Origin of the sequence: Pantoea sp. PSNIH1, from assembly GCF_007680655.1 — a bacterium.
Lineage (GTDB): Bacteria > Pseudomonadota > Gammaproteobacteria > Enterobacterales > Enterobacteriaceae > Pantoea > Pantoea eucrina.
The window spans coordinates 1-57671 of sequence record NZ_VEIP01000006.1 but is presented as its reverse complement, the minus strand read 5'-3'; the positions used below and the strand labels follow the sequence as shown (position 1 = coordinate 57671).

At 58.2% G+C, this 57671-nt stretch carries 52 protein-coding genes (1 of these 52 running past the window's edge); 25 read left to right on the top strand and 27 right to left on the bottom strand.

Annotated features, from left to right (window positions below):
• Positions 1-207, bottom strand: the beginning of a protein-coding gene (gene xseA / locus FS690_RS14450) for an exodeoxyribonuclease VII large subunit (protein WP_145339823.1). Its footprint begins 1167 nt before the window's first position; only the first 207 of its 1374 coding nucleotides appear in the window; the start codon lies at positions 205-207; its stop codon lies beyond the left edge, outside the window.
• Between the two features lie 169 nt (positions 208-376).
• On the opposite strand from xseA, the gene guaB reads away from it, so the two are divergent.
• From guaB to FS690_RS14435, 3 genes are all read left to right on the top strand, one after another.
• A complete protein-coding gene (gene guaB, locus FS690_RS14445; protein ID WP_071667901.1) occupies positions 377-1843 on the top strand; it encodes an IMP dehydrogenase in 1467 nt (488 codons plus the stop codon).
• 72 nt (positions 1844-1915) lie between these two features.
• Positions 1916-3496 (top strand): glutamine-hydrolyzing GMP synthase, encoded by a 1581-nt coding sequence (guaA, locus tag FS690_RS14440; protein WP_108569447.1) that lies wholly within the window; start codon positions 1916-1918, stop codon positions 3494-3496.
• 174 nt (positions 3497-3670) lie between these two features.
• Entirely contained in the window at positions 3671-4447 is a 777-nt protein-coding gene (locus FS690_RS14435; RefSeq protein WP_039379583.1) for a DUF3750 domain-containing protein, read from the top strand.
• Positions 4448-4480: 33 nt separating this feature from the next.
• Here FS690_RS14435 and FS690_RS14430 read toward each other — a convergent pair whose 3' ends face one another.
• From FS690_RS14430 to ppk1, 6 genes are all read right to left on the bottom strand, one after another.
• A complete protein-coding gene (locus FS690_RS14430) occupies positions 4481-4660 on the bottom strand; it encodes a hypothetical protein (protein ID WP_039379580.1) in 180 nt (59 codons plus the stop codon).
• A gap of 70 nt (positions 4661-4730) precedes the next feature.
• On the bottom strand, positions 4731-6164 hold the full coding sequence (gene mgtE / locus FS690_RS14425; RefSeq protein ID WP_145339822.1) for a magnesium transporter: 1434 nt from the start codon (positions 6162-6164) through the stop codon (positions 4731-4733).
• 85 nt (positions 6165-6249) lie between these two features.
• On the bottom strand, positions 6250-6435 hold the full coding sequence (locus FS690_RS14420; RefSeq protein ID WP_039379573.1) for a YfgG family protein: 186 nt from the start codon (positions 6433-6435) through the stop codon (positions 6250-6252).
• Between the two features lie 129 nt (positions 6436-6564).
• Entirely contained in the window at positions 6565-7164 is a 600-nt protein-coding gene (gene tehB / locus FS690_RS14415; RefSeq protein ID WP_145339821.1) for a tellurite resistance methyltransferase TehB, read from the bottom strand.
• A gap of 27 nt (positions 7165-7191) precedes the next feature.
• Positions 7192-8715, bottom strand: a complete 1524-nt coding sequence (gene ppx / locus FS690_RS14410) for an exopolyphosphatase (RefSeq protein ID WP_145339820.1) — start codon at positions 8713-8715, stop codon at positions 7192-7194.
• Between the two features lie 5 nt (positions 8716-8720).
• On the bottom strand, positions 8721-10781 hold the full coding sequence (gene ppk1 / locus FS690_RS14405) for a polyphosphate kinase 1 (protein WP_104085282.1): 2061 nt from the start codon (positions 10779-10781) through the stop codon (positions 8721-8723).
• Positions 10782-10962: 181 nt separating this feature from the next.
• Here ppk1 and FS690_RS14400 point away from each other — a divergent pair, with 181 nt between their 5' ends.
• Genes FS690_RS14400 through pstB form a run of 3 tightly spaced genes read left to right on the top strand, consistent with a single transcriptional unit; the run spans position 10963 to position 15434 of the window.
• A complete protein-coding gene (locus FS690_RS14400) occupies positions 10963-13056 on the top strand; it encodes an ABC transporter permease subunit (RefSeq protein WP_145339819.1) in 2094 nt (697 codons plus the stop codon).
• A complete protein-coding gene (pstA, locus tag FS690_RS14395) occupies positions 13053-14654 on the top strand; it encodes a phosphate ABC transporter permease PstA (protein WP_145339818.1) in 1602 nt (533 codons plus the stop codon). Before FS690_RS14400 ends, pstA begins: the two co-directional genes overlap by 4 nt.
• A 12-nt stretch (positions 14655-14666) precedes the next feature.
• Entirely contained in the window at positions 14667-15434 is a 768-nt protein-coding gene (pstB, locus tag FS690_RS14390; RefSeq protein WP_039379558.1) for a phosphate ABC transporter ATP-binding protein PstB, read from the top strand.
• Between the two features lie 101 nt (positions 15435-15535).
• Here the strand turns inward: pstB and purN are convergent, their stop codons facing one another.
• Together purN and purM are read right to left on the bottom strand one after the other, a co-directional pair.
• Positions 15536-16171: a phosphoribosylglycinamide formyltransferase gene (gene purN / locus FS690_RS14385; protein ID WP_104085279.1), complete on the bottom strand. Its 636-nt coding sequence runs from the start codon at positions 16169-16171 to the stop codon at positions 15536-15538.
• On the bottom strand, positions 16168-17208 hold the full coding sequence (gene purM / locus FS690_RS14380) for a phosphoribosylformylglycinamidine cyclo-ligase (RefSeq protein WP_039379553.1): 1041 nt from the start codon (positions 17206-17208) through the stop codon (positions 16168-16170). The genes purN and purM overlap by 4 nt, the downstream gene beginning before the upstream one ends.
• Before the next feature lie 240 nt (positions 17209-17448).
• On the opposite strand from purM, the gene upp reads away from it, so the two are divergent.
• From upp to hda, 3 genes are all read left to right on the top strand, one after another.
• Entirely contained in the window at positions 17449-18075 is a 627-nt protein-coding gene (upp, locus tag FS690_RS14375; RefSeq protein WP_039379551.1) for a uracil phosphoribosyltransferase, read from the top strand.
• A gap of 248 nt (positions 18076-18323) precedes the next feature.
• Positions 18324-19607, top strand: coding sequence for a uracil permease (gene uraA / locus FS690_RS14370; protein ID WP_104085278.1), 1284 nt, complete (start codon positions 18324-18326; stop codon positions 19605-19607).
• Positions 19608-19700: 93 nt separating this feature from the next.
• A complete protein-coding gene (hda, locus tag FS690_RS14365; RefSeq protein ID WP_211049497.1) occupies positions 19701-20402 on the top strand; it encodes a DnaA inactivator Hda in 702 nt (233 codons plus the stop codon).
• 2 nt (positions 20403-20404) lie between these two features.
• On the opposite strand, the gene FS690_RS14360 is transcribed toward hda, so the two are convergent.
• Positions 20405-21868 (bottom strand): M48 family metallopeptidase, encoded by a 1464-nt coding sequence (locus FS690_RS14360; protein WP_094111936.1) that lies wholly within the window; start codon positions 21866-21868, stop codon positions 20405-20407.
• Positions 21869-22511: 643 nt separating this feature from the next.
• On the opposite strand from FS690_RS14360, the gene FS690_RS14355 reads away from it, so the two are divergent.
• The 4 genes from FS690_RS14355 (at position 22512) to FS690_RS14340 (ending at position 26695) form a co-directional block, all read left to right on the top strand.
• Positions 22512-23117 carry a DsrE family protein gene (locus FS690_RS14355; RefSeq protein WP_094111937.1) on the top strand — a complete coding sequence of 202 codons (606 nt, stop codon included), beginning with the start codon at positions 22512-22514 and terminating at the stop codon, positions 23115-23117.
• Between the two features lie 24 nt (positions 23118-23141).
• Positions 23142-23750, top strand: coding sequence for a DsrE family protein (locus FS690_RS14350; RefSeq protein ID WP_094111938.1), 609 nt, complete (start codon positions 23142-23144; stop codon positions 23748-23750).
• A 221-nt stretch (positions 23751-23971) separates the two neighbouring features.
• Entirely contained in the window at positions 23972-25564 is a 1593-nt protein-coding gene (locus FS690_RS14345; protein WP_104085276.1) for a sensor domain-containing diguanylate cyclase, read from the top strand.
• A 60-nt stretch (positions 25565-25624) separates the two neighbouring features.
• Complete coding sequence (locus tag FS690_RS14340) at positions 25625-26695, top strand: AI-2E family transporter (RefSeq protein ID WP_104085275.1); 1071 nt, start codon at positions 25625-25627, stop codon at positions 26693-26695.
• Positions 26696-26739: 44 nt separating this feature from the next.
• On the opposite strand, the gene bcp is transcribed toward FS690_RS14340, so the two are convergent.
• Together bcp and FS690_RS14330 are read right to left on the bottom strand one after the other, a co-directional pair.
• Positions 26740-27207 (bottom strand): thioredoxin-dependent thiol peroxidase, encoded by a 468-nt coding sequence (bcp, locus tag FS690_RS14335; RefSeq protein ID WP_071667909.1) that lies wholly within the window; start codon positions 27205-27207, stop codon positions 26740-26742.
• Between the two features lie 141 nt (positions 27208-27348).
• Entirely contained in the window at positions 27349-27915 is a 567-nt protein-coding gene (locus FS690_RS14330) for a glycine cleavage system transcriptional repressor (RefSeq protein WP_039379528.1), read from the bottom strand.
• 143 nt (positions 27916-28058) lie between these two features.
• On the opposite strand from FS690_RS14330, the gene dapA reads away from it, so the two are divergent.
• From dapA to ypfH, 6 genes are all read left to right on the top strand, one after another.
• On the top strand, positions 28059-28937 hold the full coding sequence (gene dapA, locus FS690_RS14325) for a 4-hydroxy-tetrahydrodipicolinate synthase (protein ID WP_104085274.1): 879 nt from the start codon (positions 28059-28061) through the stop codon (positions 28935-28937).
• A gap of 14 nt (positions 28938-28951) precedes the next feature.
• The gene (bamC, locus tag FS690_RS14320) at positions 28952-29983 is read left to right on the top strand and encodes an outer membrane protein assembly factor BamC (RefSeq protein WP_071667912.1); all 1032 of its coding nucleotides are present in this window, start codon (positions 28952-28954) and stop codon (positions 29981-29983) included.
• A 143-nt stretch (positions 29984-30126) separates the two neighbouring features.
• Positions 30127-30840, top strand: a complete 714-nt coding sequence (gene purC / locus FS690_RS14315) for a phosphoribosylaminoimidazolesuccinocarboxamide synthase (RefSeq protein ID WP_039385608.1) — start codon at positions 30127-30129, stop codon at positions 30838-30840.
• Positions 30841-30986: 146 nt separating this feature from the next.
• Positions 30987-31847 (top strand): neutral zinc metallopeptidase, encoded by an 861-nt coding sequence (locus FS690_RS14310; protein ID WP_039379523.1) that lies wholly within the window; start codon positions 30987-30989, stop codon positions 31845-31847.
• On the top strand, positions 31847-33817 hold the full coding sequence (locus FS690_RS14305) for a tRNA(Met) cytidine acetyltransferase TmcA (RefSeq protein ID WP_145339817.1): 1971 nt from the start codon (positions 31847-31849) through the stop codon (positions 33815-33817). The genes FS690_RS14310 and FS690_RS14305 overlap by 1 nt, the downstream gene beginning before the upstream one ends.
• A gap of 73 nt (positions 33818-33890) precedes the next feature.
• A complete protein-coding gene (gene ypfH, locus FS690_RS14300; RefSeq protein ID WP_145339816.1) occupies positions 33891-34586 on the top strand; it encodes an esterase in 696 nt (231 codons plus the stop codon).
• 199 nt (positions 34587-34785) lie between these two features.
• Here the strand turns inward: ypfH and FS690_RS14295 are convergent, their stop codons facing one another.
• Genes FS690_RS14295 through FS690_RS14285 form a run of 3 tightly spaced genes read right to left on the bottom strand, consistent with a single transcriptional unit; the run spans position 34786 to position 36495 of the window.
• Positions 34786-34974 (bottom strand): YpfN family protein, encoded by a 189-nt coding sequence (locus FS690_RS14295; RefSeq protein WP_039379517.1) that lies wholly within the window; start codon positions 34972-34974, stop codon positions 34786-34788.
• 23 nt (positions 34975-34997) lie between these two features.
• Entirely contained in the window at positions 34998-36125 is a 1128-nt protein-coding gene (gene dapE, locus FS690_RS14290; protein ID WP_039379515.1) for a succinyl-diaminopimelate desuccinylase, read from the bottom strand.
• A 1-nt stretch (position 36126) separates the two neighbouring features.
• Positions 36127-36495 carry an ArsC family reductase gene (locus FS690_RS14285; protein WP_071667924.1) on the bottom strand — a complete coding sequence of 123 codons (369 nt, stop codon included), beginning with the start codon at positions 36493-36495 and terminating at the stop codon, positions 36127-36129.
• Between the two features lie 395 nt (positions 36496-36890).
• Between FS690_RS14285 and ypfM the strand changes: the two genes are divergently transcribed.
• Positions 36891-36950: a protein YpfM gene (ypfM, locus tag FS690_RS18670; RefSeq protein ID WP_104085366.1), complete on the top strand. Its 60-nt coding sequence runs from the start codon at positions 36891-36893 to the stop codon at positions 36948-36950.
• Positions 36951-37053: 103 nt separating this feature from the next.
• Here ypfM and acrD read toward each other — a convergent pair whose 3' ends face one another.
• Positions 37054-40170 carry a multidrug efflux RND transporter permease AcrD gene (acrD, locus tag FS690_RS14275; RefSeq protein ID WP_071667915.1) on the bottom strand — a complete coding sequence of 1039 codons (3117 nt, stop codon included), beginning with the start codon at positions 40168-40170 and terminating at the stop codon, positions 37054-37056.
• A gap of 331 nt (positions 40171-40501) precedes the next feature.
• On the opposite strand from acrD, the gene FS690_RS14270 reads away from it, so the two are divergent.
• The 3 genes from FS690_RS14270 (at position 40502) to nudK (ending at position 43298) form a co-directional block, all read left to right on the top strand.
• A complete protein-coding gene (locus FS690_RS14270; protein WP_071667916.1) occupies positions 40502-40774 on the top strand; it encodes a DUF1471 domain-containing protein in 273 nt (90 codons plus the stop codon).
• Positions 40775-41084: 310 nt separating this feature from the next.
• On the top strand, positions 41085-42587 hold the full coding sequence (gene ansP / locus FS690_RS14265; protein WP_039379509.1) for an L-asparagine permease: 1503 nt from the start codon (positions 41085-41087) through the stop codon (positions 42585-42587).
• Between the two features lie 132 nt (positions 42588-42719).
• Positions 42720-43298 (top strand): GDP-mannose pyrophosphatase NudK, encoded by a 579-nt coding sequence (gene nudK, locus FS690_RS14260; protein WP_145339815.1) that lies wholly within the window; start codon positions 42720-42722, stop codon positions 43296-43298.
• Between the two features lie 65 nt (positions 43299-43363).
• Here nudK and FS690_RS14255 read toward each other — a convergent pair whose 3' ends face one another.
• The 8 genes from FS690_RS14255 to FS690_RS14220 are packed head-to-tail and all read right to left on the bottom strand — an operon-like array spanning position 43364 to position 51288.
• Positions 43364-44326: a ribokinase gene (locus FS690_RS14255; protein WP_039379505.1), complete on the bottom strand. Its 963-nt coding sequence runs from the start codon at positions 44324-44326 to the stop codon at positions 43364-43366.
• Complete coding sequence (gene alsK, locus FS690_RS14250) at positions 44326-45219, bottom strand: allose kinase (RefSeq protein WP_145339814.1); 894 nt, start codon at positions 45217-45219, stop codon at positions 44326-44328. The genes FS690_RS14255 and alsK overlap by 1 nt, the downstream gene beginning before the upstream one ends.
• Positions 45216-45908, bottom strand: coding sequence for a D-allulose 6-phosphate 3-epimerase (gene alsE / locus FS690_RS14245; RefSeq protein ID WP_104085268.1), 693 nt, complete (start codon positions 45906-45908; stop codon positions 45216-45218). The genes alsK and alsE overlap by 4 nt, the downstream gene beginning before the upstream one ends.
• Positions 45908-46957, bottom strand: coding sequence for an ABC transporter permease (locus FS690_RS14240; RefSeq protein WP_039385603.1), 1050 nt, complete (start codon positions 46955-46957; stop codon positions 45908-45910). Before FS690_RS14240 ends, alsE begins: the two co-directional genes overlap by 1 nt.
• A gap of 15 nt (positions 46958-46972) precedes the next feature.
• Positions 46973-47962 carry an ABC transporter permease gene (locus tag FS690_RS14235; protein ID WP_039379498.1) on the bottom strand — a complete coding sequence of 330 codons (990 nt, stop codon included), beginning with the start codon at positions 47960-47962 and terminating at the stop codon, positions 46973-46975.
• Positions 47955-49460 carry a sugar ABC transporter ATP-binding protein gene (locus FS690_RS14230; RefSeq protein WP_039379496.1) on the bottom strand — a complete coding sequence of 502 codons (1506 nt, stop codon included), beginning with the start codon at positions 49458-49460 and terminating at the stop codon, positions 47955-47957. The genes FS690_RS14235 and FS690_RS14230 overlap by 8 nt, the downstream gene beginning before the upstream one ends.
• A 1-nt stretch (position 49461) precedes the next feature.
• Positions 49462-50445: a substrate-binding domain-containing protein gene (locus FS690_RS14225; protein ID WP_104085266.1), complete on the bottom strand. Its 984-nt coding sequence runs from the start codon at positions 50443-50445 to the stop codon at positions 49462-49464.
• Between the two features lie 12 nt (positions 50446-50457).
• Entirely contained in the window at positions 50458-51288 is an 831-nt protein-coding gene (locus tag FS690_RS14220; protein ID WP_071667920.1) for a DeoR/GlpR family DNA-binding transcription regulator, read from the bottom strand.
• Positions 51289-51778: 490 nt separating this feature from the next.
• On the opposite strand from FS690_RS14220, the gene FS690_RS14215 reads away from it, so the two are divergent.
• Complete coding sequence (locus FS690_RS14215; protein WP_145339813.1) at positions 51779-52831, top strand: DUF1176 domain-containing protein; 1053 nt, start codon at positions 51779-51781, stop codon at positions 52829-52831.
• A 15-nt stretch (positions 52832-52846) separates the two neighbouring features.
• Here FS690_RS14215 and ampH read toward each other — a convergent pair whose 3' ends face one another.
• The 3 genes from ampH to tal form a co-directional block, all read right to left on the bottom strand.
• The gene (gene ampH / locus FS690_RS14210; protein WP_039379485.1) at positions 52847-54016 is read right to left on the bottom strand and encodes a D-alanyl-D-alanine-carboxypeptidase/endopeptidase AmpH; all 1170 of its coding nucleotides are present in this window, start codon (positions 54014-54016) and stop codon (positions 52847-52849) included.
• Positions 54017-54159: 143 nt separating this feature from the next.
• Positions 54160-56169 carry a transketolase gene (tkt, locus tag FS690_RS14205; RefSeq protein WP_145339812.1) on the bottom strand — a complete coding sequence of 670 codons (2010 nt, stop codon included), beginning with the start codon at positions 56167-56169 and terminating at the stop codon, positions 54160-54162.
• A 68-nt stretch (positions 56170-56237) separates the two neighbouring features.
• Positions 56238-57188, bottom strand: a complete 951-nt coding sequence (gene tal, locus FS690_RS14200; RefSeq protein WP_039379481.1) for a transaldolase — start codon at positions 57186-57188, stop codon at positions 56238-56240.
• Between the two features lie 261 nt (positions 57189-57449).
• Between tal and FS690_RS18450 the strand changes: the two genes are divergently transcribed.
• Positions 57450-57671: hypothetical protein (locus FS690_RS18450; RefSeq protein WP_222126076.1), on the top strand; the 222-nt coding region annotated here is incomplete at its 3' end.

Here is a 57671-nt window from a genome sequence, read left to right as displayed (position 1 = left end):
GCGCCGGTTGCTGTTGCGGAACATCGCGCAGCGCACCTGGGCGCCATCATCTTTCAGCGTGAAGTACCAGTGGCCGGACGCGGGCTGCGTGAAATTGGAGATCTCAGCGCTGAGCCACACCAGGCCCATCTCATTTTCCAGCAGCGTGCGCACCGTGGTGTTGAGGCGGCTGACGGTAAAAATATTGGCGGTTGCAGGTAGCGACATGTGATGAAGATCAAATTTTAAATCAGGGGGTTAATTCATCGATACTACAGGGCTGCTGCGCAGGATCAAGACTTTTTCTGAAAAAGCAGTAGAGGCAATCGGTTTCGTCCTGTATAATGCCGCGGCAATATTTTATCTGTTTTCAACGCCCCCAGGTGGAGATATTGCAATGCTAAGAATCGCGAAAGAAGCCCTCACATTTGACGACGTCCTGCTCGTTCCCGCTCACTCCACTGTATTGCCTAACACCGCTGACCTCAGCACCCAACTGACCAAAAACATCCGTCTGAACATTCCTATGCTCTCTGCTGCGATGGATACCGTGACCGAAGCGGGTCTGGCGATTGCGCTGGCACAGGAAGGCGGCCTCGGCTTTATTCATAAAAATATGTCGATTGAGCGTCAGGCTGATGAAGTGCGTAAGGTGAAAAAGCATGAGAGTGGCGTGGTAACAGAGCCGCAGACCGTGCTGCCAACCACGACGCTGGCGGAAGTGAAAGAGCTTACCGATCGCAACGGCTTCGCCGGCTATCCGGTCGTCAACGCCGGTAACGAGCTGGTGGGGATCATCACCGGTCGCGATGTGCGCTTTGTAACCGATCTGACGCTGCCGGTTACCGCGGTCATGACGCCGAAAGAGCGTCTGGTTACGGTAAAAGAGGGTGAGGCGCGCGAAGTGGTGCTGCAGAGGATGCATGAAAAGCGCGTTGAAAAAGCGCTGGTGGTGGATGAGAGCTTCCACCTGCTGGGCATGATTACCGTAAAAGATTTCCAGAAAGCTGAACGTAAACCCAACGCCTGTAAAGATGCGCAGGGCCGTCTGCGTGTAGGCGCGGCGGTGGGTGCCGGCGCCGGTAACGAAGAGCGCGTGGATGCGCTGGTTGCCGCTGGCGTTGATGTGCTGCTGATTGACTCTTCGCACGGCCACTCTGAAGGCGTACTGCAGCGCATTCGTGAAACCCGCGCCAAATATCCCGACCTAGAAATCATTGGCGGCAACGTTGCCACCGGCGCCGGTGCCCTGGCGCTGGCTGAAGCGGGCGTCAGCGCGGTGAAAGTGGGTATTGGTCCCGGCTCTATCTGTACCACCCGTATCGTCACCGGCGTGGGCGTTCCGCAGATCACCGCTGTTTCTGACGCCGTTGCGGCGCTGGAAGGCACCGGTATTCCGGTCGTGGCAGATGGCGGGATCCGCTTCTCCGGCGATATCGCCAAAGCGATCGCCGCAGGCGCAGCCGCAGTGATGGTGGGCTCTATGCTGGCCGGCACCGAAGAGTCTCCGGGCGAGATCGAACTCTATCAGGGGCGCGCATTCAAATCGTACCGCGGCATGGGCTCGCTCGGCGCAATGTCCAAAGGCTCTTCTGACCGTTACTTCCAGACCGACAACGCCGCAGATAAGCTGGTGCCGGAAGGTATCGAAGGCCGCGTTGCCTATAAAGGTCGCCTGAAAGAGATCGTCCATCAGCAGATGGGTGGCCTGCGCTCCTGCATGGGCCTGACCGGCTGCCCGACCATTGATGACCTGCGCACCAAAGCGGAGTTTGTCCGCATCAGCGGCGCCGGTATCAATGAGAGTCACGTACACGATGTGACCATCACCAAAGAGTCACCGAACTACCGCATGGGTTCCTGATCCCTGAAAATTTCCCGCCCGGCTCTGGCCGGGCGCTTTTATTGTTAAGTCCATCCCACTGGAAATGCCTCAATGACGACTGAAAATATTCATAAACATCGTATCCTGATCCTCGATTTTGGTTCGCAGTATACGCAGCTGGTTGCGCGCCGCGTGCGTGAGCTGGGCGTCTACTGCGAACTCTGGGCGTGGGATGTCACCGAAGAGCAAATCCGTGCGTTCAACCCGAACGGAATTATCCTGTCAGGTGGCCCTGAGAGCACCACCGAGCTGGACAGCCCGCGTGCGCCTGAGTACGTCTTTAACGCTGGCGTGCCGGTACTGGGCGTCTGCTACGGCATGCAGACCATGGCGATGCAGCTGGGTGGCAAGGTTGAAGGCTCAAATGAGCGCGAGTTTGGCTATGCGCAGGTGGAAGTCACCACGCAGAGCGCGCTGGTGCGTGATATCGAAGATGCCATCAGCGCCGCCGGCAAGCCGCTGCTGGATGTCTGGATGAGCCACGGCGATAAAGTCACCGCAATTCCGGCTGACTTCGTCACCGTCGCCAGCACTGAAACCTGTCCGTTTGCCATCATGGCGAATGAAGAGAAGAAATTCTACGGCGTGCAGTTCCATCCGGAAGTGACGCACACCCGTCAGGGACTGCGCATGCTGGAGCGCTTTATCCGCGATATCTGCGGCTGTGAAGCGCTCTGGACGCCGGCGAAAATCATTGAAGACGCCGTTGAGCGTATCCGCCAGCAGGTGGGCAGCGACCGCGTGATCCTCGGCCTCTCCGGCGGCGTTGACTCCTCGGTAACCGCCATGCTGCTGCACCGCGCTATCGGCGATCGCCTGACCTGCGTATTTGTTGATAACGGTCTGCTGCGCCTGAATGAAGCGGAGCAGGTGATGGATATGTTTGGCGACCATTTCGGTCTGAACATTGTCCACGTACCGGCGGAAGCGCGCTTCCTCGATGCGCTGGCGGGTGAAAACGATCCGGAAGCCAAGCGTAAAATCATCGGCCGCGTGTTTGTTGAGGTGTTCGACGAAGAAGCGCTGAAGCTGACCGAAGTGAAGTGGCTGGCGCAGGGCACCATCTATCCGGATGTGATTGAGTCCGCTGCTTCTGCCACCGGTAAAGCGCACGTGATCAAATCGCACCATAACGTGGGCGGCCTGCCGAAAGAGATGAAGATGGGCCTGGTTGAGCCGCTGAAAGAGCTGTTCAAAGATGAAGTGCGCAAGATCGGTCTTGAGCTGGGCCTGCCATATGACATGCTCTACCGTCACCCGTTCCCGGGACCGGGTCTCGGCGTGCGCGTGCTGGGCGAAGTGAAGAAAGAGTACTGCGATCTGCTGCGCCGCGCCGACGCCATCTTTATCGAGGAGCTGCGCAAAGCGGATCTCTACAATAAAGTGAGCCAGGCGTTTACCGTGTTTCTGCCGGTGCGCTCCGTCGGCGTAATGGGCGACGGCCGTAAGTATGACTGGGTGGTCTCACTGCGCGCGGTGGAAACCATCGACTTCATGACCGCACACTGGGCGCATCTGCCATACGATTTCCTTGGCCGCGTCTCCAACCGCATCATCAATGAAGTCAACGGTATTTCCCGCGTGGTGTATGACATCTCCGGTAAGCCACCGGCGACGATTGAGTGGGAATAACCCCGTTCTGACATAAAGCCCGCCGCATGCGGGCTTTTTTTATGGCTGAACCGCAGCCGCAGCGCACGATGATGGGTCTGCCGTCGCGTTGCGTGCCAGCGCATAGTTGGTGAATAAACAGGCGCCGTTTTGCTGCATAATAACGCACTTCTTTTTCTGCCCCGGATACCCTGAATGCTGCCTGTAAAACTTATCCTGCTGACTTTTCTTTGTGCCGTGATCCTGTCGCTGGCGGCGAGCCTGGCGCAGGCGACGCGCAGCGGCGACCTGCAGACCGGGCAGGGCGGCTGGGCCACCGCGCGGCGCGACTCCGCCGGACTGGCGCCCGATCCGCAGCGCTACGCCAGCGAAGCGGTGGTGCAGGTCTATGCGGCTCCCACTTACGGCTGGAAAGGCGCGGTGGCGGTGCATCCGTGGATCATCTTTAAGCGCGCCGGCGAGACGCAATATAATCGCTATGAGGTGATCAGCTGGGGCAGCGGTGACAAGGTGCGGCGCAACCGTAACCTGCCGGATGGCTACTGGTATGGCGCCCGTCCGCGTCTGCTGGTGGATCACCGCGGGGCCGCAGCGCAGGCGATGATCCCGCAGATTGAGGCGGCAATCCGCTCTTACCCGTGGCCCGCCACCTATCGCGCCTGGCCGGGGCCAAACAGCAATACCTTTCTGGCGCACATTGGTCGCGAAGTGCCGGCGCTGAAGCTCGACCTGCCGGCAAACGCGGTTGGCAAGGATTACCGCTCGCTGCTGCACCCGATAGGGCTGCCGCCCTCGGGGCGCGGTCTGCAGCTGTCGCTGCTGGGCGTACTGGGCGTGACGGTCGGTGCGGAAGAGGGGGTAGAGATGAACCTGCTGGGGCTTAATCTGGGCGTCGATTTCACGCCGCTGCGGCTGCGGCTGCCGTTTATTGGCGGTATCGGCCGGGATAACGTGCAGAAGGATAATCCCTGACGGGGGCGCCGCGGATTGCGGCGCGCCGGGCACTCAGCAGACGCCGAAGTCGCCCTCTTCATGATAGAGATTGACGCTGTCTGCTTTAATCTCTATCTCTTTTTTCAGCGGGTCGTCGATACGGGCGCACCAGAGCATATCGCCCTCTGCACGCAGCACCTGCATTTTAGGACCACCGGTTTTCGACTGCACAAAATCGCCTGCGTTAAACATGCTGTGTCTCCATCAGATAAGGGTATGAATGAGTGTAGCTGCGCCACTCTAAAGGCGCAGCTGCCGTGACTCAGTGCGGCAGTAAAAACAGCGTGGCCAGACCGAGAAAGATAAAGAAGCCGCCGGTGTCGGTGAGCGCGGTGATCAGCACGCTGGACCCCACCGCCGGATCGCGCTTCATTTTGGTCATGATCAGCGGAATAAGCACGCCCATCAGCGCCGCCAGCAGCAGGTTCAGCACCATCGCCAGCATCATCACGCCGCCAAGCTGAATATTGTCATACATCAGCCAGGTGATGCCGCCCATAATGCCGCCCCAGAACAGGCCGTTGATCAGCGCCACGCCCAGCTCGCGACCGATCAGGAAGGAGAAGTTACCAGGCTCCACCTGATGCAGCGCCAGCGCGCGCACAATCATGGTAATGGTCTGGTTGCCGGTATTGCCGCCAATGCCCGCAACAATCGGCATCAGGGTCGCGAGCGCCACCAGCTGTGAAATTGTGGCTTCAAACAGGCCGATGACGCGCGAGGCGATAAATGCGGTGCAGAGGTTAATGGCCAGCCACGTCCAGCGCTTGCTCACCGCTTTACGCACCGGCGCAAACACATCCTCCTCCTGGCTGATCCCGCCCATTTTACGGATGTTGCTCTCATTCTCCTGGTTAACCAGATCGATCACATCCTCAACGGTAATACGGCCAATCAGTTTGCCTTTGGCGTCGGTAACGGCAGCAGAGATGAGGTTATAACGCTCAAAAGCGCTGGCGGCATCCTCGGCGTTGTCATTGAGCTGAAACGTAGTGGGGCGGGGATTCATCACATCTGCGACCAGCGTTTTGGGCTTATTGAGCAGAATATCGGTCAGCGGCAGCTCGCCGAGCAGCTGGTTTTGCGCATTGGTGATAAAGATTTTATCGGTGCCGTTGGGCATACTGCTGCGCTTGCGCAGAAAGCGCTGCACCGTGGCAAGGGTGACGTCGGCGCGCACGGTGAGAATATTGAAATCCATGATGCGGCCTACGCGGTCGCGATCCAGCTCAATCACATCAAGCAGGCGCGCGCGCAGCTGCGGCTCCAGCGTGGTCAGCAGGCGGCCGGTGAGATCGCGCGACAGATAGCGCGCCAGATAGACCTGATCGTCGATATCCAGCGGTTCAATCGCGCGCAGGATCTCGCGGTCGCTCATGCCTTCGGTGAGGCTCTCCCAGACGGTCTCTGAGGCTTCAACCAGCACGCGGCCACGCTGTTCGGAGGGGACCAGCTGCCAGAGCGCCCGGCGCTCCTCTTCCGGCAGCGCTTCCAGGATATCAGCGAGGTCGGCGGCGTGCAGCGGCGCCAGCTCCTGCTCCAGCTGCTGGCGCCAGGCGGCCACTTCGCGCAGCTCTGCGGCGTTGAGATCGACGGATTTATCCAGCAGGACATCCACTAAGTCCTGTTTGCTCAGCAGCAGTGTAAGAATGCGCTGGCGGGATTCGGTTAGTTGTTGTGCGTGCGAGGCAGACATAACGCGTCCTTTGTGTCTGTAAAGTCAGCACAAAGTGTAGCGTGTTACCGCCAGAACGGGCAGAACAAAGGCGCCAGTCGCAGCGTCAGCGTGTCTCGCTGCTGCTCAGCGTTGCCGGTTCCGGCAGGGTCTTTTTCTGCTGATGATGCTCAATGGCACCGGGAATGATAAAGATCAGGCGACCAGCCAGAATAAAAAAGCTGATCAGCAAAACGATGCGGGTCATGGTGCCGGTTTTGGGACGTCTTCGTGGTGATAGGGCGCTGTTCACGCGGGTGTTCCTGTTGATACCCCTCAGGGCGATAACAATATTTAGTCACAGTTACCGGATGGGGTCAATCGCTGTATGAAAAATAAGCATTGAATGCGTGCGACAGGGGCCGCAGACCGCGGCCCTGCTTCAGTAACTCGCCTTTTGTGCCAGCAGGGTGGCAAACTGACATTTAATACGGTTGCCGTCAGCGTCACGACGGTGCAGCTCGCCGACATCCTCGTTATATTTTACGATGTGCCAGTTGCGGTAGTAGTGGCTCAGCTCGCCCGACTTAAAGGTAAACGGAAACGCCTGCGTATTGGGGTAATCAGCGGTGCTCATCGCCGCCACAATCAGGTTGTAGCCATACTTCTGCGTACTGGCCTGCATATCGGCAATCAGCTGCGGGATCGTCTCCGGCTGCAGAAACATCATCACCACCGTTGAGAGCACAAACTGATAGCTGCCGTTGAAGCGCAGCTGGTTGAGATCGCACAGCGCTGTCTGAATGTTCGGCAGCTGTTCGGTGGCAATAATGGTATTCAGGTAGTCAAGGCTTGCCGGATTAGCGTCCCAGGCGGTGACGTTAAAGCCGTGCTGGCTGAGATAAAGGCTGTTGCGGCCTTTACCGCAGCCGAGATCCAGCACGTTGCCCGGCGTCAGCTTCGGCAGCGCCGCGCGCACTTCAGAGTGCGGCGGCGATAAATCATACTTTTCTGTAAACCAGTTATCAGGGCGTATCGTCATTGTCAGACAGCGGGCAGACGGCCCGCGTTACTCCTCTTCCAGCAGCAGTTTCCAGCCGGTCACGTCGCTCCAGTACGCCTGCTCGCGCTCCAGATCGAGCTGCACCAGCGTATTCTGGCTGAGAAAACCGGCCGGGAAGGTAAGCGTCCAGTGACCATCGTCCGTTGAGAGCTTCAGCGCATCGGGGCGCGTGGTCGCCTGACGCTGGTTATTCAGCAGCGTGCCGAGGCGCAGCAGAAAAATCATCGGCAGCACCTGCTTTTTCTTGAACAGGGTAAAACGCGGGATCTCATCCTGCTTCACCGCTTTACGGTGAAAGCGTACCAGCGTGGCGAGCAGCATCTGTTGATCCTGATTAAAGCCAGGCATATTGGAGTGCTGCAGAATATAGGCGGAGTGCCGCTGCATACCGCTGTGATTAATGGTCAGCCCGACCTCATGCAGCAGCGCCGCCCATTTCAGCAGAGCGGTCAGCTGCGGGTTCGCCTGTTTCGGATTCTGCTCCTGCCACTGCAGATAGAGCTGCTCTGTCGTCTCCAGCACGCGGCGCGCCTGATCGCTGTCGATCACATAGTGGTTCGCCAGACTCTGTGCGGTGCGGCTGCGGATATCCTGATGGCGGAAACGGCCCTCCATCTCATAGAGCACCCCTTCGCGCAGCGCGCCGTCAGAGAGACGCAGTTCACGGATCGCCAGTGCGTCAAAGACGCCGCACAGGATCGCAAGGCCAGGCACAAACACCGCTTTGCGCTCTTCAGATAAGCCCGGCAGGCTCAGCGCATCAAAGGATTTATGCTTCAGCACTTCACCGACCAGCATATCGAGACTGTCAGGCGTCACGCGCTTCTCTTTCTCGCCCATTGCCAGCAGCACTTCACAGGCGGCTTTAATACTGCCGGAGGCGCCCAGTGCATATTGCCAGCCGTGCAGGCGATACTGCCACGCCAGCGTCTCCAGCTTGTGCGTAGCGGCGAGGCGGGCGCGACGGAAATTATCCTGGCTGATTTCGCCTTTCGGGAAATAGAGATTAGCGAAGCTGACGCAGCCCATGCGGCGGCTCTCAACCAGCTGCGGCTCAAAATCCTCACCGATTACCAGCTCGGTTGACCCGCCGCCGATATCGATAACCAGCTTGCGCCCTTTTTCTGGCTGAGTGTGCTCAACGCCCATGAAGATCAGGCGCGCCTCTTCGTTACCGGAGATGACCTCAATCGGATAGGGGATCACTTCCGCGGCGCGCTGCAAAAACTCTTCGGCATTGGTCGCAGTGCGCAGCGTGTGCGTGCCGACAATGGTCACGTTGGCGGCGCTAAAGCCCTGCAGTCGCTCAGCGAACAGGGCCAGGCAGCTCAGGCCGCGCACTATCGCCTCTTCGCTCAGCCGGTTTTGCGCGTCAAGCCCGTCAGCCAGATGCACCCGCTGCTTGAGGCGTCCCAGAACCTGCATGGCGCCATCCACCACGCGGGCGATCACCATATGAAAACTGTTTGAGCCGAGATCGATGGCCGCAAATTCCTGCGGCTTCGGCGTACTCTTCGGAGTAATTGGCATAGGCGTTATTCGGGTTGTTCCAGTCTCTTGATGTAATCGTAAATCGCCAGCTGCGAGCGCACTTTCCTGCGATTGCCGCGCGGAACATAACGGTTACTCAGCTCTTTGTCTACGATACGTGCTTTAACCGTATCACTTAACAGAATGGCGATAATATCCAGGATCCGCTGTTTAAGACGCGGATCGAGCACCGCCACGGCGACCTCAATGCGGTAATCGATGTTGCGCGTCATCCAGTCAGCCGAAGAGAGAAACACCTTTTTCTCACCGCCATTTTCAAAAATATACACCCGGTCGTGCTCAAGATAACGATCAACAATGCTGGTGATGCGAATATTTTCGCTAATGCCAGGCAGGTCCGGGATCAGCGAGCACATACCGCGCACCAGCAGGTTGATTTTTACCCCGGCTGCCGAGGCTGCATAGAGCCTGTCGACCAGGCCATTATCCACCAGGTTATTGATTTTAAGCGTAATTCCGCACGGCTTACTCTGCTGCGCATTGGCAATCTCCGTGTCAATCAGCTGATAGAGTACGGCCCGCGAATTTTGCGGTGACACCATCAGATGTTCAAAGGTAACCGGGCGATAGGGGTTCTCAATGAAGTTAAATACGCGGCGGACTTCGTTCGTGATGCGTGCGTCAGCGGTCAGCAGAGAGTAGTCGGTATAAAGGCGCGCAGTCTTCTCATTAAAGTTGCCGGTGCCGATATGCGCATAGCGCACCACCTCTTCACCTTCGCGACGGGAAATCAGAAACAGTTTGGCGTGAATTTTCAGACCAGGCGCAGAGAAAATAACGTGCACGCCCGCTTCAGTCAGCCGCTTGGCCCAGTGGATATTCGCCTCTTCATCAAAGCGCGCCTGCAGCTCAACCACCACCGTCACTTTTTTGCCGTTGTGCGCCGCGTGGATCATCGCATCCATAATGCGGGAGTGTTTGGCTACGCGATAGATATTGATTTTGATCGCCAGTACGCTGGGATCGAACGACGCCTGACGCAGCAGCTCCAGCACATGCTCAAAGGTGTGATAGGGGTAGTAGAGCAGTACATCGCGATCGCGGATGGCGTCAAAGCCATTGCGGAAGCCATCAAAGCCGATATGGCGGATCTGCGGCAGCGGCCGGTTGACCAGGTTACTTTTGCCGACGTTGGGAAAGCCGATAAAATCTTTGAAGTTATGGTAGCGGCCACCCGGCACAATGGAGTCATAGTTAGAGATAGAGAGCTTGTGGCGCAGCATCTCCACCATGGCATCGGGCATATCGCGCTGATAGACAAAGCGCACCGGTTCGGCAGTAAGGCGCTGCTTCAGGCTGGAGGACATCAGCTCCAGCAGGCTCGACTCCATCTCTGTAACCAGATCATATTCAGCATCGCGCGTCATTTTCATGGAGTAGGCGTTCAGCGCATCGTAGTCAAAGAAGCCTTTAAAAATCTCATCCAGGCAGTAGCGCAGAATGTTATCCAGCAGGATCATCGGCTTGCGGCGGCGTGGCGACTCGGCCGGCAGGTTGATAAAGCGCGGCACTTTGTCTGACGGGATCTCCAGCAGCGCATAGCGGATATCCTCGCCGCGAATGATCTCCACCGCCAGATAGGTGTAGTCATCCTTGAGAAACTCAATCAGATCGGTGTCATGGTTGATCAGAATCGGCGTAACGTGCTGGCGCAGCTGGTGTTTGAAATAGTGGCGCAGCCACTCCTGCTGATTGGGTGAGAGCTGGCGTTCGTTGATCAGGAAGATCTGGTTACGCGCCATCTCCAGCAGCAGCTCATTGTAGAGCGCGTCAAACTCCTGATCGGACTTCAGTACCCGCTGCTGGATCTTCTTCAGCAGATGCCGCAGGGGAGTGGGCTTACCCTGCTCTTCGCTGATCAGAATGCGCCGCTTCAGATCGGCAAAACGCACCTTGTAGAACTCTTCAAGGTTGTTGGAATAGATCCCTAAAAACCGCATGCGCTCAATCAGCGGGTTACTTTTATCCGCCGCTTCCTGCAGCACACGTTCATTAAAGGATAACCAGCTTATTTCTTTTTCTATATACAGCTTTTCCTGACCCATTCTGACTCCGTGATGCTGTGGCGGGACGATATGTCCGGCGCAAGGCGCGCAGTGGTGCGGCTCCGCTCAGTCTCCTTCACCATTATTGCTAGAGTATGGCAGGCTTGTCCAACCGCAACAGTTGTCTTATCAATCCGCTACGGGCAACATAGCGACTCTCTAATCTGAATCCCTGACCGGCATGAGCATAAACCATATTCCTGTTGAATCTAATGACCGTCGCCGGCGCGCCATCGATCGCTTTGTGCGGCGCATGGTAACGGCGTGCGGCGCAGGAATATTGCTGCTGATGCTGCTGCTGTTCTTCTGGCTTATCTGGGTGGTCCTGCCCCTGTTCAGCGCGCCACAGCTTCAGCCTGCGCTCAGCCAGCAGCTGTGGGATAAAACGCCGGCGCTGGCGCTGGGCAGCAGCGACACGCTGGGCTGGCGCATCAGCCGTCATGAAGCGCGTTTTATTCCGCTTAACGGCGACCCCGCCGGACCGGCGCTGGCACTTTCGGACGCGCCGCAGGCCGCCGTGACCAGCAGCGCGGCTGATGCCGTGTTACTCAACGTGCAGGGCGCACTGCTATTGATGCAGCCGCGAATAGAGCACGATCGCGGCGAGTGGTATTTTCCGCTGGGCGATCGGCCGCTGCGCCTGCCGCAGGGTGCCGTCAGCCAGATGGCGCTGGCGCACATCGACGACGGGCAGTGGCGTATTGCTGCACAGACGCCGTCGGGGATCAGCGTGCTGACGCTGGCCAGTCAGCAGCCTGTCAGTCAGGTTATGCTGCCGCAGCAGCATGCCGACCAGCTGCTGCTGTCGCCTGACGGCACGCAGCTCTTTACCAGCCGTGAGCGCCAGCTGCAGGTGTGGCAGATTAGCGCTGAGGGCGCACAGCTGCGCGAAACGCAGGCGCTGACGCAGCCGGTTGCGAGCCTGCATATGCTGGCGGGTGGCCGGACGCTGCTGATCAGAGACGATCGCGGTGTCAGCCAGTGGTTTGCCATTACCGGCGAGCACGGTCCGCGCCTGCAAAAAATTAAAACCTGGCACGGCTCGCAGGGGGCGCAGGGTGTGGCAACCGAGTCACAGCGCCGGGTATTTGCCAGCTGGGATGCGCAGGGCGTACTCAGCCTGTTTGCCAGCAAACAGTCAGGCCCGATCCTCACGCGTCAGCTGGCGCCGGGCATTCAGGCGGTCGCCTTTTCGCCGCGCGGCGACGGCGTGATCGTCGAACACGCCGGGCGCTGGCAGCAGTTCCGCATTGATAACCCGTGGCCTGATGTTACCTGGCGTAGCCTGTGGCAGAAAATCTGGTATGAAAATTATCCGCACGCCGACTGGGTGTGGCAATCCACCGCGGCCGGTGACAGCTATCAGGCGAAGTTCAGCCTGGTTCCGCTGGTTATCGGTACCCTCAAGGCCGCCGCGCTGGCGCTGCTGTTTGCCACGCCGCTGGCGCTGGCTGCCGCTATCTATACCGCCTGGTTTATGTCGCCGGGACTGCGGCGCTGGGTTAAACCCGGCATTGAGATGATGGGCGCGCTGCCGAGCGTGGTGATCGGCCTGATTGCCGGTATCTGGATGGCGCCGCATATCAGCCATGCGCTGGCGGGCGTGCTGCTGCTGCCGGTGATACTGGCCGCTACGCTGCTGCTGTGCGGCGTGCTGAGCCCGCGTCTGCCGGCGCGCTGGCGTCGTCCGGGCGTCGAGGTGCTGTTACTTCTGCCGCTGCTGCTGCTGGTCACGCTGCTGACGCTATGGCTGGCAGCCCGGCTCTGGCCGGACGCCGGTGAACAGCTTATCCACTACGAACAGCGTAATCTGCTGGTTGCCGCCGTAGCAATGGGGTTTGCGCTGGTGCCGCTGATATTTACCCTGGCGGAAGATGCGCTGTTCAGCGTGCCGGGGGCGCTCGGACAGGGATCGCTGGCGCTGGGTGCTACGCCGTGGCAGACCCTGACGCGGGTCGTACTGCCCGGCGCTTCTGCCGGGATTTTTGCCGCACTGATGATCGGTTTTGGCCGGGCGGTGGGCGAGACGATGATTGTGCTGATGGCCACCGGCAACACGCCGGTGAGCGAAGGCGGGCTGTTTGCCGGGCTGCGCGCGCTATCAGCGAATATTGCGATAGAGATGCCGGAGGCGGCAGCGGGCAGCGCGCACTACCGCATCCTGTTTCTCAGCGCGCTGCTGCTACTGCTGTTTACGCTGGTTATCAACACGGTCGCAGAAGTGATCCGCCAGCGGCTGCGCCGGCGTTATGGCCAGCATGAGGGACAGGGATGAAAAACGCACATCGTCAGAACGATCGCTGGCGCTGGCTGACGGCGGGTGCGGTGGCCGTCTGTTTACTGGCGTTTACGCTGCTGATCGGCCTGCTTGGCTGGCAGGGCGTGCGCGCCTTCTGGCCGCAGCCGGTGGATCGCTATCAGTTTCAGGCTCCCGGCGCGTCGCCGGTTACGCTGCTGGGCGAGACGCTGCAGGCAGAGCGGCAGAGTACCGGATGGCGCTACCTGGTAAAAACCGGCAACCGCGATTTTGCCGCCCCCGATTTCCGCGTCATTTACAGCGCCGGGCCCGCGCGCGCGGAACAGCCGCGTGACGTGCTGGTGCTGCAACGGCGCAACGGCGGTAACGCTTACGGCTGGCTGGTGGCGCTGCGGGAAGACAATGAGACGCTCACCGCACACAACCGTAATGCGCTGCTGCAGCAGCGTCTGCAGCAGGTACAGGAGCAGCTGCGTCAGGCAGAGGATATCCGCCGTATCGATATGGCGCGGCTCAATGCGCAGCTGGAAAATCTGCAGCAGCAGGCGGATGAGCAGCAGCGCGAACAGCGTTTTGGCCTGCAGCAGCAGTCAGAGTTCGACGCCAACAGCGCGGCGCTGCATCGTCGCTTCAGCGCGCTGGCTGAGCAGCTGACGCATCTGCAGCAGGCGAGCCAGCGCGATACGCTGATCCTGCGCGACGCGCAGGGCGCAGAACATACTATCCCGCTGGCGCAGATCGTCGCGGCCTGGTACCCCAATAACATGAGCGTGTCGCAAAAAGCGCAGCACTTTTTGCGGCAGGTGTGGCAGTTTGTCAGCGACTCACCGGCGGCAGGCGGCAGCGAGAGCGGCGCGTTTCCGGCTATCTTTGGCACGGTGCTGATGGTGGTGCTGATGTCGGTCATCGTTATGCCGCTCGGCGTGGTGGCTGCCGTCTGGCTGCATGAGTATGCCGGACGTCACGCCCTGACGCGGCTGGTGCGTATCGCCGTGGTGAATCTCGCCGGCGTCCCCTCTATCGTTTATGGCGTATTTGGTCTCGGTTTTTTTGTCTGGCTGATTGGCGGCACGCTCGATCAGCTCTTCTTTTCGCGGGCGCTGCCGAACCCAACCTTTGGTACGCCAGGCCTGCTGTGGGCGTCGCTGACGCTGGCACTGCTGACGCTGCCGGTGGTGATTGTGGCGACAGAAGAGGGGTTATCACGTATACCCGATACGCTGCGTCAGGGATCGCTGGCGCTGGGGGCAACGCAGGCGGAAACCCTGTGGCGGGTGGTACTGCCGCTGGCGGTGCCGGCGATGCTCACCGGACTGATTCTGGCAGTGGCGCGAGCGGCGGGAGAGACGGCGCCGCTGATGCTGGTCGGCGTGGTTAAGATGGTACCGGAGCTGCCGGTAGACGCCGTGTTTCCTTATCTGCATCTTGACCGCAAATTTATGCACCTCGGCTTTCAGATTTACGATCTGGCCTTTCAGAGCCCGAACATCGACGCCGACAGGCCGCTGGTTTATGCCACTGCGCTGCTGCTGGTCATGATTATTCTGTCGCTGAATCTGCTGGCGATGGTGCTGCGCCACCGGCTGCGCGAACGCTACCGGCTGATGACGCACTAACAAGGTTGAAATATGACGTCCACTGAGAACATTGCGCTAAGCGTAAACAAGCTATCGCTCTGGTACGGCGAGCGCCAGGCGCTGAACGCTATCGATCTGCAGATCCCGAAAAACCGCATTACGGCGCTGATTGGGCCATCCGGCTGCGGAAAGTCCACGCTGCTGCGCTGTTTTAACCGTATGAATGACATGATTAGCGGCTGCCGAACCGAAGGCGAAATCCTGCTTGATCGGCTGCCGGTAATGCAGGCAGGGCAGGATCTGCCTGCCCTGCGGCGGCGCATCGGCATGGTGTTTCAGCGCCCTAATCCGTTTCCCAAATCGATTTATGAGAACGTGGTGTATGGCCTGCGTCTGCAGGGAGTGCGCGACCGCCGGGTTTTAAATGAAGCGTGCGAACGCGCACTGCGCGCGGCGGCGCTCTGGGGGGAGGTGAAAGATCATCTGGCGCAGAACGCGCTGACGCTCTCCAGCGGCCAGCAGCAGCGGCTGGTGATCGCCCGGGCAATTGCCATTGAGCCAGAAGTGCTGCTGCTGGATGAGCCCACCTCCGCGCTCGACCCTATCTCTACGCTGGTGATTGAGGAGCTGATGACCACGCTGAAGGCGCATTTCACGCTGGTACTGGTGACGCATAATATGCAGCAGGCGGCCCGCGTGTCTGATTACACCGCGTTTATGCATCAGGGACAGCTGATTGAGTTCGGCGACACCGATCGGATTTTCACCGCACCCGGCGTGCGCCGCACCGAAGAGTACATCACCGGCCGGTTTGGTTAACGCCGGTTACCGGGGGCGTCATCGCGTTCTAACCCAGGGGCGCATAAATGCGCCCCCTACGGGGGCCAGGGGATGGGCGCATTCATGCGCCCCTGACATACCTACGGGGCGTACCCTTCTGCGGGCAGAGGCTGACCATCCAGCCATGCTTTGCCTTCGCGCATCACCAGCCGGCCATCCATAAACCAGCTAATGGCCAGCGGATAGATGGCATGCTCCTGATGCTGCACGCGCGCCGTTATCTCGGCTTCATCATCACCGGGAAAAATCGGTACCCGCGCCTGCAGAACGACCGGACCACCATCCAGCTCATCGGTGACAAAATGCACCGACGTGCCGTGCTCTTTATCGCCGTTCTCCAGCGCCTGGCGATGGGTATGCAGGCCCGGATACTTTGGCAGCAGGGAAGGGTGGATATTCAGCAGGCGATCGTGATAGTGCGCAACAAAGGCGCTGCTGAGGATGCGCATATACCCTGCCAGCACCACCAGATCGGGCTCAAAGGCGTCTATCTCCTGCATCAGCTGGCGATCAAAAGCTTCGCGATCGGGGAAGTCGCCGGGCGACAACGCCAGGCCCGGCACGCTCGCCTGCTGCGCGCGCGTCAGGCCGTAAGCGCTCTCTTTATTACTGAAAACGGCAGCAACGCTGCCGTTGATCCGCCCGCTGGCGCAGGCGTCAAGGATGGACTGAAGATTGCTGCCGTTGCCGGAGATCAGTACAACCAGTTTTTTCATGAATTGATAACCACACGCTCTGCGGAATCAGACGCCTTAATAACGCCGATTTTCCACGCCTGCTCACCGGCATCCTGCATCAGCTGTACCGCTTTGTCTGCTTCATCCGGGCTGAGGGCAATCACCATGCCGACGCCGCAGTTAAAGGTGCGATACATCTCATGGCGGCTGACGTTCCCCGCCTGCTGCAGCCAGCTGAACACCGCCGGCCACTGCCAGCTCTGCTCATCCAGTACCGCCTGCGTATTGTCAGGCAGCACGCGTGGGATGTTTTCCCAGAAGCCGCCGCCGGTAAGGTGGGCAATGGCGTGCACATCAACCTGCTCAATCAGGCTCAGGATATTTTTTACATAGATGCGGGTCGGGGCCAGCAGGTGATCGGCCAGCGATTTACCTTCCAGCTGCTCGCGTTCCGGATCGGTGGCGCTGACTTCCAGAATCTTGCGTACCAGCGAATAGCCGTTGGAGTGCGGGCCGCTTGCCCCGAGGGCAATCAGGACGTCACCATCCTGAACTTTACTGCCGTCGATGATCTCCGATTTCTCCACCACGCCGACACAGAAGCCAGCGACATCATAATCTTCGCCGTGATACATGCCCGGCATTTCCGCCGTCTCTCCGCCTACCAGCGCACAGCCTGACTGCAGGCAGCCTTCGGCAATACCGGTGATCACCGCAGAGGCGGTATCAACGTCCAGTTTGCCGGTAGCGTAGTAGTCGAGGAAGAACAGCGGCTCGGCGCCCTGTACCACCAGATCGTTCACACACATCGCAACCAGATCGATGCCGATGCTGTCGTGACGCTTAAGATCCATCGCCAGGCGCAGTTTAGTACCGACGCCATCCGTTCCCGAAACCAGCACCGGCTCACGATATTTCTGCGGCAGCGCACACAGCGCGCCAAAGCCGCCCAGTCCACCCATCACTTCCGGGCGGCGGGTTTTCTTTACTACGCCTTTAATACGGTCAACCAGATCGTTACCAGCATCAATATCAACACCGGCGTCTTTGTAGCTGAGAGAGGTTTTGTCGGTCACTGCGGAATCCCCACGCGATTGCGATTGGTGGCAAAAATTAAGCGCGGCAATTCTAACAGCGCAGGCAAACGTTTGCGAGTCTGATCTCACGCCCGATATTCGTTATGTCAGATTTTCGCGATTCCGCTATTCTCAGGACAGGCAGCCATCCCCCTGCGCAATCCGCTGTGGCGCAAAAGCAAAAAGGCGGTATAATCCGGCGATTTTTTTTTAGCTCAACTCAATTCCGGGAGAACAATCATGAAAATCGTGGAAGTCAGACACCCGCTGGTTAAACACAAACTGGGCCTGATGCGTGAGCATGATATCAGCACCAAACGCTTTCGCGAGCTGGCCTCGGAAGTGGGCAGCCTGCTGACCTATGAAGCCACCGCCGATCTTGAAACCGAACGCGTAACGATTGAAGGCTGGAACGGCCCGGTTGATGTTGATCAAATCAAAGGTAAAAAAATTACCGTCGTTCCTATTCTGCGTGCCGGTCTTGGCATGATGGAAGGGGTACTGGAGCACGTGCCGAGCGCGCGTATCAGCGTGGTGGGTGTCTACCGCGATGAAGAGACGCTGGAGCCGGTGCCCTATTTCCAGAAGCTGGTCTCTAACATCGAAGAGCGCATGGCGCTGGTCGTCGATCCGATGCTGGCGACCGGTGGCTCAATGATTGCCACCATCGACCTGCTGAAAAAAGCGGGCTGCAGCAGCATCAAGGTGCTGGTACTGGTAGCGGCCCCGGAAGGTATTGCCGCGCTGGAGAAAGCGCATCCGGACGTTGAGCTGTATACCGCGTCAGTCGATCAGGGGCTGAATGAGAAAGGCTATATCATTCCAGGTCTCGGCGATGCCGGCGATAAGATCTTCGGAACGAAATAATGTTTACTCCGGGCTATGTTGCTGGTCGCGTTGCCTTCGGGCAGTGCCCGAAACCGCTGCCTGCGCCGGTACGCTCCGCGCTGGCCGTGAGCCCAATGCCGCCGGCAACGCCCGGCCTGCAGCTGCAGGCAGAATATGCATTAGCATTTTTAAGACATAGTATTTGAGCAGCCGACCAGAGAGTCGGCTTTTTTTTAACAAAAAAACAGTAATTAACCGCCTGTCATACAGGAAGGGAAGGGGATACGATGACGAGACGTGCCATTGGGGTGAGCGAACGCCCGCCGCTGCTGCAAACCATTCCACTCAGCCTGCAGCATCTGTTTGCGATGTTTGGTGCCACGGTGCTGGTGCCGATCCTGTTTCATATTAACCCGGCGACCGTGCTGCTGTTCAACGGCGCTGGTACGCTGCTCTATCTGTTTATCTGCAAAGGTAAAATTCCTGCCTATCTCGGCTCCAGCTTCGCCTTTATTTCACCGGTACTGCTGCTGCTGCCGCTGGGTTACGAAGTGGCGCTGGGCGGCTTTATCCTCTGCGGTCTGCTGTTCTGCATTGTGGCGCTGATTGTGAAAAAAGCGGGCACCGGCTGGCTGGACGTGATGTTTCCACCCGCCGCGATGGGCGCTATTGTCGCCGTGATCGGGCTGGAGCTGGCAGGCGTGGCGGCCAATATGGCGGGCCTGCTACCGGCGGAAGGTACGGCACCGGACAGCACCACCGTACTGATCTCCATGGTGACGCTGGCGGTTACGGTGTTCGGCTCCGTGCTGTTTCGCGGTTTTCTTGCCATCATCCCGATTCTGATTGGTGTGCTGGTGGGCTATGCGCTCTCCTCAATGCTGGGCATTGTTGACTGGCGCAGCGTGGAAAACGCGCCCTGGTTTGCGCTGCCAACCTTCTACACGCCGCGCTTTGAGTGGGCGGCCATGCTGACCATTCTGCCTGCCGCGCTGGTGGTGATTGCCGAGCACGTCGGGCATCTGGTCGTGACGGCAAATATTGTGAAAAAAGATCTGATCCGCGATCCGGGGCTGCACCGCTCTATGTTCGCCAACGGCCTCTCGACCATGTTCTCCGGCTTTTTTGGATCAACGCCCAATACCACCTATGGCGAAAACATCGGCGTCATGGCGATCACCCGCGTTTACAGCACCTGGGTTATTGGCGGGGCGGCGATTTTTGCCATTCTGCTCTCCTGCGTGGGCAAGCTGGCGGCAGCGATTCAGGCGATCCCGGTGCCGGTGATGGGCGGCGTATCGCTGCTGCTGTATGGCGTGATCGGCGCCTCCGGTATTCGCGTGCTGATTGAATCAAAAGTGGACTACAACAAAGCGCAGAACCTGATCCTGACCTCGGTGATCCTGATCATCGGCGTGAGCGGTGCCAAAGTCCATATCGGTGCGGCAGAGCTGAAAGGCATGGCGCTGGCCACGCTGGTCGGCGTTGCGCTGGCGCTGATTTTCCGGGTTATCAATATTTTACGTCCGGAAGAGGTGGTGCTGGAGGCGCAGGAGCAGCAGGATCGCTAAGCGCGGCCGCCGGGCAGGGACGCCTGGTTCATCTCTGCAGAGGATCGTGATAAACTTGCGCCGTTTTCTGCCCGCTCACTTGCTGAGGTACTTCTGAACACGCCGGCACAGCTCTCACTGCCACTCTACTTACCTGATGATGAAACCTTTGCCAGCTTCTGGCCAGGGGACAATCCGTCGCTGCTTGCCGCACTGCGCGGCGCACTGGCGCAGCAACACGGCAGCTATCTCTACTTCTGGTCGCGCGAAGGCGGTGGACGCAGTCACCTGCTGCACGCGGCGTGCGCCGAAATGTCTGCCCGCGATGAAGCGGTAGGCTATGTGCCGCTGGATAAGCGGACCTGGTTTGTGCCGGAGGTGCTGGAAGGCATGGAGAATCTGGCGCTGGTCTGCATCGACAATATTGAGTGTATTGCCGGGGAAGCGGAGTGGGAAATGGCGATATTTGACCTCTATAACCGCATTCTTGAAACCGGTAAAACCCGCCTGCTGATCACCGGCGATCGGCCGCCGCGCCAGCTCAGTCTTGGCCTGCCCGATCTGGCCTCCCGTCTCGACTGGGGACAAATCTATCGTCTGCAGCCGCTCTCAGATGAGGATAAATTACAGGCGCTGCAGCTGCGTGCCGGGCTGCGCGGTTTTGAACTGCCGGAAGATGTCGGGCGTTTTCTGCTGAAGCGTCTCGATCGTGAAATGCGCACGCTGTTTGAAACGCTGGATCGTCTCGATCGCGCCTCTATCAGTGCCCAGCGCAAACTGACGATCCCGTTTGTTAAAGAGACGCTCGGACTCTGACGTTATCCTTTCTGATACTGCCGGAAACGCCGCTGCAGCTCACGCAGCTGATCGATACGGGCGTCATAACGCGCCTGCTTCAGGCTGCCAAGCGGCACCTGTGCGCTGGCGCTGCCCAGTGCGGTAATGGCTTGATCGAGCTGGCCGCTGAGCGCCAGGCTCTCCGCCCGCGCTGACAGCTCTTCATCGCGTAATCCCTGTGCCGCCGACGCCTGCGCCAGCAGATCCCAGGCGTTAAGATCGTCCGGATGGGCAAAGGTATAGCGGTTAAGAATGCGGCTGGCACTGGCGGGCTGTTTCGCTTCCACATAAGCGTTAGCCAGGTTGAGCTGCAGCACCGGATTAGTGCCGCCGCCGCGGGCGCTGCTCAGCATGGCGATCGCCTGCTGCGGCTGGTTGAGCCCCAAATCGATATCGGTCATCAAATCAAGAAACCAGACGTTGTCCGGCTGTTTTGCCAGCAGCGGCGCCAGCGTACGTTTAGCATTCGCAAAATCTTTGGCCTGCAAAAACTGCACCGCTTTGCCATACTGCGCGGCCTGCTGTTCACGCAGATTGCCTTTCGCATACTCATTCAGCAGATCGTCGGTGAGCTGATTGCGGCCGGTAGGATACATGCCAAGCACACGCACCTTCGCCATATAGAAATCCTGCGACGACTGTACCACCACCGGACGCATCTGGTTTGCGCGGTTGCGCGCGTCAGAGAGACGGCTGTCAGGCAGCGGGTGCGTCAGCAGAATTTCCGGCGGGCGGGAGGAGAAGCGCGTCTGGTCGGCAAGCTTTTCCAGGAAAGCGGGCATCGCCTGCGGATCAAAACCGGCACGCTGCAGCACCTGAATACCGATGCGATCCGCCTCCTGCTCATTGCCCTGCGTGAAGCTGATGATGCCCTGCTGGGTGCCTGCCAGCGTACCGGTCAGCGCCGCCATTCCCGCCTGCGGATTTGCCATCGCCAGCAGAATAGAACCCAGCGCGCCAACCCAGGTCAGCGGCGCGCTGCGTTTCTGCTCCTCCATGGCGCGCGCCAGATGACGCTGCGTCACGTGTGAAATCTCATGCGCCATCACCGAGGCGAGCTGGCTCTCATTATCGGTATAGCGGAACAGTGAGGCGTGCAGCACCACGTTGCCGCCAAAAAAGGCAAAGGCGTTGAGCTCGTCATTCTGGATCAGGAAAAAGTGAAACGGCGTGCGCACTGAACCGGCGTGCGCGACCAGACGCTGCCCCAGCTCATTAATGTACTGGTTCAGCAGCGGATCCTGAATCAGTGGCGCGCTGGCCCGCAGCTGGCGCACGTAAAAATCGCCCATCTGCAGTTCCTGATTAATCGATAGCGTGGAACCCGCCGTCGTGCCGATGTCGGGCAGATTATCACTGAGGTCGGCGCGTGCGCTGAAGGCGGGCGTCAGCAGCAGCGCAGGAATGAGGGTAGCCAGTACGGAGATACGCAGTCGGTTTAACATGCCTCGATCCTGATGATGCTCATCTGTCGCCGGACAGAAGAGAGGGTAAATGTTCGATGTGAATCGGGTTTTCTGCTCTGTCGCTATCTTAACCGCAGGCCGCCGGGTTGCAAAGAGAGCGGTCGCTGAAGCGCAAAACAGAGCGTGGAGAGCGATGAGTCGCTGATTTGCCGCAAAAAACTGAACAGTAATGCAGCGACAGATATAAGGTTATGCTGCAATGAATTCAAAGTTACGTAAAGTTGCTCAAAAATATTGAATCTGGCATGGATTTTTCCAGGTATTCTCTGAAAAACAGGGCTGGCCCGGCCTTAACTATCACTCTGTTCCATCAGCTTTTTTTATCATCAGCGCGGGATAAAAACGGACCTTAACAGAAATTAATGGTCAGGGTTGATCCGTTCGTCAACCCGTGCAGTAAGCATAAGTAAACCGATTTCCCGGCCATCTTATTCTGCAGCGCTGCCGCGATGACCATCGAATTCCCTGTTTAATCAGCACCGCTAATTATGTTGCGCGCAACTAAAGCGTGGTTACACGGCGCCGGTCAGTCACGCCGTTCCGCATGCGCTGTGGTATAGATAAGGCACTTTTTTTCCCTATGAACTGTTAATACACGTGCCGTGTATGCCGGAGAGTATGTATGCGTTCAGCAGTAAGCTATGCCCTGATTGCTGTTCTGGGAGGCGTGGTCGGAGCAGGAATAATTAAAGGAGACGACCTCTATCAGCGTGTAGCGAAACATTTTACCGCTGAGCCTGCCGATCCCGAAGGATTCTGGAGCACGCCCGCCATTGAAGGCTATGGCAAAATTCATTATGAAGCGGATGCCGCATTTAAGCCGGCGGCCGGCCTGAGCAATAAGGTGGTTTTCCAGCTCACCAAAAATGAGGGTGACATCAAACGTCCTAACCTCGGGCTGGAGCGGGTTGCGCGCGTGGTTAACCTCTACGTTGCCTCCGGCGTTCCTGTTGATCAGCTGGAATTTGTTGTCTCCATGACCGGTGATGCGACGCCTGCCACGCTGGATGACAGCCACTTCAGACAGTTTTATGGCGTCGATAACCCTAATCTGCCGCTGATCAATGCGCTGAATAAGCTGGGCGTAAAAGTGTCCGTATGCGATCAGTCTGTTGCCTTTCACCACTATCCCAACGCCTGGATCGATCGTTCCGTGATCCATGCGCTCTCCAGCCCGACTACGGTCTCCACGCTGGAAAATCAGGGCTATGCCCTTTTGCAGATGTAATCGTTTCGGTTAAGGAGAAACAGAATGCGTGTAGCGTCTTATATTGTTATCGCCGCGCTGGCAGGATTTGTCGGCGGCAATGTGTTACAGCTCCCTGAGCTGGTGGATAAGGTCAGCGGTAAATTCGCCGATAAAAAAGCGGAGCCTGCTGACTTCTGGAGCACGCCGGCAATCGCCGGCTATGGCAAAATTCACTTCGTGAATACGCCTGACTACAACCCGGCAACGACGCCGGGGCTGAGCAATAAAATTGTGTTTCAGATCAACCGCAGCGAAGGCGATATTCACCAGGCTAACCTGGGCCTGGAGCGCGTGGCACGCGTGACCAACCTCTATTATGCTGCGGGCGTGCCGCTTAATCAGCTAAACTTTGTGGTCTCTATCAACAGCGATGCCGTACCGGCTGCGCTGAACAACGAGCAGTTTCATAAGGCGTACGGTTTTGATAACCCGAACCTGAAACTGATCGATGAGCTGAAAAAAGCGGGCGTTAAAGTCACTATCTGCGACCAGTCCGTGGCGTTTCACCAGCTGCAGCGTGACTGGATCGATACCCGCGTGACCCATACACTCTCCAGCGGCACAACGGTTGCTACGCTGCAGAATGAAGGATACGCCTTTTTGATGCTGTAACATGCGCTGACAGCGGTGCAGGCCGCTGTCACTTCTCTGCCTCCCTCCGTAAACCGATCCAGCGTAAAACAGAGCTCTGTTGCCAGAGCAGCAGGATGATCCGTGCTGAAACGACCTGAGCGGTGTACACTTGCTTCTCTTTTATAACAACAAGTGACCCCCTTAATCACCACAGCGTCAGGCACGAAATCTATGAAGCAACCTATCCGCGCGGCAGCGTTATGCTGATGCGAATCCGGCCCAAAACTGACCTGCGAACGCTGATCGCGCTGCTGGCAATAATCAGTATTGTCATTACGCTGGCGAACACGCTTTATGCGACCTGGCGCGTGCAGCGTATGGTGCTGATTGAAACCACGCTGGAAGCCAATCGCGCCTATGCGACTAAGCTGGCGACCACCACGGAACTTTTCTTTCAGCAGGCACAGTCGCAGCTGCACTTCAGCGCTAATCTGCTGGGTCAGGCGTTTGATGATGAAGCACTTGCGCAGCAGGAAGTGAATCGCCTGCGCGAGCAGACCAGCAGTTTTAACTCCGTTGCGGTGGTGGACAGTAATGGCATCGTTAAAGCGATTTCACCGGAATCCCTGACGCTGAAAGGCATGCAGCTCACCAGTCAGGCGTCACGGGAAGCGCTGTCGCAGCGGCAGCCGCTGGTCAGCCGGGCAGTGATTTCAGCCGCAAACAACCTGATCGTGTTTGTTTCATGGCCGATCTGGAACAGCGAAGGGCGCTATCTGGGGTACGTGGGCGGCACGCTCTATCTGAAGAAAAAAAGCATCCTGAATGCGCTGCTGGGCGAGCAATATTATCGCGACGGGACGCAGGTCTTTGTTCTGGACCGCAATAATCAGGTGCTTTATCACCAGAACAGCCAGCTGGTGGGTAAAAGCGTGCCGGCGATTATCAGCGAACGCGAGCGGGCGGAGCGCAGCAGCGGTACCGCGCAGATCACAGAGAACAGCAGCAATAAGCTGATTGGCTACGCTGTGGTGCCCGGTACCGGCTGGATGGTCGTGGCGCTTAAGCCTGCGGCACTCACGCTGGCGCCGCTTTCCGGTCTGCTGCTGAACGTGCTGAAAAACTCGGTGCCGTTTGCGCTGCTGACGCTGCTGGTAGCGATCGTGCTGGCGCGGCTGATCGCGCTGCCGCTCTGGCAGCTGTCGCGGAAAGCCAGCCAGATGGATACGCAGGGGGTGTCGGCAGAGATCGGCGGCATCCGTGCGTGGTACTTTGAGGCGGCGCAGGTAAAGCGGGCGCTGCTGACCGGTATCGGACTGGTACAGGATAAAATCGGCCGGCTTAACTCAGAAGTACAAAGCGATCCTCTGACGCAGCTGCTCAACCGGCGAGGATTGCACGCCGTGCTCGACTATTTTGAGGCGATGCAGCAGCCATTTGCCGTGCTGGCGCTGGATATCGACCACTTTAAACGGGTAAATGATAATTTTGGCCACGGCGCGGGTGATAACGTCATTAAGCAGGTCGCGCAGACGCTGCGCAGCAACGCCCGTCAGACGGATGTAGTCTGCCGTAACGGCGGCGAAGAGTTTCTGATGCTGCTGCCGGCTACCACGGTCGAAGAGGCGCGGGTTATCGCCGAGCGGGTGCGCGTCAGCATTGCGGAGAGCTGGATCGATCCGCCCGGCCATATCACGCTCTCGGTGGGCATCGCCTGCTGGCAGCCGCAGCAGGGCACGCAGGAGGAGAGTCTCCGGCAGGCGGATGCGGCGCTCTATCAGGCCAAGCACGCCGGACGAAACTGTGTGATGATTGCCGGCCATAACGCACTGGTCAGCAGCATTATACGCTGATATGCGGATCGATAAGCGGGCGGCAGCGTGCCGTGCCGGGGCAGTAAAAGGATAAGGTTGATGTTGTCTCTGTTGTTTCATTGGTACAAGCGTCGCTTCAGCGATCCGCAGGCGATTGGCCTGCTGGCGATCCTGCTGGCGGCGTTCTGCATTCTGTTTTTCTTTAGCGGGCTGCTGGCGCCGCTGCTGGTGGCGCTGGTGCTGGCTTATCTGCTGGAGTGGCCCGTAGTGCGGCTGCAGCGTATCGGCTGCAGCCGCAGCTGGGCAACCAGCATCGTGTTAATACTCTTCGCCGGCATTCTGCTGGTTATGGTACTGATAGTGGCGCCGGTTGCCTGGCAGCAGGGCATTAACCTGACGCGCGATCTGCCCAACATGCTCAATAAACTCTATGTCTCAGCGGCTGCGCTGCCACAGCGTTTTCCGGCACTGGTAGATGCAGGCATTATCGATATCATCGTAGAGAATCTGCGCAGCCGCCTGACCGGCCTGGGTGAATCCCTGGTGCGCTATTCACTGGCCTCGCTGGTCGGTCTGATGACGCTGATGATCTATCTGGTGCTGGTCCCGCTGATGGTGTTTTTCCTGCTGAAAGATAAAGAGCAGATGCTGAATGCGGTGCGGCGCGTGCTGCCGCGTAATCGCGGGCTGGCGGGCACGGTATGGAAAGAGATGAATCAGCAAATCACCAACTATATTCGCGGCAAAGTGCTGGAGATGGCGGTGACAGGCGTCGTCAGCTGGATCGCCTTTTTAGTGCTGGGGCTCAATTACGCGCTGCTGCTGGCGGTGCTGGTGGGCGTTTCGGTGCTGATCCCTTACGTGGGCGCGCTGGCCGTTACGCTGCCGGTCATTGGCGTCGGGCTGTTTCAGTGGGGGCTTAGCAGCGATTTCTGGACGCTGATGGTGGTGTATCTGGTGATCCAGGCGCTGGATGGCAACGTACTGGTGCCGGTGCTGTTTTCAGAAGCGGTAAATCTGCATCCGCTGGTGATTATTCTCTCCGTGGTCATTTTTGGCGGACTGTGGGGCTTCTGGGGCGTATTTTTTGCTATTCCGCTGGCCACGCTGGTAAAAGCGGTTGTACGCGCCTGGCCGGAAACCACGCCGGAACGGCAGATCGCAGAGTAAGAAATAGCGGGAAGCGGTGCGCAGCAAAGGCGCACCGCTTTTGATCAGGCAGACTTCACGTAATCAAGCACGATATCGTGATGGTCTGCGGTTTTAAAGCTGTCGAACACCTTTTCCACTTTACCATCCTGACCAATCAGGAAACTGATGCGGTGGATGCCGTCGTAGCTTTTGCCCATAAATGACTTCTCACCCCAGACGCCAAACTGCTCGCACACCTGGTGATCTTCATCAGAAAGCAGCGTGAAATTCAGCAGCTCTTTCTCAACAAAACGGGACAGTTTTTCCGGCTTGTCGGTGCTGATACCCAGTACCTCTACGCCCGCTTTTTTCAGCTCGTCCATGTTGTCACGCAGGCCGCAGGCCTGAGTAGTACAGCCTGGCGTCATCGCTTTCGGGTAGAAATAGACCAGAACACGCTGTCCCTGGAAGTCGGCCAAATTTACTTGTTCGCCATCCTGATCGGGCAAGCTAAATTTCGGTGCGGTATCACCGGCTTTCAGTGGATTCATCACAACTCTCCGTTTTTTGTTCATGCTGCGGGTATGACACCCGGCAGAGCCTGCTGGCTGGCCGGACGTTTACCTCAGGGTTATTTCACAACACGTTATGCTGCTGCAACAGAGTGTGTGGCGAAATAACCCGGAGCCTGATTACAGGACATTGCTGCTGTCGTCGGTGACACTATAGAGGCGAATTGAGCCTTGTGCATGCAGTTCTTCACACAGCTGATTAAACGCCTGCTCTATCGGTGCGCTTACCCGGTTCGCCGGACTGTGTGCTGTCATCTGAATATAGAGTACCGGCTGTTCATTGTCCTGAGCCGGGTTAATACGCGACACCAGCTCAGCGATGTTCAGCTGATGTTTATCAAGCAGATCGGTAAAGCGCTCAATAATGCGTGGCGAATCCGGCACTTCTACCTGAATCCGGACCGTCACCGGCATCGGTGGCGTCGCGCGCGCGTTCGTGCGCTTCATTACAATCAGCAGCTCCAGCTCAGCGCCTTTCATCGGCAGCGTGGATTCAATCAGCGTAATGGCGTTCCAGCTGCCGGAAAGCAGCATAATAAAGGTGAACTCATCGCCGAGCATCGCCAGACGGCTATCTTCTATATTGCAGCCGCAACTGCTGACGTGGCGGGTAATGGCGTTAACGATACCCGGACGATCGACGCCAAGAGCAGTGATGACCAGATGATGCGGCTGTGGCTGCGACAAAATGAGTTTTCCTGTACGTTCGCTAATAACTATAAGGTAAACATAAAAAAAACTGCTGACAAGCGCGGGAATGGGCTGGCTCGCTTGCTTTTCTTTGAAGGTAAAACGTAACATGAGGCACTTGTTTGTCGAGGGGATAGCCCATGTTCACCGGAAGTATTGTTGCACTCATTACGCCTATGAATGACCAGGGCCAGGTTTGCCGCCCGAGTCTGAAAAAACTGATTGATTATCATGTCGCCAGCGGAACCGCAGCGATCGTTTCTGTTGGCACCACCGGCGAATCTGCAACGCTCAGCCATGAAGAGCATGGTGACGTGGTGATGCAAACCCTGGAGCTGGCCGATGGCCGTATTCCGGTTATCGCCGGAACGGGCGCTAACGCCACTGCCGAAGGGATCTCTCTGACAAAACGCTTTACCGGCACCGGCGTGGTCGGCTGCCTGACCGTGACGCCTTATTACAATCGTCCGACTCAGGAAGGGCTTTACCAGCACTTCAAAGCGATTGCGGAAAGCACCGATCTGCCGCAGATGCTCTATAACGTTCCGTCGCGTACCGGCTGCGATATGCTGCCGGAGACCGTGGCGCGCCTGGCTGAAATTAAAAATATTATCGGTATTAAAGAAGCGACCGGGAACTTATCGCGGGTTTCACAGATCCAACAGCTGGTTGGTGACGAGTTCATTATTGTCAGCGGCGATGATGCCACTGCGCTGGATTCCATGCAGCTGGGCGGCAAAGGCGTCATTTCTGTCACCGCTAACATTGCGGCGCGTGAAATGGCTGAACTCTGTGCGCTGGCGCAGGAAGGCAAATTTGCCGAAGCGCGTAACCTGAATCAGCGTCTGATGCATCTGCACCAGACGCTTTTCTGTGAGCCCAATCCTATTCCGGTAAAATGGGCCGCAAAACAGCTGGGATTGATCGCGGATGACACGCTGCGCCTGCCAATGACGCCGCTGACCAGCGCGGGCCAGGAAAAAACGGCGCAGGCACTTATCAAAGCGGGTCTGCGTTAATTTAGGGAGAATCAATGAGTTTTTCAGTTAAGCGCTCGACGCTGGTAACGGTAGCAGGTCTCTCCACTCTGATGCTGCTGACAGCCTGTTCCAGCGATCAGCGTTACAAGCGCCAGGTAAGCGGCGATGAGTCCTATCTTCAGACGCCTGAACTGCGCGATCTGAACGCGCCGGCAGGGGCAATACTGCCGATACAGAACGGCGACTATGAGGTTCCGCATCGCGTAGCTAATGGCGCGCTGGGTAAAGCACTCGATATTCGTCCGCCGGCGCAGCCGCTGGCGCTGATGAACGGTACGCGCGCGCAGTTCACCGGTAATACTGGCGTACTGGCGCTGGAAAGCAGTCGCGGTTCTATCTGGTCACAGGTGGTCAACGTGGTGCAATCCTACAAGTTCCCGATTGCCCAGCGTAACGATGCCGGGCAGCAGCTCACCACCGACTGGGTGCAGTGGAACCGCGCAGATGAAGATAATCAGTATCGCGGCCGCTATCAGATCAGCGTGCAGAATCAGGGGTATCAGCAGGTCCTGACGGTGCGTCTGCTTGAGCTGCAGCAGCAGGGTGAGACGGTAACGTCACCGGCACAGGTTCAGCGCTATACCGGCCAGATGCTCAACGATCTCAGTACCGGTCTGGATAAGATCGATACTGCCAGTCAGGATGCTGCCGCCGGACGTGCGACCGGACAGATCGACGTCCAGAGCGGTGCAGATGAAACCGGCCTGCCGCTGCTGATCCTGCGCTCGCCGTTTAACGTCACCTGGCAGCGACTGCCGGCGGCGCTGCAGCGTGCTGGCATGGAAGTGACGGATGACAACCGTTCGCAGGGCAGTCTGAAAGTGACCTATAAGCAGCCGGGCAGCAGCGCGTTTGACGCGATTGGCGCCAAAGATCCGGAGCTGCCGAACGGTGACTATAAGCTGCAGGTCGGCGACCTTGATAACCGCAGTAGTCTGCAGTTTATCGATCCTAAGGGTCACGTGCTGACCCAGGCGCAGAACGATGCGCTGGTGGCCGTCATGCAGGGCGCACTGAATAAATAATTGTGTAAAGGCCGGAGATTCTCCGGCCTTTTTGTTTTGATTTTGGCATAATGGCGCCCGGCGAGGTAAACGATTGCGTCACGCAGTCGTCGCGCGGTGGAACACCGCTGAACACGGGTTATTTCATGTCTGGAGTTAACAAGATGCAAAAGCGAGCTGAGTTGTATCGCGGTAAAGCGAAAACCGTATACAGTACCGACAATCCGGATTTGCTGGTACTTGAGTTCCGCAACGATACATCAGCAGGAGACGGGGCACGAATCGAACAGTTTGATCGTAAAGGCATGGTGAACAACAAGTTTAACCACTTTATTATGACCAGACTGCAGGAAGCGGGCATTCCTACTCAGATGGAAGCGCTGCTGTCTGATAACGAAGCGCTGGTGAAAAAGCTGGAGATGGTGCCGGTAGAGTGCGTGATCCGCAACCGCGCGGCCGGATCGCTGGTCAAACGCCTTGGGGTGGAAGAGGGCATGCTGCTCAGTCCGCCGCTGTTTGATCTCTTCCTGAAAGATGACGCCAAACATGATCCCATGGTCAACGAGTCTTACTGCGAAACCTTTGGCTGGGTCAGTAAAGCGAACCTGGCGCGTATGCAGGAGCTGACGTATAAAGCCAACGAGGTGCTGAGCAAACTGTTTGATGATGCCGGCCTTATCCTGGTCGATTTCAAGCTGGAGTTTGGTCTGTTTAACGGCGAAGTCACGCTGGGCGACGAGTTCTCACCCGATGGCGCGCGTTTGTGGGACAAAGAGACCATGGACAAAATGGATAAAGACCGTTTCCGTCAGAGCCTCGGCGGCGTCGTGGAAGCGTATGAAGCTGTAGCACACCGCCTCGGGGTCAAACTCGACTAAACCGCATTACGCGGCAGGTGCTATCGGGTCGTCTCTGCAGACGGCCCTTTTTTATATCCGTCATCTGCCTGCCTGCAACGCTGGTGATTATGCCTGGCGCCATCTAAAATCATGCCTATCTGAAGATAAATAAACAGGAGCAGGCCATGCGCTGGCAAGGGCGTCGTGAAAGCGACAATGTGGAAGATCGTCGCGGCGAATCATCAGGTTTTGGCGGTGGCGGGCGACAGATCCGGCTGCCGCGCGGGAAAGGCGGCATTATCCTGCTGGTCGTTGTGGCGGTGGCCGGATATTACGGCTATGACCTAACCGGACTGCTGGGCGGCGGTGGCAGCGCACCGGTGCAGCAGCGCCAGGTGGACTCCGCGCAGGATAACGAGGCGGCGAAATTTACCTCGGTGATCCTCGCGACAACCGAAGATACCTGGGACAAGCTGTTTAAGCAGATGAACAAACAGTATGTGCCACCAAAACTGGTGATGTATCGCGGCGTGACGCGCACCCACTGCGGAACCGGCCAGGCGGCGATGGGGCCGTTTTACTGTCCGGCTGACCAGAGCGTCTATATCGACCTCTCTTTCTATGATGAGATGAAAACCAAACTGGGCGCAGGCGGCGACTTTGCGCAGGGCTACGTCATTGCGCATGAGGTGGGTCACCATGTGCAGAAGCTGCTGGGTATTGAGCCGAAAGTACGTGAAATGCAGCAGGGCGCCAGTGAGAAACAGGTGAATCAGCTGTCGGTGAAAATGGAGCTGCAGGCGGACTGCTTTGCCGGCGTCTGGGGCCACTATATGCAGCAGCAGAACATTCTGGAAGTGGGCGATCTGCAGGAAGCGCTTAACGCGGCCGAAGCGATTGGTGACGACCGCCTGCAGCAGCAGAGCCAGGGGCGCGTAGTGCCGGACAGCTTTACGCACGGCACATCTGAACAGCGCTATACCTGGTTTAAACGCGGTTATGACGGCGGCGATCCGGGCCAGTGCAACACCTTCGCCACTAACTGATGTCCTGTGCTGTTATCACGGCGGCGATGCAGCAGGCAGGCATCCGCCGCTTAGCGGTTATAGCAGGTGATGCAGAATGGGCGCGCGAGCAGGCCGGTCTATGGCAGCAGGCGCTGCCGGGTGACTGGATCACGCTCAGCAGCGCCTGCGACCTGACGCCGCACGTTGCCCCGGCAGCGCTGCGAACGCTGCTGGGACGTGAATTTACCCATGCGCTGTTCGATGCGCGGCACGGCTTTCACGCTGAGGCTTTTGCCGCGCTGGCCGGTACGCTGCGCGCCGGCAGCTGGCTGCTGCTGCTGACGCCGCCGTGGGAGAGCTGGGCGACAGCTGCCGATGCGGACAGCCTGCGCTGGGCCGATGTCGCAGAGCCCATCGCCACGCCCCGTTTTATACGCCGCCTGCAGCAGCTGATGCTGAAAGATGACGAGGTGCTGCTGCAGCGCCAGCATCTGCCGGTACGTCAGCCGGCCGCAGGTGTCTGGCCGCGCTGGCAATGCCAGGCGCCACAGCAGCAGGCGGCTATTCTTGCTCAGCTGCAGGCGATCGCTTCCGGGGTGGCGGTGGTTACCGCACCGCGCGGGCGCGGCAAGTCGGCGCTGGCCGGCATGCTGGCACGTAACACAACGCACGCGCTGGTCACCGCTCCGGCGAAGGTGTCAACAGAGGTGCTGGCGCAGTTTGCCGGCGAGCAGTTTTCCTTTATGGCCCCTGATGCGATCCTGCAGCAGCCGATCGATCCGCTGCCTGCATGGCTGATCGTTGATGAGGCAGCCGCGATCCCGGCGCCGCTGCTGCAGCAGCTGGTTGCACGCTTTCCGCGTGTGCTGCTGACCACAACGGTGCAGGGGTACGAGGGCACCGGACGCGGCTTTCTGCTGCGCTTCTGCGCCACCCTGCCTGACGTCCGCTATTTCACGCTGGATGAACCCCTGCGCTGGTGCGCACAGGATCCGCTGGAGCAGTGGCTCAACCGCGCGCTGCTGTTTGAAGAAGCGGATCGCGCCGCACCCGCATCTGAAATCACGTTATACAGAGCGACGCCGGATGCGCACCCCGCTGCGCTGGAGGCGGGCTATCGTCTGCTGGCGAGCGCGCACTATCGCACTTCGCCCCTCGACCTGCGCCGCCTGCTGGACGCGCCGGGGATGCAGCTCTGGCTGGCTGGCGCAGCAGAGAGCGTGGCCGGTGCCCTGTGGCTGGTTGAAGAGGGCGGACTGGATGCAGAACTGGCGCAGGCTGTCTGGGCCGGCACGCGTCGCCCGCGCGGTAATCTGGTCGCGCAGTCACTGGCGGCACACGCCGGTTTCAGCGCGGCGGCTACGCTGCGCTCTCTGCGTATCAGCCGCATTGCGGTGACGGCCGCCCGCCGTCAGCAGGGCACTGGCCGGGCGCTGGTTTCACAGGCGCGTCAGCAGGCCGCCGGCTGTGATTTTCTCTCGGTGAGCTTTGGTTACACGGCGGCGCTGTGGCGCTTCTGGCACGCCTGCGGCTTTACGCTGGTGCGGGTCGGATCGCAGCGTGAAGCGAGCAGCGGCTGCTACGCCGCAATGGCCATCTGCGCACTGACGCCGGCCGGGAAACTGCTGCAGACGCAGGCGGCGCAGCGTCTGGCGCGCGATGCCGTCTGGCTGAACGATCTCATCGATTTGCCACTGCCAGAGGAAGCGGGGCTGTCGCAGGATATTAATGAAGAGGATGTGGTGCTGCTGGCAGGTTTTGCCTGGGCACAGCGCCCGTTCGAGGCGAGCTATGCGGTGCTGCAGCGGCTGGTGCGCATACAGCCGCAGCCGTTAATGCAGGCCATACTGATTCAGAAACAGACGCTGAGCGAGGCGGGCAGCAGCGCCGGTCTCAGCGGCCGCAAGGCGGTGGTACAGCGGCTGCGTCAGGAGACGGCTGAGGCGCTTGAACGGCTCGATCCGCAGGCAGCGCAGGCCTGGCAACAGCGGCTGACGTTGTTGCAATAAATCAGCGCTCTTGTTCAAATTTTCCCGGTATCACTCTGCTGGCCGCGGCGTATAGTGAATACAGGAGGTCAGTATGGCTTTACGATATGTTGTTGTTCAGCAGCCGGTGCAGGCTGCTCAGCTTTTTTTGCTTTACCACGGCGCTGATGATAACCCTGATGCGATGGCACAAATTGGCACCTGGTTTGCTCAGGCGTTTCCGGACGCGCAGGTGGTGTCAGTAGGTGCCCCTTATACCGGTAGTGTGCCGCAGGGCCGCCAGTGGTTTATGGACTATCCCGCTCAGGATCGCTCGCCGCAGCAGTGTGTCGATGCGGTCATGCCGCTATTTATCGAGTCTGTCCGGCACTGGCAGCGTACTGCTGGCGTCTGGCCCGAAGCGACGGCGCTGGTCGGGTTCTCGCAGGGCAGCACCATGGTTCTGGAGGGCGTAAAAGCGCAGCCGGAGCTGGCGGGACGGGTGGTGGCGTTTAGCGGGCGCTATACCACGCTGCCGGAACGCGCCAGCAGGCGTAATACCATTCATCTTATTCACGGCGACGATGACGAACAGGTACCGCTACAGCATGCTGAAGCGGCGAACCAGCGTCTGACCGAGCTGGGCGGCGATGTGACGCTGGATGTGGTGAACGATCTGCCGCATGCGATAGATGAACGCAGCATGGCGCGGGCGCTGCATCATCTGCGCTATACCATACCGCGCCGCTATTTTGATGAAGCATTGAGCGGCGCCAAACCAAACGACGACGATGTTGTGATGTTTCTGTAGGGGCGGGCGACATAAATGCCGCCCCTGCAACCAATCCGCCGGGACGGGCGGCATGAATGCCGCCCCTACAATTGCCGGTAGGGGGCGCATTCATGCGCCCCTGGCGTATTCCTGCGCCCTAGGGTTATTTACGCGTCCATCGCCCATTTGCGGCCAGGGCGGCATGAATGCCGCCCTGGCGTATTTACGCGCCCCTGGCCTATTTTTTCTTTGGCCAGTCATCTTCATCATCCCACTTATCGTTGAAATCACGATGCGGAGGTAAATCCGGCCGGTTATCCATATATTTTTTATGATCGATGCGCTTGAGATCTTTATAGACGTTCATCAGTACGCCCACCATCAGCACAATCACCAGGATCCACCAGTACTCTTTTAACCACTCCATGCCCCGTCTCCTTGTTTATGCGGTCAGGCAATCAGCTGCTCCATAATGCGCTGATACATGCGGCTCAGCAGCTGCAGATCTGACGCTTTGACGCACTCATTGATTTTATGAATTGTGGCGTTAACCGGGCCAAGCTCCACCACCTGCGCTCCCATACGGGCAATAAAGCGTCCGTCGGAAGTGCCGCCCGTGGTCAACAGCTGCGGCTTAATTTCATTATAGTGCGTTACGGCGTTTACCACGGCGTCAACCAGCCTGCCGCGTGACGTCAGGAAAGGCTGTCCGGAAACGGTCCACTCCAGCGTATAGCGCAGCTGATGGCGGTCCAGCAGTTCCGTCACGCGATCTTTAATCATCTGATCGGTCAGCTCGGTGCTGAAGCGAAAGTTAAACTGCACAAAAAATTCGCCGGGAATAACGTTATTGCTGCCGGTACCCGCCTGCACATTCGCAATCTGCATGCTGGTTGGCGGAAAGAATGCGTTGCCCTGATCCCACTCGGTGGCCACCAGCTCATTCAGCGCCGGCATGGCACGGTGTACCGGATTATCCGCCAGGTGCGGGTAGGCGACATGTCCCTGCACGCCGTGCAGCGTCAGGTTTGCGGTCATTGAACCGCGCCGGCCGTTTTTCACCACATCCCCGACGATCTCTGTACTGGAGGGCTCACCCACCAGGCAGTAATCCAGCCGTTCATGACGCGCCATCAGGCGCTCCACCACTTTGACCGTGCCGTTGACCGCGCTGGCCTCTTCATCGGAGGTGATCAGAAACGCCAGGCGGCCCTTGTGCTGCGGATGCGCAGCGACAAAACGTTCAGCGGCGACCACCATCGCTGCCAGCGAGCCCTTCATATCGGCGGCACCGCGCCCAAACAGCATGCCGTCGCGGATAGTGGGCTCAAACGGCGGGTTGATCCAGCGGTTTGCATCACCGGGCGGTACGACATCAGTGTGTCCGGCAAACGCTAAGGTTTCACCGTGACCGCGCGTGGCCCAGACGTTCAGCGTGTCATTAATATGCATCTGCTCAATCTGAAAACCGATCGCCTCCAGGCGGGCGATCAGCAAGGCCTGACAGCCCGCATCATCCGGACTTAGCGAAGGGCGACGGATGAGCTGCTGAGCCAGCTCAATAACCGGACAGAACATGTTATGACTTCTCCTGAATAAAAGCGTGGTAAAGATCGGCGCTGTAGCCCGGCAGCAGGCTGCCATCGGGGGCGGCAAGCAGCGGACGTTTAATGATGGCAGGCTGTGCCAGCATCACGGCGCTGGCGCTGGCGGCATCCTTAATCGCGGCACGTTCTGCTTCCGGCAGCCTGCGCCAGGTGGTACCGCGCGTATTCAGCAGGGCTTCATAGCCAAGCCGATCGATAAAGTGCTGCAGCAGCGCGGCATCCAGTCCATCCGCGCGATAATCGTGAAACCGGTAGTCGATGCCGGACGCGGTTAGTGCATTGCGCGCTTTTTTTACGGTGTCGCAATTTTTGATTCCGTACATCACCCACTGCGCTGTCATAGCTGTTTCCCGTTCTGCAAAAAAATCTGCGCGCGAGTTTACCACAGCGGGGTGCGCGCGGTGAGCGTCAGTGGATATTGCCTGCATTTTTCATCATCTGCTGCCTTTAATCGAAAACGCTAATCAGGACCAGTAAGCGCTTTCATTCTGAGCGCAAACTGCCCGCTGTCTTATTATCAGGCCGGTAAGGATTATCTTAATCACGGAATTGTGCTACAGAATGAAAAAAACATTATTTTTCATTCTGAACAGAAGCTTGCAGAAATGTGCGTTACGGCACAAAAAAGAAAAACTGCAGCTTTTCCCCGCTTCTGCCGATAGTGATAAGAGGTGGAAACGTATTCACCTGCAGAAAAAAGCGGCGTACAATTGCCATCACAATAAGAGAGGTTGTTATGGTTGAACATGAACTGGGGAACTGGAAAGAATTTATCGAAGCGATGTTACGTAAGTAACGCGTGACGAGGAAAGCAGGGCGTTTCCCCCCTTGCTGTAATTCTGACCACACACATCAATAGAGCCGCCGGGAGCTTCTCCCGGCGGCTTTTTTCATGCCGGCTAATCGTGCGGTTTCTCACGCAGCGGAAAGCGACGCCGGACCAGCACAAAGAACAGGGGTACAAAGAAAATAGCCAGCAGCGTGGCTGTCAGCATACCGCCCAGAACGCCGGTCCCTACCGCGTGCTGACTGCCTGAACCCGCGCCGCTGCTGATCGCCATTGGCAGGACGCCAAACATAAAGGCAAGTGAAGTCATTAATATCGGACGCAGGCGCTGACGCGAGGCTTCCAGAGTGGCCTCCTTTAACTCACGGCCTTTGCTGTTGATCTCATTCGCAAACTCCACGATCAGAATCGCGTTTTTCGCCGAAAGCCCGATCACCGTCAGCAGCCCGACCTGAAAATAGACATCGTTTTCCAGTCCGCGCAGCCATGTTGCCAGCAGAGCACCGACAACACCCAGCGGCACAACCAGCATCACCGAAAAGGGAATAGACCAGCTTTCATAGAGCGCAGCGAGACACAAAAACACCACCAGCAGCGAAATAGCATAGAGCGCCGGGGCCTGCGCGCCGGATAATCGTTCCTGATAAGATGCGCCGGTCCACTGGAAGCCTACCCCGAGCGGCAGCTGCGCCACCAGCTTCTCCATCTCATCCATGGCGGTTCCGCTGCTGACGCCGCTGGCCGCTTCGCCAACAATTTCCAGCGAGGCGTAGCCGTTATAGCGTTCCAGGCGCGGTGAGCCGGTTTCCCAGCGGCTGGTGGCAAACGCAGAGAAGGGCACCATGCCGCCGCTGCTGTTGCGCACGTACCATTTATTGATATCGCCGGGCAGCATACGAAACTCCGGTGCCGACTGCACATAGACCTTTTTAACCCGGCCGCGATCGAGAAAATCATTCACATAGGTCGATCCCCAGGCGGTAGAGAGGGTCTGGTTGATGGTGTCCAGCGAGACGCCGAGCGCCTGCGCTTTGCGCTGGTCGATATCGATCTGCAGCTGCGGCGTATCGTCCAGGCCATTATGCCGCACGCGCGACAGCGCCGGATCGGCTGACGCCAGCGCCAGCAGCTTATCGCGCATCGCCATCATCTGCGTGTGCCCGATACCGCTGTGATCCTGCAGCTGCAGATCAAAGCCCGAGGAGCTGCCCATGCCGCTGATGGCCGGGGGGCTGCTGGCGACCACGCGTGCTTCAGCAATCGCGGCAAATGCGCGGGTAGCGCGCTCAATAATGGCAAAAGAGGTGCGGTCGTCACCGGGACGTTGATCCCAGGGCGTGAGGCGGACAAACAGCCGCGCCACGTTCTGACCGTTGCCGCCAGGCCCGGATCCAATGGTGGCAAACACGGACGTGACGTTCTCTTTTTCCGCCGTAAGGTAGTAACGTTCAACTTTCTCAACCACGCGGGAGGTCTGCTGCAGCGTTGAACCCGGCGGCAGCTGAATCTGCGTCATAAATACGCCGCGATCTTCCAGCGGCAGAAAAGAGGTCGGCAGACGCAAAAACAGAAAAGCCATCAGGCCGATCAGCGCGGCATAGAGCAGCATCCAGCGGCCACTCTGGCGCAGCAGTCGCGCAACGCCCCGTTCGTAGCGCTGAGTGCTGGCGTTAAACGCGCGGTTAAACCAGCCGAAAAATCCGCGCTGACCGTGATGTTCACCCTGTTTCAGCGGCTTAAGCAGCGTGGCGCAGAGGGCGGGCGTCAGGATCATCGCCACCAGTACTGACAGCACCATAGCGGAGACAATCGTAATGGAGAACTGGCGATAAATGGCACCCACCGTGCCACCAAAAAAGGCCATCGGGACAAAGACTGCGGAGAGAACCAGCGCAATGCCCACCAGCGCGCCCTGTATCTGCCCCATCGATTTGCGCGTGGCGGCCCGTGGCGATAACCCTTCCTCGCTCATGATGCGCTCAACGTTTTCCACGACCACGATCGCATCATCAACCAGCAGGCCAATGGCCAGCACGACGGCAAACATGGTCAGGGTATTAATACTGAAGCCGCAGATATAGAGCACGGTAAACGTACCCAGCAGCACCACCGGCACCGCGATAGTGGGGATCAGCGTGGCGCGAAAATTCTGCAGAAAGAGATACATCACCAGAAACACCAGCAGGATCGCTTCCAGCAGCGTTTTGACGACATCTTTTATGGAGGCCTTAACAAAAGGCGTGGTTTCAAATGCGATTTTCGCTTCAAGGCCGGGGGGAAAATAGTGTGCCAGCTCCGCGACGCGGGCGCGAACCAGCCGGTCAGTATTCATCTCATTCGCGCCGGAAGCCAGCTTAACCCCCAGGCCTGATGCGGACTGACCGTTATAGCGACTCAGGTAGTCATATTTCTCTGCGCCCATGGCGATACTGGCAACATCACCGAGCGTGACAACTGCACCGCTGCCGCTGCTTTTTAAGGTAATGGCGCGAAACTGCTCCGGCGTCTGCAGCATGGACTGCGCGTTGACCGTGGCATTCAGCGCCTGCTTCTCTACCGACGGCAATCCGCCGACCTGGCCGACGGCGACCTGGGTATTTTGTGACTCAATCGCCTGAATGATATCGGCGGTCGTGAGCGCATAGCGCGTCAGTTTGACGGGATCGAGCCAGATGCGCATAGCGTACTGTGACCCATAGGCATCCACCTGACCGACGCCATCGATGCGGCTGAGCGGATCCTGGATGTTACTGGCAACGTAATCAGCAATATCCTGCTTATCCATGCTGCCATCGGTGGAGACAAACGCAATCATCAGAATGTTGCTGTCGCCGGTTTTATTAACGTTAACCCCCTGCGCCTGAACGGCGGCCGGAAGTTTGCGCAGTGCGCTCTGCAGCTGGTTCTGCACCTGCTGACGCGCCTCATCGGGATCGGTACCGGCGAGAAAGGTCAGCGTAATCTGCACCTGGCCGGTATTGCTGCTGTTGGAGGACATATACATCAGGTTATCGATGCCGGTCATATTCTGTTCGATAACCTGCGTAACGGTATTCTCCAGCGTCTGGGCAGAGGCGCCGGGATAATTGGCCGTGATGCGGACATTGGGCGGAGCAAGATCCGGATACTGTTCAACCGGAAGCGAGGTGATAGCCAGCGTGCCGCACAGACAGAGTAAAATCGCCAGAACCCAGGCAAATACCGGGCGGTCGATAAAAAAGTCCGACATAACTCTGTTACTCCTCAGCGGCAGCTTGTCATTATTATATGAGCAGCGCACGGCTGGCGCGCTGGCAGGCGAGGCGGGCACACTCTGCAGGCGCCTGCCCGCTTTACTTTACGCGGTGTAAATCAGAGAAACGTGGAGTAATTATGGAAGAAATGTAAATGTTGCGTGGCCGGACGGCTCAACCGGTGCCGTACTGCTTTACCTTTCCCGGCAATACAGACATTAATCTGGCTAAACATTAAACAGATTTACCGACCGCCTGGCCTGGTTTGCACAGGCTTGCCAATACTTCTCCTGTCACCCGCTATTTTCTGCCACTCAGGAGATCCTTATGAAACGAGCTACTACCCTCTTTGGTGCGGCCCTGCTTGCCACCGCAAGTTTTTCCACGCTGGCTGCTACGCCGCTGAGCGAGGCGGATGCCCAAAACATGCAGCCTGCAGGCACCATATCGGTCAGCGGCGTGCGCGGCACGCTGGATGACGCCACCCGCCAGCTGTCGCAAAAAGCGGAAGAGATGGGCGCCACACACTTTCGCGTCATTGGCGCGCAGAATCCTGGCGACTCCAGCCTCTGGAACGGCAGCGCTGAAATCTATCGCTAATGCGTTACCCGGGAGCTGCGCAACCGGGCATTTCCCGGCCCGATTTTCTGCTTTTCTGACGCCATCCTGACCGGTCACGCTGCTGACCGGTTTTTTTGTGCGTCACGACCGATTCTTACAAATCAGATCGTGCGTCCAGCCAGTATATTTTGCTTCGTTCATGCAGAACGGGTAGGATTCATCGCCGTAATTTCCCGGGTCGCCACGCGCATCGTTCCACTGCTCCGGCACCGGTTTTTACTCCATTTCGCACCGCAGGCGCAAACGATTGGTCAGCCGGTGATTGATGGTCAGGACAAACAGGAAAGCTATGAAACATACTAAAAAAACGCCCGACGAACAGCGTGCTGCGAGAAGGCGCTGGCTGAACTCTCACGATACCGGTTACCACAAAGCGATGGGTAACCGACAGGTACAAATGATCGCCATTGGCGGTGCTATCGGCACTGGTCTGTTCCTCGGCGCAGGCGCACGCCTGCAGCTGGCAGGTCCGGCGCTGGCACTGGTCTATCTGGTGTGCGGCATCTTCTCTTTCTTTATTCTCCGTGCGCTGGGCGAGCTGGTACTGCATCGCCCCTCAAGCGGCAGCTTTGTCTCCTATGCGCGTGAATTCCTCGGGGAAAAAGCGTCTTATGTAGCGGGCTGGATGTATTTCGTTAACTGGGCGATGACCGGGATTGTCGATATCACCGCCGTGGCGCTTTATATGCATTACTGGGGCGCGTTTGGCGACGTACCGCAGTGGGTATTTGCGCTCGGCGCGCTGGCCATTGTCGGCACCATGAACATGATTGGCGTTAAGTGGTTCGCCGAAATGGAGTTCTGGTTTGCGCTGGTCAAAGTGCTGGCAATTGTGATCTTCCTGATTGTTGGCGTGGTGTTTCTCGGTACCGGCAAACCGCTCGACGGCAACGCGACCGGCTTCCATCTGATCACCGATAACGGCGGTCTCTTCCCGCATGGCCTGATGGCTGCGCTGGTGCTGGTGCAGGGAGTGGTATTTGCCTTTGCCTCGATTGAGCTGGTAGGAACCGCGGCCGGCGAGTGCAAAGATCCTAAAACCATGCTGCCCAAAGCGATCAACAGCGTGATCTGGCGTATTGGCCTGTTTTATGTGGGTTCCGTGGTGCTGCTGGTGCTGCTGCTGCCGTGGAATGCCTACCAGGCGGGACAGAGTCCGTTTGTGACCTTCTTCTCGAAGCTGGGCGTTCCCTATGTCGGCAGTATTATGAACATTGTGGTACTGAGCGCGGCGCTCTCCAGCCTTAACTCCGGTCTCTATTCAACCGGCCGTATTCTGCGATCCATGTCGATGGGCGGCTCAGCGCCGCAGTTTATGTCGAAGATGAGCAAGCAGCAGGTGCCGTATGCCGGTATCCTGGTCACGGTTGCGGTTTACATCGTTGGCGTGGTGCTGAACTACTACGTGCCGTCGCAGGTGTTTGAGATTGTCCTGAACGTTGCCTCGCTGGGGATCATCTCTTCCTGGGGCTTTATCGTGGTCTGCCAGATGCGTCTGCGCAAAGCGATCAAAGAGGGCAAGGCTGAGGATGTCAGCTTTAAGCTGCCGTGGGCGCCGTTCACCTCCTGGCTGACGCTGCTGTTCCTGCTGAGCGTGCTGGTGCTGATGGCGTTTGACTACCCTAACGGCACCTATACCATCGCTTCCATTCCTCTGATCGCCGTACTGCTGGTGCTTGGCTGGTTTGGCGTACGCAAGCGCGTCCAGGCAGAGGCGATGAAAGAGCATGAGGTGCACGCGGATGAGAGCAGCGATGCGTCACCGCAGCTGGCGGACGAAAGCGGACGCTAAACCTTTCTCTGTAGCGTAACGGGAGCCTGGCTCCCGTTTTTTTTACCCGCCGCTGCGCAGGTAATTCAGATAGTTTTCCCCGCCGCTGCCGCCTATCATTTCAGCCTCTCTCAGCAAAGCAGCGGAGCGCTCATGGCATTCACTATCAACGTCATTAAAAATAAGATCCTGTCTGAAAACTGGTTTGTGCTGCGCAATTACACCTACGAGCTGACGCGCAGCAATGGCGAGGTGGTGCGGCACAAACGTGAAGTCTACGATCGCGGTAACGGCGCAACCATCCTGCTCTACAATCGTGAAAAAAACAGCGTGGTGCTGACCCGGCAGTTTCGCATCGCCACTTACGTTAACGGCAACGAAAGCGGTGAGCTGATTGAAGCCTGCGCCGGGCTGCTGGACGACGACACGCCCGAAGATTGCATCCGTAAAGAGGCGATTGAGGAGACGGGCTATCAGGTGGGGAAGGTTGAGAAACTCTTTGCTGCCTACATGTCACCCGGCGGCGTTACGGAACTGATCCACTTCTTTGCTGCAGAATATAGTGAAGCGACGCGTGCCAGCAGCGGCGGTGGCGTTGAAGATGAAGCGATAACCGTGCTGGAGCTGTCGTTCCCGCAGGCGCTGGCGAGGGTAAAAGATGGGGGCATCTGTGACGGTAAAACTATTATGCTGTTGCAGCATGCGCAGCTTGCCGGATGGCTGAAGCCGTAATCAGGGCGCAGTGATGCGCCCCCGCGGCGGGCCTGCATGGCTGAATAGCTCTGCCTGAAGCTCAGTTACGCCACCGCGTTCTCTATCTCCCCGACCACGCACTCCGGATGCGCCTGCAGTCGCGCCAGCGCCTCGGCATAGGAGGGCATTGAGTCGGCTGCGCCAGCGCGCTCAACGCAGAGCGAGGCAAACGCTGCGGCAAACCGCGCCGCCTGCGGCAGATCGTCGCCTGAGGCGAGACGCGCGGCAAGCGCACCGTTAAATGCGTCACCCGCGCCGGTGGTATCGCGCGGCTGCGCCGGAAAGAGCGGAATACGCTGCTGCCGGTCAGGCGTGGAGAGCAGGGCTCCCGCCATGCCCAGCGTAATAATGACCTGGCGCGCGCCTTTGCGGTGCAGCACGTCGGCGGCACGGCGCGCGCTGGCGAAATCGGTTACCGTTACGCCGCTGAGCTGGGTCGCTTCGGTGCTGTTCGGCGTCAGCAGATCGACCTTTGCCAGCAGCGCATCGCCGATCTTCTGCCACGGCGCCGGGTTAAGGATGACAAAGGTGCCGCTGGCGCGGGCGTTGTCGATCATACGCTGGATAGCGCTGAGATTATTCTCCAGCTGCACCAGCAGAATGTCGGCTGCGGCGACCGTAGGCTGGCAGCGCGTCACCTCGGCTGCGGTCACGGTGGTATTAGCGCCCGGATAGACTGAAATCATATTCTCCGCGTCGTCGCCCGCGACGTAAATCAGCGCATTGCCGGTTGGCTTCTCTTTACAGGTAAACAGCGTAATGGCATCGAACCCGGTTTTTTCCAGATGACGGCGGGCAAACAGGCCAAAATCGTCATTGCCTACTTTGCCGATGTAGTGCACCCGCGCACCTGCGCGCAGCGCCGCCGTGGCCTGATTAGCCCCTTTGCCGCCTGCGCCCATCATACTGTGATGCGCCGTCAGCGACTCACCCGGCAGCGGAAAGCGGCGCATCACCGCCACGATGTCGAGATTAAAGGAACCAAATACACACACTTTTCCTTTCATCATGCGCTCCTGAACAGGCGTTCGGCGGCCAGACAGGCACCGCGGCAGCCCGTGTAGTCGGTTGAGTGGCTGAAGATAATCTTCAGGTTTTCACGGGTTACCGGTGGCCGCAGATGCTGCTGGATCTGGCTGCGCAGCTGCGCCAGCGGAAAATCAGCCATCGCCAGTACGCCACCCCCGAGGATCAGGTACTCCGGATCGAGAATATTCATTTCGGTCGCGATCAGCTCAGCCAGCCGCCGGACAAACGCCTGCAGTTCCGGCTGTTCGCCGTGGCGGGTAAACAGCGCCGGCATCGGCGTATCGGCGGCGTTCTGTGCGGCCCAGCGGCTCAGCCAGTGGCCCGACGTCAGCGTTTCTGCACAGCCGTGGTTGCCGCACGGGCAGGGCAGGGCGTTGCCCGCCACCGGAATATGCCCCAGCTCGCCGGCACCGCCATGCTCGCCGTGATAAAAGCCACCGTTGAGCCACAGGCTGTTGCCCATGCCGGTGCCGGGATAGAGACCCACGGCGTTGTCCGGCAGCTGCTCCAGCTGCAGCAGATCCCACAGCATTAGGTGGTTCACATCTTTGTCCATCGCCACCGGCACGCCAAGCAGCGCGGTGAGGTGCGACGCGACCGGCTGGCCATCCAGCGCCTGAATAAAGGGCAGCGAAATCACCTGCTGCCGGTCGCGGCTGAGAATACCCGGCAGACCCAGCATAATGCCGCTTACCGGCTGCTGCTCCAGCGTGTCGCGGATGAGCTGAGCAAGCGCCAGCAGCGCGTCGGGCTGCTGCGCCCAGCTGGCGGTGGCGACTTTGCGAAAGCTGCTCCAGACGCCATCCTCTTCCATCAGCTGCAGCCGCGTACCGGTGCCGCCGATGTCGATACCGAGCCAGCGTGGTTTCATGCGGACACCTGCGTCAGCCCCTGGGCTTCATCAATGCTGTCGCGCATCATCTCCCACGCGGTCGCCAAATCATCATGAATATTGAACAGGCCGGATGTGCCGACAATCAGCACTTCTGCACCGGCCCCAATCAGCTGGTTATAGGTGCGGGTGTTGCAGGAGCCGTCTATCTCAACCAGATAGTGATAACCGTGCTGCTGTTTAAGCGTTTTCAGCTCGCGCACTTTCTCCACCATCTCCGGAATAAAGGGCTGACCGGCGTAGCCAGGGTCCACCGTCATCACGGTGATTTTATCCAGCAGGTGAATATAGTGCTGGATAAAGGAGACCGGCGTGGCGGGATTCAGCACAACACCCACTTTTTTACCAAAGCTGCGGATCATATTGATCACGCGGAAGGCGTCGCGGTTAATGGTTTCTGCATGCGGGCAGATGTAGTCAGCCCCCGCTCTGGCGACCGCCTCGATAAAGTCGGTCGGCTCTTCCACCATCAGATGCACATCAATGGCCACGCGGGTATAGGGCCGGATCTGTTCAATAAAGAAAGGGGAGAGCGTGATGTTTTTAACGTAGTGACCATCCATGATATCCACGTGAAGAAAGTCAGCGCGCGAATCGAGAACCTGCAGCTGGTGCTTGATCTCCATCAGGTTCATACACATCAGTGACGGGGAGATTTGAATACGCATCATACTTCCTTCTTTTCAGTCAGAGGATTAAGCACCGCGGCCAGCTTGCTGAGCTTTACCGCACGGTGTTCGTTGAGTCGGGTTTTGAGCTGTTTAAAGGCGAGTACCACAATCAGCACCGCGCCCCACATCGCCAGACTGACGTGCTGGCTGATATTCATCAGGTTGAAGCCGGTTGAGAGCACCTGCAGCGCAATCAGCGCCAGCACGACGCCGGTGACGCGACCAAAGCCGCCGTTGGGATCGGTGCCGCCGAGGATAATCGCCAGTACCGTCAGCAGCAGGTAGGCGTCGCCGTAGCCCATGCGCGCGGAGTTAAAGCGCGCCATCATAATCAGGCCCGCCAGCACGCAGAGCAGGCTGGAGATCACGTAAACCAGCATCACCATGCGGTGGGTGTTAATGCCGCTAAACCAGGTTGCGTTGATGTTGCTGCCGCCCATATAGATACATTTGCCGGCCCGGGTTTTACCGAGAAACAGCGCCAGCAGCGCGGCGGCGATGAGGAATACCCAGAGCGGCAGCGGCATCCCCAGCAGCGTATCAGCGCCCAGCGCCTGCACTACCGGCGGCATGCCGCTGACGGCTGCGCCTTTGGTCAGCCAGATACCGATCCCGTTCAGCGTCATCATCGTAGCCAGCGTCACCAGAATCGGATGCGCGCCGATGCGCGTGACCATCAGGCCGGTGATGACGCCGATGGCGGCGGCAATCAGCATGGCGCCGATAATGGCGATAACCAGCCACAGCAGCTGCAGCGCCATCCCGGCACCGGCGGGCAGGGCGCTCATCAGCGTCCAGGCGATAAACAGCGCGGTCAGGTTGGCGGTGGCAATAATGGCGAGATTCAGGCCGCCGCTGAGAATGGCGATAAACATCGCCAGAGTCAGTAATCCCAGTTCCGGCAGCTGAAACGCCATGCTCATAAAGGTGGAGTCGGTCAGGAAGCGACCCGGCAGCATCAGCGTAAAGGTCGCCAGCGCCAGCGCGATCAGCAGCATCAGACCAAGGTTGGTGCCGTCAGGGCGCAGTGCAGTCAGTGATTTCATCATCAATGCCCTCAGTCACACGAAACTGACATCAGTTTCTTTGCGTTTTTTGTAGTGCGTTACGGCGATCGCAATCATGATGACGCCGCCTACCACGATGTTCATGAAGTAGTTCGACACGCCCACCAGGTTAAGACCGTTCTTCAGGATGGCGATCAGAAAGACCCCCATCAGCGTGCCGCTGACCGTGCCTTTACCGCCCATCAGACTGGCGCCGCCCAGTACCGTTGCCGCCAGCACATCAAGCTCGCCGCCGACCAGCGCATTAGGCACCACTTCGCCCATGCGATAGACCTGTACCAGGCCGCCAACCGCCGCCATGGCGCCCAGCCAGCCGTAGGCAAAAACGTGGATCAGGCCGACGCGGATGCCGATACGTCGCGCAGACTCTGCGTCGCCACCCACCGCATAAAGCTGGCGCCCGAGGTTGGTTTTGTTCAGCAGCAGTGCCGTCGCCGCGGCAATGATCAGCATGGTGGCCAGCGGCAAGCCGACCTGAAAGCTCTCGCCCTGCCAGCTGAATGGCAGCACGTTACGCAGGGTGATCCACCACTCCGGCAGCGAATAGAGGCTGCGGCCGCCGGTCACCCACATCAGCAGGCCGAACAGCAGCGACTGCATGCTGATAGTGATGATGATGGAGACCACCCGCAGCGTGGTGATCAGCAGCGCATTGATCACGCCAAACAGCGTGCCGCACACGATCGCCAGCACAATGCTGAGCAGCGCGTTATCAAACTGAAACTGCACAAACAGGGACGCAAGCAGGTACTGCACCACTGAGGCAACGGCGGCAAAAGAGATATCGATCCCGCCGGTCACCAGCACTACAAACAGGCCCAGCGCAAAGATGCCGGTGACCGCATAGCTCTCCGCCAGATCCAGCAGGTTCTGTACGGTAAGAAACTGATCGCTGGTCACAGAGAAAAACAGAATGAACGCCAGCAGCACCCAGGCGAGCCAGCCCTGGCTGGAGTGCGGACGTAAACGGGAAAAATCAGGCATTGATCACCTCCGCCAGCTGCTGCTGCTCGACGCTATCGGGTTGATATTCGGCATGAATGGTGCCATCGCGGAAGTGCAGGATACGGTCGCAGTTGTACCAGACCTCCGGCACCTCATCAGAGATCAGGATGATCGACAGCCCCTCTTTCGCCAGCTCATGGATCAGCTGATAGATGCTGGCTTTGGCACCGACGTCTACGCCAACGGTAGGCGAGTCGAGGATCAGAATACGCGGCTGCGTCAGAACCCACTTTGCCAGCACAATTTTTTGCTGATTACCGCCGGAGAGGGTAGAGATGGCGAGATTCGGGTCGGCGACGCGCACGCCGAGCTGCTGGATCCACTGCAGGATCAGTTTGTTTTTACGGTACTCATCGATCAGGTGAAAGCGGTTCTGCAGTTTGTCGAGGATCGGCAGCACCATGTTGTCGGCCACCGACTGCTGCTGCACCAGCCCCAGCGTCAGGCGATCTTCTGACACATAGCCAATGCCGGCTTTGATCGCATCTTCATGACCGCGAAAGCGGACCGGTTTGCTGTCGAGCCAGATTTTGCCGCTGTCGGGACGCGTCATGCCAAACAGCGACAGCGCCAGCTCGGTACGTCCGGAGCCAAGCAGACCGCACAGCCCCAGTACTTCGCCCTCATAAAGTTTAAAGCTGACGTCACGGTACTGACCGGCACGGGTAAGATTATCTATCTCCAGGATCACGCGCTCGCTATTACGCGTCGGCGCTTTCAGCTGGTAGTCGAGCTTCAGGCCGGTCATCAGCTCGGTCAGATGATGCGGCGTCATCTCCCGGGCGGGCCAGCAGCCCATTTTACGGCCGTCGCGGATCACCGTGACGCGATCGGAGATCTCCAGCACCTCATCAAGCCGGTGGCTGACAAAGACCACGCAGATATTTTTATCTTTCAGATAGCGCACGGTGCGCAGCAGCTGATTGACCTCGGTACGGGTCAGCGAGGCGGTTGGCTCATCCATGATCACCAGGCGCGCATCGGCGACCAGCGCGCGGCAGATCGCGACCTGCTGGCGCTGGGCAATCGAAAGCGCCGCGACTTTCGCATCCAGATCGAGGTCAAATTTCAGCTCGGTTATAATGCTGCGGGCGCTTTCACGCAGGCGCGCGCTGCGGTGCCAGCGCAACAGGCCATTGAGGTTATGCTCAAACGCGATGTTCTCCGCCACGCTCAGGTTGGGGAACAGCGAGAGGTCCTGATAGATGACCTGAATACCGAAATCACGCGCCTGTTGCGTGGTCAGGCGCGGCAGTGCCGGGCCATCGCCCAGCGTAATATGGCTGCCGCTGTCCGGGGCGTGCACCCCGGAAATGACTTTGATCAGGGTGCTCTTGCCACAGCCGTTGGTGCCAGCGAGACAGTGCACTTCGCCTGCCAGTAAGGTCAGGGAGATATCGCTCAGCGCGCGGTTGCCACCAAATGTTTTCGACAGATTCTCGAGCGCAATTAGCGTCTGTGGAATGACCTCTTGCATATCAGAGCCCCATTTTTACCAGTTTTGGCAGGTTGTCTTTATCCAGACTCTCTGTGTTGTTGCCGAGAATGGTATGCGTCGCTTCATCCACTTTGACTTTGCCCAGTCCTTCAATCGTCATACCGTCGGTGATCGGCTCTTTCTTCTGCATCATGTCGGCGATACGCACAAAGACTTCACCTGCGGTTTCCGGATTCCAGATGTAGCCGCCTTTGATGGCGTTACGCTGCACCAGCGAGGCGCCCTGACCCGGACTGAAGGAGCCAATGACGCAAACCTGGTCAATTTTTTTGCGGTTCATGACGGCGCGCCCGGCACCAATCGGCCCCTGTGAACCAAACGCCATAATGCCTTTCAGATCGGGATATTTAGACATCAGCTCGTTGGTGGTACGGATGGAGTCATCCAGCGATTCGCCGACGCCAAATTTGTCGGTGACCAGCTGCATGTTGGGATAGTGCTCTTTCTGATAATTGAGCGCGGCATCGGTCCACTGCTGATGCAGCGGTACGGTGAGGCTGCCCACGTACATGGCGTATTTGCCCTCGTCGTGCATGCACTTCGCCAGCGCTTTCATGTGATTGATTCCGTGGGTTGCGGCGTCAACCAGCTCAAAATCCCAGTTGGCACCCTGCTGGCCGGGTGACTCATGCGTAATCACTTCGATACCGGCGTCCCGCGCCCGTTTCAGTACCGGCTCCAGCACTTTCGGATCGTTGGGTACCACGCCGATGATGTCGACTTTCTGCGCAATCAAATCTTCAATGGCGCGCACCTGCAGTGCCGGATCGGCTGCGGTAGGGCCGACCATCCATGCATCGATGCCGCGCTTCGCCGCCTCGCTTTTAATGCCCGCTTCCATGGCGTTAAACCAGGGAATACCCCCGATTTTAACGACGATACCCATGCGTAATTTATCAGCGGCATGCGCGCCGGTGGCGGCAAACAGGGCAAGCAGAGAACAGGCGATAAGATGTTTTTTCATACAGACTCCTGGTTAATTTTTAATTAGCTGCATGGACTGATGACGCTGAGAACAGACAATGACGTTAACGCCATTCCACGCCAGTTCCTGCTCCAGCTCTTTATCTTTTAATTGGTCAGTTATCAGAAAATCGACATCACGGTAGTGACAAACACGGGCAAAAGAGGGGCGCATAAATTTGCTGCCATCCAGTAACAGATGTTTTCTTTCAGCGGCCAGTAACATTTGTTGTTTTAAATGCGCGTTATTCTCATTGCCTTCCCGCAAATATCCGTCATTACCTAAACTGCTACAGGAAAAAAAGATCTTATTAATCTGAAATTCACGCAGCGGCTGTTCAGCCACGACGCCGTGAAAATCCTCATCGCGGTCAGAATATTCTCCGCCGAGGCAGATAGTGCGAATGCTGCCGCGCGCCGCCAGCGTCTGCACGATACGTAGCGAATTGGTTAGCACGGTTAACTCGATATCGGGCAGCTGCCGCGCAAGATACCAGCAGGTAGTACTGCTATCGAGCAAAATACAGTCACCCGGCGTGATAAAATCGAGCGCGCGCTTGGCAATGCTCATTTTTGCATCGACATGCTCATTAATACGCTGCCGAAAAGATAATTCGTTTTCTCTGACAGCTCTGTTATTTCCCTGAATGCCGGCGTTCTGTTTTTTTACCGGAACAGCACCACCATGACTGCGCTGTAATAATCCTCTTTTTTCCAGCTGGCTTAAATCGCGCCGTATGGTTTCCTGCGAAACCTGACATAGCGTGACCAGCTCTGAGACAATTACGCGGCCATTTATATTAAGTTCGTTAATAATTCTTTGCTGTCTCTCAATCGGCAACATACTTATCCTCCGATGGCTATAAATTACTGGAAGCGGGCACGGGAAAATGTGGACTGGGCAGGAGTCCACGGTGGCAAAAAAAGAGGCCCGTTATTGAGTGATATAAGTTCAGTTATTAATGTAATGCTTAACGCTTATTTGCACGTAATGTTGATGTGGCTCACATAATTAACCCCTGAAGCGTCACAGTTAAAACAGATCCGATCGCCAGCTTATTAATCCATAGCTACCATAGCATGACTGTTTATGACCGTTTGTGCGGGATTGACCGTTTCAGACTGCGCCCTGATAGTCAGGGGAATCTGATTGAGCCGCTGTCAGGCGCAGTGGATGATGGGACCGCAGCGTACAACCTGTCCGTACGATGATGAATCGCTGATTTAATAAGCAGTTAATTCTGCTTTTCAGGCCGCTTCACACTTCCAGCCTGCTGATAACGCACGCAGTGCGCTATGATTTTCTTTCCAGAAATTCGGGGACGGGGTTGTTAATGTCGTATTGGATAAAGTCACTGCTCTTGAGCTCTCTGGCAGCCAGCGCCAGCGTGCAGGCTGAACCTCTGCAGAAGTCTTTTTCTGACTGGCAGCTCACCTGTAACAATGCGGCTTTTTGCGTGGCGCGCAGCTTTCCCGGCGACAATGGTCTGGTGATGACGCTGTCGCGCCACGCCGGCGTCGACGATCGTCCGCTGCTGCGTATCGACTACGGCAGCGCCTATACCGGCGCGCTGCCGGGTGGCCCGCTGAAAGATAATCTGCTGCTGGATCAGCGTCGCCTGAAGCCCGACCTTAAACACTGGACGGTTGAGCCACACCATCTTGCTACCAGCAACGCTATCGCGATTGATGAGTTTCTGGGACAGACGCTGGACGCGAGCACGCTGCAGCTGACCTACCAGGCCAAAGCGGTGGTTCCGCTGCGTGGCCTGAAAGCTGCGCTGCTGCTGATGGATGATGTGCAGGGGCGCGTAAACGGAACCAGCGCATGGGTCAGGCGTGGGGCGCAGTGGGATCTCCCGCCACCGCCGTCGCTGCCATCGCTGCCGTCATCAGCACCGCCGCCCGCGCCGCTGACGCAGGAGGAGACCAGCGGACTAATCGACTATGGAACCTGGCGCATCACTACCGATAACTGCTCGCTGGATCCGCTGCGGCGCGAGGTGAGCGTCGCACCGCTGACCGACAGCAAAGCGCTGCTGCTGGTCAGCTGTGAAACCGGTGCCTATAACGTTATCGATCTGGCGTTTGAAGTGACACGCAGCCAGCCCTACGTATCACGCGGGCTGACGCTGAATCTGCCTTTTGTTCCTCCGGCGCGCAGCGACACGCAGCTGGAGCTGGTGAACGCAGAGTTCGATGCCAGTAATGGCCTGCTCTATACCTTCAGTAAAAATCGCGGGCTGGGTGATTGCGGTACGGCAACACGCTGGCAGTTTGATGGCAGCGCGTTTGTTCTGGCGGAATATGCGGAAGAGCAGATCTGCGACGCCTGGCACAGCAGCGACGACTGGCCCACGCTGTGGGTAAGCCAGCCGGCGCGCTGAGCGACTTTCCGGGTGTCAGGGGATCGCGCCGATCATCATCGGCGAACCCGTCTTATTGCCCGCCAGCTCTGTCAGCAGATTATTCACGCCGTCGCTCATGGGCGTAAAGCGGCTGAGCGGTGAGCGGGTGACGACCACAAACACGCCAAGGTTATGCTGCGGAATCATCGCCATATAAGTAATGAAGCCGCCGGCACCGCCGGTTTTCTGAATGATACCGGGCCGGCCCGCTTTGGGGGCCATATAGACCCAGCCCATACCCAGCGCATCGGCACGTCCGGGTACATCCATCCCTTCAACTTTGGTCAGCTGATCGCGCCGGTAGATCAGCGTCTGCAGGCGATCGATCTGCGGCGTGCGGTGGCTTACCGCTGAGTCGAGGAACTGCTGCATCCAGCGCGCCATATCATCAGGGGTGGAGTAGACGCCGCCGCTGCCGATCGCCGCCAGAGTATTATTACAGGGGCTGGCCCCCTTTTCCGGCACCATCAGGCGCTGGCACTGGTCCGGTGAGGGTGTAAAGGTAGTGTCCTTCATCCCCAGCGGGCGCGTGACTAACCGCTGCAGCAGCGCCGGATAGGGCGTGCCGCCCGCTTTCGCCAGCGCGTCAGCCAGCAGGTCAAACCCGAGGTTGGAGTAGGCCGCCTGAGTGCCGGGCGCGGCTTTCAGCGTGGCGTTGCCCAGCCACTGCCAGCGATCGCTTTTAGTTGGCCAGACAAACACCGGACGGTGCGGTTTACCGCCGGGCTGTTCGCGCGGCAGCGAGCCGGTGTGGGTGGCGAGGTTGATCAGGCGGATCGTCTGGCCGTTATAGGCCGGAACGCGCGCCCCCGGCGGGGCGTAGCGGCTGAGCGGGTCATCCAGGCGGATCTGCCCGCGCTCGGCCATTTTCACCATCACTTCGCTGGTCATCAGCTTGCTGAGTGACGCGATGCGGATAACGGAGTCCTGCTGCGGCCGGACATTATTACCGGGGCGGGTTTCACCAAAGCTGGTAAAGACGCGCTGATTGCCGTCGATGGCGACCAGCGCCATGCCGGTTGCACCGCTGGCGTAAAAAATATGTTCGGCATAGCGATCAACAATCTGCGATGCCAGCAGAGGATTAGGTGAGACCTGTGCCATACCGCTGACAGGCAGCACGGAGACCATCAGGGCCAGTAAAAATGAAGTCGGTTTTTTCAACGGGAGTGCGTCCGCTATCAGAATCGGAAGAAAACCTATAGTAATCAGTTTGCGCAGAGCGGGAAGGGGAAAACGCGATTTTTTTTGTATAGAAAGTGCTAAAAAAAACGGCCCTCACCGTTATCGGGTGAGGGCCGCGGGGCTTATGCCGGTTTCAGCAGCGATTCCGCCTGGCTTACCACGTTTTCAACGGTAAAGCCGAAGGCCGGGAACAGCTTGCCGGCCGGCGCGGATTCACCAAAGGTGGTCATGCCGACGATTTTGCCGTCGATGCCGACATATTTGTACCAGTAGTCTGCAATACCTGCCTCAACCGCGACGCGGGCGCGTACGGTAGTGGGCAGCACGGATTCACGGTAGGCGCTATCCTGCTTATCGAACACATCGGTGCTGGGCAGTGACACGACCCGGACCTTGTGGCCATCCGCGCTGAGTTTCGCTTCCGCTCCCAGCGTGATCTCCACTTCTGAACCGGTGGCGATCAGAATCACATCCGGCGTGCCGTCGCAATCCTTCAGGATATAGCCGCCGCGCGCAATGTTTTCGACCTGCGCCTGGCTGCGCTCGGGCTGCAGCAGGTTCTGACGGGAGAGGATCAGCGCGGTCGGGCCGTGATGACGCTCAACGGCTGCTTTCCATGCCACCGCGGTTTCAACCTGATCGCACGGACGCCAGGTGCTGAAGTTAGGCGTCAGACGCAGGCTTGCCAGCTGCTCGACCGGCTGGTGCGTCGGGCCATCTTCGCCCAGGCCGATAGAGTCATGGGTGTAGACCATGATCTGGCGTGCTTTCATCAGCGCAGCCATACGGGCGGCGTTACGCGCGTACTCAACAAACATCAGGAAGGTTGCGGTATAAGGAACAAAGCCGCCATGGTGCGCGATGCCGTTTGCAATCGCGGTCATCCCGAACTCACGCACGCCGTAGTGAATATAGTTCCCGGCCGCATCCTCTTTGATCGATTTTGAGCCTGACCAGATGGTGAGGTTACTCGGTGCCAGGTCAGCCGATCCGCCCAGGAATTCCGGCAGCAGTTTGCCAAAGGCTTCCAGCGTATTTTGTGACGCCTTGCGGCTGGCGATTTTCTGCGGATTCGCCTGCAGGCCGCGGATAAAGTCAGCGGTTTGGCTTTCCCACTCCGCCGGCATTTCACCGTTAAGACGACGGCTAAACTCCTGCGCCAGCTGCGGATGCGCCTGCTGGTAAGCGGCAAACTTCTCATCCCAGGCTTTTTCATGCGCGGAACCCGCTTCTTTTGCATCCCACTGCTGGTAGATATCCTGCGGGATTTCAAACGGCGCGTAGTTCCAGCCGAGCTGCTTACGCGTCAGCGCAATCTCTTCGTCGCCCAGCGCAGCACCATGTGACTCCTCTTTGCCCGCCTTGTTTGGCGAACCAAAGCCGATGGTAGTGCGGCAGATAATCAGCGACGGCTTATCGGTTACGCTCTGCGCCTCTTTAATCGCGGCGGCCACGGCGTCGGCGTCGTGACCATCGATGCCTTCAGCGCTGCCGATCACGTGCCAGTTATAGGACTCAAAGCGTTTATGCGTATCGTCGGTAAACCAGCCTTCAGTTTCGCCATCGATAGAAATGCCGTTGTGATCGTAAAAGCCGATCAGCTTGCCGAGGCCCAGCGTACCCGCCAGCGAACAGACTTCGTGTGAGATGCCTTCCATCAGGCAGCCGTCACCCATGAACACATAGGTGAAGTGGTCGACAATATCATGTCCTGGCTGGTTGAACTGCGCGGCCAGCGTACGCTCAGCAATCGCCAGACCCACCGCATTCGCCAGACCCTGGCCGAGCGGGCCGGTGGTGGTTTCGACGCCTGGCGTATAGCCAATTTCCGGATGTCCCGGCGTTTTTGAATGCAGCTGACGGAAGTTTTTCAGCTCTTCCATTGGCAGATCGTAACCGCTGAGATGCAGCAGGCTATAGAGCAGCATTGAGCCGTGGCCGTTAGAAAGGATAAAGCGGTCACGATCGGCCCATGCCGGGTTAGTGGGATTATGTTTCAGGAAGTCGCGCCATAACACTTCCGCGATATCGGCCATGCCCATCGGCATACCTGGGTGACCGGAATTTGCTTTCTGTACCGCATCCATACTCAACGCGCGAATCGCGTTAGCCAACTCTCTGCGTGAAGACATAGGGTTCTCCCTTGTAGTAAAGCATCAGCGGGTTCGCCTCGGCTCGCCCGCACTCAACGGTGGTGCAATCAGAGGCGTGCTGACAGCACATCTTCCAGTTTCTGCTGGTCAACGGCGAACTGGCGGATACCTTCAGAGAGTTTTTCAACCGCCATCGGATCCTGGTTGTGCTCCCAGCGGAACTCCGCTTCTGACAGCGAGGAAGGCTGATGGAAACCTTCGGTAGAAGGTTCCAGCTTGCGCTCAACCGGCGCATCGCTGTTCGCCAGCTCTTCCAGCAGGTTAGGGGAGAGAGTCAGACGATCGCAGCCCGCCAGAGCCAGAATCTGCTCAACTTTGCGGAAGCTGGCGCCCATGATCACCGTGCTGTAGCGATGCTTTTTGTAGTAGTCATAGATGCGACGCACAGATTTCACGCCCGGATCTTCATCCACAACATAGGGGTCCATTGGCTTACGCGTGTTGTACCAGTCATAAATGCGGCCCACAAAAGGTGAGATCAGATAGACGCCCGCTTCTGCACAGGCGCGCGCCTGCGCAAAGGAGAACAGCAGCGTCAGGTTGCACTTAATGCCGTTTTTCTCCAGCTCTTCAGCCGCTTTGATCCCTTCCCAGGTTGAGGCGAGCTTGATAAGAATACGTGAGCGGTCGATACCGTGCTCTTCATACAGGCGTACCAGCTTTTCTGCTTTGGTCACGCACATACCGCGATCGAAAGAGAGGCGGGCGTCAACTTCAGTTGAAACGCGGCCCGGCACGCTCTTCAGGATTTCCATGCCGAGATTGACAGCCACTTTGTCGCTGGCGTTGATAATCTGCGTCTCTTTACTGCCACCCTGCTTTTTCGCATAGTCGATGGCGTCATCAATCAGGTGTTTATAAGCGTCAAGACCGGCAGCTTTCAGGATCAGAGAAGGGTTGGTAGTGGCATCTTCCGGATTGTAATGGCGAATGGATTCGATATCGCCACTGTCCGCCACCACGGTGGTGAACTGTTTTAGTGCGTCTAGCTGGTTCATCGCTTAACTCCTTGATTAGCAATATTATGGGCAAAAGAATGCCGGGCAACCGTCGCCTTGTCTGCGCCCTTTGCTGGGGATAGTGGTTCCACACAGTGCTACAGACGCCCGCTGATTAAAATGCGTTTTCTCTGATTATGGCGTGGCGGAGAGAGAGGCGGCGTAATCGGTTCAGCCATGTTTTGCCATCTTCAAGCATAGCAGCTTGCGCCAGAGATGCAGGCGAGGCGGTAAGTTCGCCGTCAGCGGCGGTGGCAGCCTTTGCCCTGGACGCGTGCTGCTGCACCGGGGCTGGTTCCGTTCGCCACGGAGGCTGGCACCGGTTCCGGGTTGAGAGCCGGTTCCGTTCGCCGTCAGCGGCAGCAGCAGCCTCTGCCCCGGCGCGGCGACCGGGCAGAGGACGCCAGGCCGCGCCCTCTGCACTCCCCGGCCCTGCGCCAGCCCCGTCCGCCGCTGCGCGGTTCCCTCGCTCACGCCCGCTTC

What these genes read in the sequence shown, in the direction of transcription:
- FS690_RS14220 (WP_071667920.1), bottom strand. Translation starts at nt 51,288, where the DNA reads ATGTTGCCGATTGAGAGACAGCAAAGAATTATTAACGAACTTAATATA.
- FS690_RS14355 (WP_094111937.1), top strand. Translation starts at nt 22,512, where the DNA reads ATGCGTTCAGCAGTAAGCTATGCCCTGATTGCTGTTCTGGGAGGCGTG.
- FS690_RS14350 (WP_094111938.1), top strand. Translation starts at nt 23,142, where the DNA reads ATGCGTGTAGCGTCTTATATTGTTATCGCCGCGCTGGCAGGATTTGTC.
- bamC (WP_071667912.1), top strand. Translation starts at nt 28,952, where the DNA reads ATGAGTTTTTCAGTTAAGCGCTCGACGCTGGTAACGGTAGCAGGTCTC.
- bcp (WP_071667909.1), bottom strand. Translation starts at nt 27,207, where the DNA reads ATGAATCCACTGAAAGCCGGTGATACCGCACCGAAATTTAGCTTGCCC.
- pstA (WP_145339818.1), top strand. Translation starts at nt 13,053, where the DNA reads ATGAAAAACGCACATCGTCAGAACGATCGCTGGCGCTGGCTGACGGCG.
- tal (WP_039379481.1), bottom strand. Translation starts at nt 57,188, where the DNA reads ATGAACCAGCTAGACGCACTAAAACAGTTCACCACCGTGGTGGCGGAC.
- acrD (WP_071667915.1), bottom strand. Translation starts at nt 40,170, where the DNA reads ATGTCGGACTTTTTTATCGACCGCCCGGTATTTGCCTGGGTTCTGGCG.
- FS690_RS14255 (WP_039379505.1), bottom strand. Translation starts at nt 44,326, where the DNA reads ATGAAAGGAAAAGTGTGTGTATTTGGTTCCTTTAATCTCGACATCGTG.
- FS690_RS14310 (WP_039379523.1), top strand. Translation starts at nt 30,987, where the DNA reads ATGCGCTGGCAAGGGCGTCGTGAAAGCGACAATGTGGAAGATCGTCGC.
- FS690_RS14235 (WP_039379498.1), bottom strand. Translation starts at nt 47,962, where the DNA reads ATGCCTGATTTTTCCCGTTTACGTCCGCACTCCAGCCAGGGCTGGCTC.
- upp (WP_039379551.1), top strand. Translation starts at nt 17,449, where the DNA reads ATGAAAATCGTGGAAGTCAGACACCCGCTGGTTAAACACAAACTGGGC.
- FS690_RS14360 (WP_094111936.1), bottom strand. Translation starts at nt 21,868, where the DNA reads ATGTTAAACCGACTGCGTATCTCCGTACTGGCTACCCTCATTCCTGCG.
- guaB (WP_071667901.1), top strand. Translation starts at nt 377, where the DNA reads ATGCTAAGAATCGCGAAAGAAGCCCTCACATTTGACGACGTCCTGCTC.
- ypfH (WP_145339816.1), top strand. Translation starts at nt 33,891, where the DNA reads ATGGCTTTACGATATGTTGTTGTTCAGCAGCCGGTGCAGGCTGCTCAG.
- ansP (WP_039379509.1), top strand. Translation starts at nt 41,085, where the DNA reads ATGAAACATACTAAAAAAACGCCCGACGAACAGCGTGCTGCGAGAAGG.
- nudK (WP_145339815.1), top strand. Translation starts at nt 42,720, where the DNA reads ATGGCATTCACTATCAACGTCATTAAAAATAAGATCCTGTCTGAAAAC.
- FS690_RS14430 (WP_039379580.1), bottom strand. Translation starts at nt 4,660, where the DNA reads ATGTTTAACGCAGGCGATTTTGTGCAGTCGAAAACCGGTGGTCCTAAA.
- ppx (WP_145339820.1), bottom strand. Translation starts at nt 8,715, where the DNA reads ATGCCAATTACTCCGAAGAGTACGCCGAAGCCGCAGGAATTTGCGGCC.
- FS690_RS14285 (WP_071667924.1), bottom strand. Translation starts at nt 36,495, where the DNA reads ATGACAGCGCAGTGGGTGATGTACGGAATCAAAAATTGCGACACCGTA.
- FS690_RS14240 (WP_039385603.1), bottom strand. Translation starts at nt 46,957, where the DNA reads ATGAAATCACTGACTGCACTGCGCCCTGACGGCACCAACCTTGGTCTG.
- alsK (WP_145339814.1), bottom strand. Translation starts at nt 45,219, where the DNA reads ATGAAACCACGCTGGCTCGGTATCGACATCGGCGGCACCGGTACGCGG.
- dapE (WP_039379515.1), bottom strand. Translation starts at nt 36,125, where the DNA reads ATGTTCTGTCCGGTTATTGAGCTGGCTCAGCAGCTCATCCGTCGCCCT.
- alsE (WP_104085268.1), bottom strand. Translation starts at nt 45,908, where the DNA reads ATGCGTATTCAAATCTCCCCGTCACTGATGTGTATGAACCTGATGGAG.
- guaA (WP_108569447.1), top strand. Translation starts at nt 1,916, where the DNA reads ATGACGACTGAAAATATTCATAAACATCGTATCCTGATCCTCGATTTT.
- purN (WP_104085279.1), bottom strand. Translation starts at nt 16,171, where the DNA reads ATGAAAAAACTGGTTGTACTGATCTCCGGCAACGGCAGCAATCTTCAG.
- purC (WP_039385608.1), top strand. Translation starts at nt 30,127, where the DNA reads ATGCAAAAGCGAGCTGAGTTGTATCGCGGTAAAGCGAAAACCGTATAC.
- FS690_RS14400 (WP_145339819.1), top strand. Translation starts at nt 10,963, where the DNA reads ATGAGCATAAACCATATTCCTGTTGAATCTAATGACCGTCGCCGGCGC.
- FS690_RS14305 (WP_145339817.1), top strand. Translation starts at nt 31,847, where the DNA reads ATGTCCTGTGCTGTTATCACGGCGGCGATGCAGCAGGCAGGCATCCGC.
- FS690_RS14215 (WP_145339813.1), top strand. Translation starts at nt 51,779, where the DNA reads ATGTCGTATTGGATAAAGTCACTGCTCTTGAGCTCTCTGGCAGCCAGC.
- tehB (WP_145339821.1), bottom strand. Translation starts at nt 7,164, where the DNA reads ATGACGATACGCCCTGATAACTGGTTTACAGAAAAGTATGATTTATCG.
- ppk1 (WP_104085282.1), bottom strand. Translation starts at nt 10,781, where the DNA reads ATGGGTCAGGAAAAGCTGTATATAGAAAAAGAAATAAGCTGGTTATCC.
- FS690_RS14270 (WP_071667916.1), top strand. Translation starts at nt 40,502, where the DNA reads ATGAAACGAGCTACTACCCTCTTTGGTGCGGCCCTGCTTGCCACCGCA.
- FS690_RS14225 (WP_104085266.1), bottom strand. Translation starts at nt 50,445, where the DNA reads ATGAAAAAACATCTTATCGCCTGTTCTCTGCTTGCCCTGTTTGCCGCC.
- uraA (WP_104085278.1), top strand. Translation starts at nt 18,324, where the DNA reads ATGACGAGACGTGCCATTGGGGTGAGCGAACGCCCGCCGCTGCTGCAA.
- FS690_RS14435 (WP_039379583.1), top strand. Translation starts at nt 3,671, where the DNA reads ATGCTGCCTGTAAAACTTATCCTGCTGACTTTTCTTTGTGCCGTGATC.
- FS690_RS14230 (WP_039379496.1), bottom strand. Translation starts at nt 49,460, where the DNA reads ATGCAAGAGGTCATTCCACAGACGCTAATTGCGCTCGAGAATCTGTCG.
- mgtE (WP_145339822.1), bottom strand. Translation starts at nt 6,164, where the DNA reads ATGTCTGCCTCGCACGCACAACAACTAACCGAATCCCGCCAGCGCATT.
- tkt (WP_145339812.1), bottom strand. Translation starts at nt 56,169, where the DNA reads ATGTCTTCACGCAGAGAGTTGGCTAACGCGATTCGCGCGTTGAGTATG.
- dapA (WP_104085274.1), top strand. Translation starts at nt 28,059, where the DNA reads ATGTTCACCGGAAGTATTGTTGCACTCATTACGCCTATGAATGACCAG.
- pstB (WP_039379558.1), top strand. Translation starts at nt 14,667, where the DNA reads ATGACGTCCACTGAGAACATTGCGCTAAGCGTAAACAAGCTATCGCTC.
- FS690_RS14295 (WP_039379517.1), bottom strand. Translation starts at nt 34,974, where the DNA reads ATGGAGTGGTTAAAAGAGTACTGGTGGATCCTGGTGATTGTGCTGATG.
- FS690_RS14340 (WP_104085275.1), top strand. Translation starts at nt 25,625, where the DNA reads ATGTTGTCTCTGTTGTTTCATTGGTACAAGCGTCGCTTCAGCGATCCG.
- FS690_RS14345 (WP_104085276.1), top strand. Translation starts at nt 23,972, where the DNA reads ATGCTGATGCGAATCCGGCCCAAAACTGACCTGCGAACGCTGATCGCG.